Raw genomic sequence first — 54,001 nt, 5'->3', positions numbered from 1 at the left:
ATAATTTGGTGGCTACTACGGGAATCGAACCTGTGACCCCAGCATTATGAGTGCTGTGCTCTAACCAGCTGAGCTAAGTAGCCGTACATTATTGCTTTACAACTTTCTAACTGGCTGGGATACCTGGATTCGAACCAGGGAATGCCGGTATCAAAAACCGGTGCCTTACCGCTTGGCGATATCCCAATGTCCGCATCGTGATAACACGACAGTCAGAACTTCACATCTTACTACAAAAAACTGGCTGGGGTACCTGGATTCGAACCAGGGAATGCCGGTATCAAAAACCGGTGCCTTACCGCTTGGCGATACCCCATCCTTGTTGCAAACCTCTGTCGGAAATGGTGCGGGAGGCGAGACTTGAACTCGCACACCTTGCGGCGCCAGAACCTAAATCTGGTGCGTCTACCAATTTCGCCACTCCCGCGCAAAAAGAAGTGGTGGCTACTACGGGAATCGAACCTGTGACCCCAGCATTATGAGTGCTGTGCTCTAACCAGCTGAGCTAAGTAGCCTTCTTTTTTTTGCGTCACCTTCATCGGCGTTGCGGGGCGCATTATGCGGAGTTGGCCCAAAAGCGTCAACTAGTTTTTTCCCGTTTTTTGCCATAAACGTGTTGTTTGCATGGCTTGTGACCATTATGTCGATAAAATCGACGAATTCTGAGTCTAAACAGCGTTATGGCAAAAAAAAACGGGCCATAAAGGCCCGTAAGTATTTGTGAAACGGTAAGGATTAGTAGGCTGCCTGGTGCACGCCAACCGCACGTCCTGACGGATCGTCCATGGTTTTGAACGCTTCATCCCATTCGATGGCCTTAGCCGACGAGCAGGCAACTGAAGGACCACCCGGAACGCATTCAGCCGCGCTTGGTACCGGGAACAGCTCTTCAAAGATTTCACGGTACAGATACGCCTCTTTAGAGGTTGGCGTGTTGTACGGGAAGCGGAAGTGTGCGGTTTGCAGCTGCTGGTCGCTAATCTGCTCTGCCGCGACTTCTTTCAGGGTATCAATCCAGCTGTAACCAACGCCGTCAGAGAACTGCTCTTTCTGGCGCCATGCTACGCTTGCCGGCAGGTAGGATTCAAAACACTCACGCAGGATGTGTTTTTCCATTTTGCCGTTGCTGCCGCACATTTTGTCTTCCGGGTTGATGCGCATTGCCACATCAAGGAATTTCTTGTCCAGGAACGGTACGCGAGCTTCCACGCCCCAGGCTGACATCGCCTTGTTGGCACGCGCACAGTCAAACATGTGCAGCGCATGCAGTTTACGCACGTTCTCCTCGTGGAACTCCTGTGCGTTTGGTGCCTTATGGAAGTACAGGTAGCCGCCGAAGACTTCGTCCGCACCTTCGCCGGACAGCACCATCTTGATGCCCATCGCTTTGATCTTACGTGACATCAGATACATCGGAGTGGATGCACGAATGGTGGTCACGTCATAGGTTTCAATGTGATAAATCACATCGCGAATCGCATCCAGACCTTCCTGCACAGTGAAGTGAATCTCATGGTGCACGGTACCCAGATGCTCAGCCACGGCTTTTGCGGCTTTGAGATCCGGTGAACCTTCCAAGCCCACAGCGAAGGAGTGCAGCTGTGGCCACCAGGCTTCGCTCTTGTCGTGATCTTCTACGCGCTTGGCAGCAAATTTCTTGGTTACCGCTGAAATGATGGAGGAATCCAGACCGCCGGACAGCAGAACGCCGTAAGGCACATCTGACATCAGGTGGCTTTTTACTGACTCTTCCAGCGCGCCTTTCAGAGCCGCTGCATCGGTGGTGTTGTTAGCCACTGCGGCATAGTCGAACCAGTCACGCTGCCAGTAGCGTTTGATTTCACCGTCGGTGCTGGACATATAGCTGCCCGCCGGGAACTCTTTGATTGTGCGGCAAACCGGCACCAGCGCCTTCATTTCAGAAGCGACGTACAGGTTACCGTGCTCATCGTTGCCCATATACAGCGGAATGATGCCGATATGGTCACGGCCGATCAGCCAGGTTTTCTTCTCTGTGTCATACAGAATAAAGGCGAACATGCCCTGCAGATCGTCGAGGAAGTCGATACCTTTTTCCTGATACAGCGCGAGGATCACTTCGCAGTCGGAATCCGTCTGGAATTCATAGCGGTCGCTCAGTTCAGCGCGCAGTGCCTGATGGTTGTAAATCTCGCCGTTAACCGCCAGAACGTGGGTGTGCGCAGCGTTGTACAGTGGCTGTGCGCCATTGTTCACGTCAACGATCGACAGACGCTCGTGTGCCAGGATGGCATAGTCATCGGCATAAATGCCAGACCAGTCCGGGCCACGGTGGCGCATCAGGCGAGAAAGCTCCAGCGCTTTCTTACGCAGTTCAGTAGGATCGGTTTTCAGATCGAGTACACCAAAAATAGAACACATACACAGCTCCCTAAACGACTTACCTTGCGGTATTGATATTGGTTTGAGGCGAGAGTTGCCGCCTGATGTATAAGAAAATGCGCTAACAGAGCAGACTATGCAAGCAATTTAGCCAATACCTGAAAAATAGCTTGTTGACCTGGCCTTATCCTTGATGATTATTCAATTAATTGGTGTTTTTATTGTTGAATCAGCAAAAGATGGCAAAAAGCGGATGAATTTTGCGCGATATGGAAGTATAAAGCCCGGCGTTAACCGGGCTGGGGATTAAAATATGTCGATATCCGCGACGGAGGGATAAACCCATGTCGGTCGGAAGGGCATGGCGTCAATATCGCTGAGGCTGGAAACGCCGCTAAGCACCAGTATGGTTTCCAGTCCGGCCTGGAATCCGGCCAGAATATCGGTGCGCAGGTTATCGCCAACGATAACCGTTTCCTCTGAATGGGCCTGCATCTTATTCAGTGCGGCACGCATAATCCACGGGCTGGGCTTACCGACGTAGAAAGGCTGCCGGCCGGAGATGCGTTCAATCCCTGCACAGAGCGCGCCGCAGGCAGGGGAGTGCCCGTGACCATGGCTGTCGGGGTTGGTGGCAATAAAGCGCGCACCGTTAGCCACAAAGAAGGCGGCTTTGTGCATCATGTCCCAGTTAAAGGAACGCGTCTCGCCGACGATCACAAAATCCGGGTTGATATCGGTAATCGTAAACCCGGCTTTATACAGCTCATGAATCAGTGCGCCTTCACCGACGACATAGGCTTTTTTCCCTTCCTGGCGCTTAAGAAAATCGGCGGTAGCCATGGCAGAGGTATAAAAGACGCTGTCCGGGAGGTCTATACCCGCGGAGGCAAAGCGGTTGGCCAGATCCATGGCGGTTTGTGACGGGTAGTTGGTCAGTACCACCAGCGGCATATTATTTCCCATGATCCGCTGCAGGAACTCGCGAGCCCCGGGTACGGCAGTATTGTCATGCATTAATACGCCATCAATATCGCAAATTACGTTCTTAATCGTCATGCACTTACTGTCCTTGATTACGCTTCCAGAAGTCGCTGCAGCAGGATGCCGTTAAGCATCGCCCGTTTTGCCAGCGCAAAGGCGCCGATAGCCGAGCGATGATCGATCTCTGAGCGTACTACCGGCAGATTTTTTCGGAACGCTTTTAGCGCCTGGGTATTGATGCAGCTTTCAATCGCGGGTAGCAGGACCTTATCGGCCTCGGTTATTTCACCGGCGATAACAATTTTCTGCGGGTTAAACAGGTTAATCGCAATGGCAATCGCTTTACCCAGATGTCGGCCCACATGTTCGATAACCTCGGCGGCCAGCGCATCGCCGCGATTGGCGGCACTGCAAATATGCTGGATCTGGCAATTATCCAGACTCAGGCTGCTCGGATAGCCCTGCGTCAGCAGATGCCGTACGCGATTTTCAATCGCACTATTAGCGGCAATGGTTTCCAGACAGCCAAAGTTGCCACAGTGGCAGCGCTCTCCCAGCGGATCGACCTGGATATGCCCCAGCTCACCGACATTACCGTTACTACCGAGGAAGATATGCCCGTTGGCGATGATTCCCGCCCCCGTTCCGCGATGAACGCGCACCAGGATGGAGTCTGCGCAGTCGCGCGAGGCACCAAAATAGTGCTCCGCCAGGGCCAGGCTGCGGATGTCATGTCCGACAAAACTGGTGACGTTAAAGCGTTTTTCGAGGTTGGCGACCAGCGGCCAGTGACTGACGCTGATATGCGGCATATAGCGGATCACACCGTTCTTCGGATCGACCAGACCGGGAAGAATAACCGAGATCGCGATGAGTTCGCGCAGCTTGCGCTGATGCTGCTCATGGAAGGCGGCGATGGCATTAAACAGCGCATTTTCCAGCGTTTCCTGGCTGCGCTCTGGCAAAGGGTAGTGCTCTTCCGCCAGCGATTTGCCGCTGAGATCGAACAGGGTCAGCGTGGCATCGTTACGGCCAAGGCGAACGCCAATGGTGTTGAAGCCACGGGTTTCGCTGACAATCGATATTGCCCGGCGGCCGCCGGTTGAAGCCTGCTGCTCAACTTCTTTGATCAGCCCGCGTTCAATGAGCTGCCGGGTGATCTTGGTGACGCTGGCGGGTGCAAGCTGGCTGTGTTCGGCAATCTGAATGCGCGATATCGGCCCTTGCTGATCGATGAGCCGGTATACGGCTGCGCTATTCAGTTGTTTAACAAGATCAACATTTCCAATTTGGGCCTGGCCGCCAGTGGTCATTAAATATCTACTCGCTAAAGACCTCGTTACCATTAACGATGGTCCGGGTGATTTTATAGTCGCGGGTGAATACCGTCAGGTTCGCCACTTTTCCGGCTTCAATTGACCCTAACTGATTATCAACCCCCATTGCACGGGCGGGATAAAGCGTTGCCATACGGAGCGTTTCATCCAGAGCGATACCAACATGTTCGACGCTGTTCTCGACAGCTTCAATCATAGTTAGCGCAGAACCACTCAGCGTGCCGTTCTCATCAACGCACAGCCCGTTACGATAGTATATTGTTTTGCCAGCAAAAATGAACTGGTCAATATTAGCGCCTGCCGGTGCGGTGGCATCGGTAACCAGTACCAGCTTGTCGCCTTTGATGCGTTTTGCATTCCGAATGTTGGCGAAATGAACGTGTAAACCGTCGGCAATCACGCCACACCAGACATCCGGTGAATCAAACAGTGCACCGATCAAACCCGGCTCACGGCCGGTGGTGGTTGGCATTGCGTTGTATAGGTGGGTCGCAAAAGTGACGCCCGCGGAGATGCCGCTGCGCGCTTCGTCATACGTGGCGTGAGAATGCCCGGCGGAAATCACGATTCCGGCCGCGCGCAGCTGGCGGATCACTTCCGTGCCCACTTTTTCAGGGGCGAGGGTGATCTTGGTAATAACGTCGGCATTTTCACACAGGAAGTCGACCAGCGCTTTATACGGTGCACGAATCAGTGCCGGGTTGTGTGTACCTTTCTTCAGCGGGTTGAGCCACGGACCTTCCAGGTGCAGACCCAACGCCTGATTGCTGTTTTGTGCCAGCCAGGCCCGCATCACTTCAACCGCACGCTTCATCAGCTCGTCCGTGCTGGTGATAAGCGTCGGCAGGAAACTGGTGCAGCCTGATTTTTCATTCGCTTTCTGCATAATATTCAGCGTTTCAACGCTGATTGCAGCAGGATCATCATTGAACTGCACGCCGCCACAGCCGTTAAGCTGCAGATCGATAAAGCCAGGGGCAATAATGGCACCGTTGACGTCACGGATTTCAATACCGGCAGGCACATCGCCCTGCGGGCAAACACGGTCGATCAGGCCGTCAGCGATCACCACTGCGTGCCCGTCGAGGACTTCATGGCCGGTATAAATGCGACCCTGTGTTAAAGCGTACATAGTCATTCTCCTGACTTTTAATGCTGGTACGATCCGGCCAGCGTTAACGAAACCGCGTTTGGCCGGATGCGATCGGTGAAGGGGAGGCTTAGCTCCCGGCATCACAGACCGGTGATATTTTCCGCTTCCATTTCGCGGAAGTACTTCACGGTCTTCACTTTCAATTCCATGGTCGCTGGCTCATCGCAGACAACAACGGATTTAGCATGCAGCTGCAGGCAGCTAATGGTCCACATATGATTCACGTTGCCTTCAACGGCCGCTTTCAGGGCATGGGCTTTCAGGTGCCCGGTAACCAGAATCATTACTTCCTCTGCATCAAGCAGCGTACCGACGCCCACGGTTAGCGCGTATTTAGGTACCTGATCCACATCGCCACCGAAGAAACGCGAGTTGGCGATACGGGTATCGTGGGTCAGCGTTTTAATGCGGGTACGTGAAGCCAGAGAGGATGCGGGTTCGTTAAAGGCGATGTGTCCGTCGTTGCCTACGCCACCCATAAACAGATGGATTTTGCCGTAAGCACGAATTTTTTCCTCATACTGACGACATTCTGCGTCAATATCAGGCGCATTACCATTGAGAAGATTAATGTTTTCGCTTTGAATATCAACGTGATCGAAAAAATTACGGTGCATAAAGCTGTGATAGCTTTCAGGGTGCTCTTTTGGCAGACCTACATATTCGTCCATATTGAACGTAACAACATGTTTGAAGCTAACCTGGCCCGCTTTATGCATATCAATAAGGTGTTTATAGGCTTCCAGTGGAGTGCCGCCGGTCGGCAGGCCGAGAACGAAAGGGCGCTCTGCGGTAGGCTTAAAGTTATTAATGCGGTTAACAATGTGGCGTGCTGCCCACTTGCCGACCTGAGGAGATGTTGCCAGTGGAATCAGTCTCATGATGAACCTCGTCAATTGCGCAATATGAAATGGGTCTGAAAACGCTGCTCTGCTAGTTAAGAATTATCGTAACGTGATTACGAACAGATAACAGAGGGATAAGTCCGTTTTGATTTTTCGTATCATAAAATAAGTTTGTTCTGTTGACCAGTGTAATGGTTACAAAAATGCTGTTTTTGGTGATTTTAGTCACATAAGTAGCGATATAATTTGCGAAGCGAATTAATTTTTTTTACACTTGTGGCTGTGGTGTATACTGTCACTCAGACTGCAGAAGACCGTAAAAAAATAAACGATTTCTGGCACCTTAACGGGTTCAAAGGGGGAAAAGGTGAATATTTTAGGATTCTTTCAACGATTGGGGCGTTCGCTACAGCTGCCGATAGCCGTACTACCGGTTGCTGCACTGATGCTGCGCTTTGGTCAGCCTGATTTACTGAATATGCCGTTCATCGCGCAGGGCGGTGGTGCAATCTTCGATAACCTGGCGCTAATCTTCGCCATCGGCGTGGCGTCAACCTGGTCAAAAGATAATGCCGGTGCGGCTGCGCTGGCTGGTGCAGTCGGTTATTTCATCCTGACTAAAGCGATGGTCACCATCAATCCCGCGATCAACATGGGCGTGCTGGCCGGGATCATCACCGGTCTGGTCGCGGGCGCAACCTATAACCGCTGGGCCGACATCAAACTGCCTGACTTCCTCAGTTTCTTTGGCGGCAAGCGCTTTGTGCCAATCGCGACGGGCTTCTTCTGTCTGGTGCTGGCAGCCATTTTTGGCTATGTCTGGCCGCCGGTTCAGAACGCGATTCACGCCGGTGGTGAGTGGATTGTGGCAGAAGGTGCATTCGGGGCAGGCGTGTTCGGCTTCGTTAACCGTCTGCTGATCCCTACCGGTCTGCATCAGGTGCTGAATACCATTGCCTGGTTCCAGATTGGTGAATTCACCAACGCAGCAGGCACCGTCTTCCACGGCGATATCAACCGTTTCTACGCCGGTGATGGCACCGCAGGGATGTTTATGTCGGGCTTCTTCCCGATCATGATGTTCGGTCTGCCGGGCGCCGCGCTGGCGATGTATATGGCCGCACCAAAAGAGCGTCGTCCAATGGTTGGCGGTATGCTGCTGTCCGTTGCGGTAACGGCTTTCCTGACCGGTGTAACCGAGCCGCTTGAATTCCTGTTCATGTTCCTGGCACCAATGCTGTATCTGATCCACGCATTGCTAACCGGCATCAGCCTGTTTGTTGCCACGCTGCTGGGTATTCATGCCGGTTTCTCCTTCTCTGCGGGCGCCATCGACTATGCGTTAATGTACAATCTGCCTGCCGCCAGTAAGAACGTTTGGATGCTGCTGGTGATGGGTGTTGTTGCCTTCGTGATTTACTTTGTGCTGTTCAGTGCCGTCATCCGCCTGATGAACCTGAAAACGCCGGGCCGCGAGGATGCATCTGACCTGGTGGTAGAAGAAGAGGCCAACAGCAATACCGAAGAGGGGATGGAGCAGCTTTCCCGTCAGTATATCGGGGCAGTTGGCGGTTCCGATAACCTCAATGTCATAGATGCCTGTATCACTCGTCTGCGCCTGTCGGTGAAAGATGCCGGACTGGTTAACGATGCGGCCTGTAAGCGCCTGGGCGCATCCGGTATTGTTCGGCTGAACAAACAGACGATTCAGGTGATCGTGGGTGCGAAAGCGGAATCCATCGCTGAAAGCATGAAAAAACTGATTGCTAAAGGACCTGTCGCGGCGGCAGCGGCTACCGCTACGCCAGTCGCTCCTGCAGCACCTGCTGCGCCGCAGGCCGTGCCGAACGCCAGCAAAGGGATTGTTGGTACGCTGGTGGCACCGGTGAGCGGTACCGTTGTGGCGATTGATCAGGTGCCTGATGAAGCCTTTGCCAGTAAAGCGGTAGGTGACGGTCTGGCGATCAAACCCACCAGTAGCACCGTTGTTGCGCCAGCCAGCGGTACGTTGGTGAAAATCTTTAACACCAATCATGCCTTCTGCCTGGAAACGGAGAAAGGGGCGGAAATCGTGGTGCACATGGGGCTGGATACCGTTGCGTTGCAGGGTAAAGGTTTTACCCGACTGGTGGAAGAGGGTGCTCATGTGGTTGCCGGTCAGCCGGTGCTGGAGATGGATCTGGCTTTCCTTGAGGCTAATGCCCGTTCGATGATAAGCCCGGTCGTGGTCAGCAACATCGAGGACTTCTCCGGATTAACGCTGCTGGCAGGCGATACCGTGGTTGCCGGTGAGAGCCGTATCTACGAGATTAATGGCTAAAATACGATACTAGCGTAAGCAGAAAGGGCGGCGAGCAATTCCCGCCCTTTTTTTATTGGATTTCCGTAACAAACGGTTGTCTCAGTCCCCCGCTTTGTGGATCATACTCCGTTATTTCGTAGCGAATTTATTCCAGGCATTAATTGAGGAAATTGAGATGAGTGAGGCTGAAGCCCGCCCAACGAACTTTATTCGTCAGATTATCGACGAAGATCTGGCGTCCGGTAAGCACAAGAGCGTGCATACCCGCTTCCCGCCTGAGCCAAACGGCTACCTGCATATTGGCCACGCTAAGTCGATCTGCCTGAACTTTGGTATCGCGAATGATTACCAGGGTCAGTGCAATCTGCGTTTTGATGATACTAACCCGGTGAAGGAAGATCTGGAGTTCGTTGAGTCAATTAAGCGTGACGTGCAGTGGCTCGGCTTCGAATGGAGCGGCGAGGTGCGTTACTCATCTGACTATTTCGACCAGCTGCACAACTATGCGGTAGAACTGATCGAAAAAGGGCTGGCGTATGTGGATGAACTCTCACCGGAGCAAATCCGTGAATACCGCGGCAGCCTGACCGCGCCGGGCAAAAACAGCCCTTATCGCGATCGCAGCGTAGAAGAGAACCTGGCGCTGTTCGAGAAAATGCGCAGCGGCGGTTTTGAAGAAGGGAAAGCTTGCCTGCGTGCCAAAATCGATATGGCGTCAAACTTTATCGTGATGCGCGATCCGGTGCTGTACCGCATTAAATTCGCGGACCACCATCAGACCGGTTCTAAGTGGTGCATCTATCCGATGTACGACTTTACGCACTGTATTTCTGATGCGCTGGAAGGAATTACCCATTCCCTGTGTACGCTGGAATTCCAGGACAACCGCCGCCTGTATGACTGGGTGCTGGATAACATCACTATCCCGGTTCACCCGCGTCAGTATGAGTTCTCTCGCCTGAATCTTGAATACGCCATTATGTCGAAGCGCAAGCTAAGCCAGCTGGTGAGCGAGAACGTGGTTGAGGGCTGGGACGATCCGCGCATGCTGACCGTTTCCGGTCTGCGCCGTCGTGGTTATAGCGCGGAGTCAATCCGTGAGTTCTGCCGCCGTATCGGTGTGACCAAGCAGGACAACAATGTTGAGATGGCCGCTCTCGAATCCTGTATTCGTGACGATCTCAACGAAAACGCCCCGCGCGCGATGGCGGTGCTGGACCCGGTTAAACTGGTGATTGAAAACCTGCCTGCTCATCATGAAGAGATGATTAGCATGCCGAACCACCCGAACAAGCCGGAAATGGGCACCCGTGAAGTTCCGTTCAGCCGTGAGATCTATATCGATCGCGCCGATTTCCGTGAGGAAGCGAACAAGCAGTATAAGCGTCTGGTGCTGGGTAAAGAAGTTCGCCTGCGTAACGCCTATGTGATTAAAGCCGAGCGCGTGGCGAAGGATGAAGACGGCAATATTACCTGCCTGTTCTGCACCTGCGATGTTGATACCCTGAGCAAAGATCCCGCTGACGGCCGTAAGGTGAAAGGCGTGATCCACTGGGTTTCCGCCGTGCATGCGCTACCGGCAGAGTTCCGTCTGTACGATCGCCTGTTTAGCGTGCCAAACCCGGCGGCAGCGGAAGATTTCCTTGCCAGCATCAACCCGGAATCTCTGGTGATCCGTCACGGTTTCGTCGAGCCGGGTATGCAGAAAGCGGAAGCTTCAGCGGCGTATCAGTTTGAGCGTGAAGGCTATTTCTGTGCCGACAGCGTTTATTCTTCAGCCAATAATCTGGTATTTAACCGTACCGTAGGCCTGCGTGATACCTGGGCTAAAATCGGCGACTAACCGATTCTGTTTTAATAAAAGGGCGATGATTCGCCCTTTTTTTTCGCCTTAACATTACCCTCATTGATTTACATTCATTAAATGTGCTGTCGATCATACTTTGCACTTTTTGCTGTTTTAATCGATTGATAATTCGCGATGCGAAAAATATCCTAATCCAATAATTAGCTGGTTCTGGATTCAGCTGGCTGAGATTTAACTGATAGTAATTTACTGACATAGATGGATTTTTTCTGGGATAAAAGGATTTTTCAATGCAGCGCAAAGCCGTGCTTACTAAAGCACTTAGTACTATTTTAGCTATTATCACTGGTTCAAGTGCCGTTCTGGTCAATATGCCCGCGGTCGCCAGCGGTTTTATTGATGATTCCTCGCTGGCCGGCGGCGTTTATTACTGGCAGCGCCATCGTGAGCGCAAAGATCTGCAGCCGGACAGCGAAAAGTATAAACAGTACACCTCAAATCTTCACCACTCGACAATCAACGTCAACCTCGATTTTTCCTCAGGGTTTGCCGGTGATTGGATCGGCATAGATCTGGCGGCGTTTACCGCAGTAGAGCTGTCTAACAAAGGTCCCGGAGCGCCGAACGAAATCGGCTTCAGCGACGGTGACAGCCGTTGGGATGAACCCTGGAGCGGCGACAGAAACGGCGTAAGTCTCTATAAAGCAGCGTTAAAAATGAAATATAGCGATAGCTGGCTGCGCATGGGATATCTGCAGCCCAGTGGGCAGACGCTGATGTCGCCGCACTGGAGCCTGCTGCCGGGGACTTATCGCGCGGTGGAAGTAGGGACGACAGGGCACTTTACGTCGCTGGGCAATCTGTCCGTTTCTTATATGTGGTCCGATAAATATAAAGCGCCGTGGTATCAGCATATGTATGACTTCCGTAAGGCGGACGGCACAACAAAGCTGGATTACATGCACTCGCTCGGCGCTAAATTCTCTTCGGAAAATAAGTGGCAGTTGGAAGCCGCGTTGGGGCAGGCGGACAGTTACATGGACCAGTTCTTTACTAAGGCCAGCTATGCCGTACCGCTGATGGGCAACGATCTGGAAACCAGCTGGCAGTTTTATGGTGCACACGATCGCGAGCACGGCGGTGCAGCAAACGTTAACGATGTCTATTCCGGTCTTGCCTGGCTGCAGGCGCTCACCGTGGGTTATCGCACCGGTCCGTTTAAATTCCGCCTGGAAGGCACCTGGGTCAAAGCTGACGGTAATCAGGGCTACTTCCTTCAGCGTATGACCCCATCCTATGCCAGTTCGAATGGTCGCCTGGATGTCTGGTGGGATTCGCGTTCTGACTGGAATGCCAACGGTGAAAAAGCCGTGTTCGCCGGCGTGATGGTTGAGCTGGATGGCCTTCACTTGCCTGGGTGGGAAACGGGGACTTCATTTGCCTGGGGATGGGATGCCAAACCCAGCAGCAACCCTGTATTCGACCAAAATCAACGCGTACGCGAATCGGCGTGGAATCTGGATTTACTCTATACGCTTCAGCAGGGTTGGGGCAAAGGGACCCAGTTCAGGTTGCACTACACCCACTACGATAACCACAGCAATATTCCGAGCTACGAAGGGGGCTACGGCAATATGTTTCAGGATGAAAAGGACGTGAAATTTATCGTCACCGCGCCGTTTACTATTTTTTAAGCGGAGCCTGGGTTAATGGAAATCAGAACATCAAAGGGGAACAGGATGAGATTTATTGCAACAACGATCGCGGTAGCAACGCTGGGCCTGGCGGGATGCAGCAACAGCGTCAACGACCAGCAAACCGTCCACCGTATCAGCCAGTTTGGCGTCAGTTATCAGGTAACGCAAAATGATGCTGCGGCACACGGCGTTGACTGTGCCGCACTGGGGGCCGACTGGGCCGCCTGTAACCGTGCCACCATCAAGTTAACCAACCCCGGCCCGGCCCTGAACAGTAAAAACTGGGCTATCTGGATGAGCAACGTCCACCAGACGATCAAAGTAGACAGTGACCAGTTCCGTATTGTGCATATTGTCGGCGATCTTAGTCGCCTGGAACCGACCAGTAACTTCAAAGGATTTGCCGCCGGGGAATCCGTTGAGATACCGATTATCAACGAGTACTGGCAGCTGTTTATTACCGATATCATGCCGCGCTGGTACGTCACTGCCGGTAAGGCGGAACCGGAGATTATGGTCAGTACCAATACGGAGGATCTGACGACGTTTGTTGAGCCGTTTGGCGATAACTGGAAGCGTTTCGCCGGGGATAAAAATGTCCTGATGACGGCCGAAACCCGCTTTGCCAAAAATGCGGATGTGAGTTTGCTGCCTGCTGCGGCGCTACAGGCTGAAATTTTTCCGACCCCGTTGAAAGCAACCCGCTTAAACGGGAATGCCGATCTCAGCCGGGGTGTGTTGCTCAATTTGTCTGGGTTAAACACCGATGAGGCTCGCGCCGCCGAGCAGCGTTTTGCGCTGATGGGCATTGAGGTTAATTCTCGCGGTTATCCCGTTTCTACTCGCATCGATTCGCGTGGATTTAGCGACAGCATGGCGGCATCCGGTGCCTATCGTCTGGAAGTCCTGCCGGGGGGAGCCACCATCGTGGGCTATGACAGTGCGGGCGTTTACTACGGTCTGATGTCTGTACTGTCTCTGGTCCCCGCTTCCGGTCCGCAAAAAATCGCTGCGCTGCGGGTGAAAGATGCGCCGCGCTTTGCGTATCGCGGAATGTTCCTGGACGTTGCGCGTAACTTCCACAGCAAGCAGGTGGTGCTGAGGCTGCTGGATCAAATGGCGGCGATGAAAATGAATAAGTTCCACTTCCACCTGTCCGACGATGAAGGCTGGCGTATTGAAATCCCAGGCCTGCCGGAACTGACGGAAACCGGGGCCAGACGCTGCCACGATCTTACCGAGCAACAGTGTCTGCTGCCGCAATTGGGCTCCGGCCCGTTCAGCGACAACAACGGCAGCGGCTATTTCACCCGCAGCGATTACATTGAAATCCTGAAATATGCCAGGGCGCGGAATATTGAAGTGATCCCCGAAATTGACATGCCAGCTCATGCGCGAGCTGCGGTGATCTCTATGGAAGCCCGCTATCAGAGACTGATGCGCGAAGGCAAGCCGGATGAGGCTGGTGAGTATCGTCTGCGCGATCCCAGCGATACTTCAAATACCACGTCGGTACAGTTTTACGATCGCACCAGCTACCTGAATCCGTGCCTGGATTCATCGCTGCGTTTTGCCGATAAGGTCATCACCGAAATCGATCTGATGCACCAACAGGCTGGCGTGCCGCTGACCACCTGGCATTTTGGTGGAGATGAGGCGAAAAATATCTATCTTGGAGCGGGCTACACCGATATCAGACATCCTGAGGCCGGAAAGGGTATTAAGGATATGAGCCACGAAGACAAGCCATGGGCAAAATCTAAAGTCTGCCAGCGTATTATTAAGGATGGTAAAGTTGAGGATCTGTCACATCTGCCCAGCTATTTTGGCCTGAAGGTCAGCCGGATCGTTGCCGAAAAAGGTATTGGCGACATGCAGGCCTGGCAGGACGGTCTTAAGGATGCTAACGCCGCGAGCGATTTCGCCACTCAGCACGTGCGGGTGAACTTCTGGGATACGCTGTTCTGGGGCGGAGCTTCCAGCGTCAACGACTGGGCCAATAAGGGATATCAGGTGGTAATTTCCAACCCGGACTATGTCTACCTCGACTTCCCTGCAGAGGTTAACCCGCTGGAGCGCGGTTACTACTGGGGCACTCGCTATAACGATGAACGTAAGGTCTTTAGCTTCGCGCCGGATAACCTGCCGCAGAATGCTGAAACCTCGGTTGACCGCGACGGCAATACCTTTGATACCAAATCGGAACAGCCGTGGCCGGGTGCTTACGGTCTGTCGGCGCAGCTGTGGAGCGAAACGGTTCGTACCGACGGTCAGGTTGAATCGATGATTTTTCCAAGGGTGTTGGCGGTAGCCGAACGCAGCTGGCACCGCGCCGCGTGGGAGCAGGATTACCAGCAGGGCAGGGAGTATCAGGGGGGAAAAACGCATCACGTTGACCAGCAGGCTCTGCATCGCGACTGGCAGCGTTTTGCTAACCTGCTGGGGCAGCGCGAACTGTCCAGGCTCGACAAAGCCGGTATTGCCTGGCGCCTGCCACAGCCGGGTGCGGTAATTGTCGATAGCTATCTGCAGGCAAATACCGCGCTACCGGGGGTTTTGGTGGAATATTCCATCGATGAGGGGCGCAGCTGGCAGCGCTACAGCGACAGCCATCGCCCGCTAGTTAACGGGGAAGTCTGGGTGCGCACCAGTAGCACTGACGGCAAGCGCTTCAGCCGTACAGAACACGTTATGCCTCTGTAGGTCTGATCTAACCCGGCGACATCGACAGTTTCTGAGAAAGAAAATCGATAAACAGCCGGGTTTTTCGCTGCATTTCCCCCTGCCCGGAAAATACGGCACTGACCGGTTGATCCGGCAGCTGCCACGCCTTAAACAGATGCTGTAGCCTGCCTGCGGCAATATCTTCGCGTACCAGCCATTCCGGCAGCACCGCGACGCCCATCCCGGCCAGTACCATCTGGCGGACGATTTGCGCGGAGTTGGCGGTATAAGCAGCATCGGACTTCAGCTCGGACAGACAATTATCCGCTCCACGAAACGTCCAGCGGCCGGGATGAGTCAGGTTGCTGTTGTGTATCCAGGGCAGGGCGGAAACCTCCTGCAGATCCTGCGGGTGAAAGCGGTTTACCAGAGCAGGTGAAGCCACCAGTAAAATGGCATAGTCTGCCAGCCTGCGGCTTTTTAGCGATGAGTCGCGCAGTGCACCCAGTCTTATCGCCACATCCAGTTTATTACTGACCAAATCATCCAGTGAGGCACCCACGCTGTAGTTCAGTTTCAGCAACGGGTGGCGCTGGCAAAACTCGCTGACCAGCGGCATCAGGAACTGCTGGCCATACTCCCACGTGGAGGTGATGCGCAGTTCCCCTGAAAGGGAGTGATGCTCTGTGGCGACTCGCGATACCGCACGGTCGATATCAGCGAAAATCAGCTTAAAATCCTGATAAAACTGCTGTCCGTGGCCGGTGAGGGCGAGGCTACGGGTATTGCGTACCAGCAGTGTGACGCCAAGCAACTGTTCCAGGCTTTTGATATGCAGGCTGACCATCGCGCGGCTCAAGCCGAGATTACTGGCGGCTCGGGTAAAGCTGCCGCTGTCGACAATGGCAAAAAAGGTGTGGATCTTATCGAGATGGGCATGCATGGGATTATTCAGTTTAATCAAACAATCATTTAAATTTATGCGCCTTTATTTGTCAGGTCAACCACCGCTATGCTGCGCGTGGAGGTATGACAATGCACTATGGTTATCGGGTTGCAGCGATCTTTCTGCTCGGCTTTTTCATTGATTGTATTAATATTTTTATGTCAGCCATTGCGCTACCGTCGATTGCGGCGCAGATGTCCGTGGCGACGGAATCCATCAGTTGGGTGGCTAATAGTTATATTCTGGGGCTGACGCTGATCGTGCCGTTGAGCGGCTGGCTGGCTTCACGCTTTGGCACCCGGCAGACCATCGTCGCCTCAATGCTGATTTTCAGCATCGCTGCGCTGGGCTGTGCGCAGGCCGACTCTTTTAGCACGCTGGTTGCATGGCGTTTTATCCAGGGCGCGGGTGGAGGGTTGCTGATACCGGTAGGGCAGGCGCTAACCTTTAATTTGTTTCAGGGGCGGCAGCGCGCCGCTATATCGACGTTGATCATGTGCGTAGCGCTGATTGCCCCGGCGCTGTCCCCTCTGCTGGGGGGCATGTTGGTGGATGTGCTTTCCTGGCGCTGGATCTTCTATAGCAATATTCCTTTCAGCCTGCTTGCGGCACTGCTGGCGGCGATATGGATTCGCCCACAGGCAATTGAGCGCACACGTGCAGATATCACCGGAATCATTCTGATCTGCGGCACTTTGGGTACGCTGTTGAGAAGCCTGTCGCTGTTTAGCGAGCAGCACGCTGTACCGCAGGCTGCATTATGGCTGGGCGTTTCTTTACTGCTGGGGTGGGGCTATCTACGGCACTACCGCCGCCAGCCGAAGGCCATTCTCGATCTCAGTCTGCTGCGCAATCCTCAATTGAATCTGTCCATCGCCGTTTACTATGCCGTTCCGGGCGTGTTTACCGGGGTTAACCTGCTTAACATTTTCTACCTGCAGCAGGTTTTGCATTTCAGTGCCGGGCATACCGGTAGCTTTATGCTGCTTTACGGCGTCGGCGCGCTGGCGGCGATGCTGGTGGCCGGGCGGATTTATTATCGCGCAGGCGCACATCGCTTATTCACCTGCGGCATGTTGCTGCATAGCGGCGGCATTGTGCTGCTGTCCTTAGTCAGTGATACAAGTAGCAGTGGGATCCTGTGTGCGGCCTATCTGCTGATGGGGATTGGCGGCGGGATTGCCGCAAACTGCGCGCAGACCACGGCGTTAATTGAACTGAACGAGCAGCAAATGAGTGGGGGAAGTACGCTGTGGAATATTAACCGGCAGCTGACGTTCAGCCTCGGCACCGCGTTGTTTACGCTACTGCTGGCGGTGCTGAGCCGTTATTTTCCTGGTGAACTGGCGTGGCATCTGGCATTTATTATTGCAGCCGTGAGCGGTTTACTGCCGCTGTGGCTAATTTATCAACGACGTTTTCATAAGGAAATCCAATGATCGATCTTACTAACAAGGCATCACAGAGCGTCATTGTTCTGCATCAGCTGATTGAGGCTGTCTTTCACGGCGACGGCAGCAAGACTGCTGAGCTGCTCACGCATTTTGCTGAAGATTTTGTGATGGTCACCCCGACCGGTAAAAGCCTGGCACTGGCAGACGTTGAGGACTTATTCAACCGCTTAACCGGCGCGCGTCAGGGGATGACGATAAGCATTGAGCAGTTCAACGTTATTTCGCAGCGGGGGGATGAGGTGGTCATCCAGTATCACGAACTGCAACAGCAGCAGAATAATCATTCGCATCGTATTTCGCTGGCGGTCATTAACTGCGCAACCCAGCCGCCGAGCTGGCGTTATCTGCAGGAAACCATGGTAGCAAACTGATTATTGTACTAGTTCGCGGGTGCGGCCTGGTGTAGAATATGCGGCGTTAATGCCGTGCATCCAGTGAATAATTCCGGTGATGGCGGTAAGTTTCCGTTTTTTGCTAAGGATTAGTCATGGATTTACCGGTTTCCCCCGCCCGCCTGCCTTCTACACTCTGGGGAACGCTAATTATTAGCGGCACGATTATCGGTGCCGGGATGTTCTCGTTACCGGTGGTGATGTCCGGTGCATGGTTTCTCTGGTCGTCAGCATTACTGATTATCACCTGGTTCTGCATGTTGCTTTCCGGGTTGCTGTTTTTGGAGGCCAGTCTGCATTATCCGGCCGGTTCCAGCTTCGACACGATCACTCGCGATTTGTTGGGACGGGGCTGGAATCTGATTAACGGTCTGTCCGTCGCCTTTGTTCTGGGGATACTGACCTATGCCTATATCTCCGCCAGTGGAGCGATTATCCAGCATACGCTGAGCCAGCTATCATTGCCGGTTTCTGCCCGCAGCGCTGGGTTCGCTTTTACGCTACTGGTAGCGCTGTTTATCTGGCTGGGTACGGCAATGGTCAGTCGTATGACGCTGATTTTTCTCGGCGCGAAAGTGATTACGTTTTTGATTATCTTTGGCGGACTGCTGTGGCATATCGAACCGGTGAAACTGCTGGACAGTCATGGGGAGGAAAGCCACTACCTGCGCTATCTGTGGATGGTGATCCCATTTTGCCTCGCTTCATTTGGCTATCACGGTAATATCGCCGGGCTGGTCAGCTACTATCAAAAGAACGGCAGCCGGGTTTGTCGCTGTCTGGTGTTTGGCACACTGCTGGCACTGGTGATCTACTTTATCTGGATTATTGGCACGATGGGCAATATCCCGCGCCACGAATTCAAAGCGATTGCAGCACAGGGCGGAAATATCGACGTGCTGGTCGCCGCACTGTCGGGTGTGCTGCACAGCCCCTATCTGAATCTGCTGCTGGATATCTTCTCGAACTTTGCCGTCGCCTGTTCATTCCTCGGTGTCAGTCTGGGGTTCTTCGACTATCTTGCCGATCTGTTTAAGTTTGATCGTTCAGCCTTCGGTCGGTTAAAAACGACGGTGGTCACCTTTATTCTTCCGCTGACGGCGGCGATGATCTGGCCAAACGGCTTTCTTGTGGCGATTGGTTATGCCGGGCTGGCGGCTACGCTGTGGGCGGTGATCACTCCGGCAATGCTGGCGAGAAAGGCCCGACAACGTTTCACCAACGCTGCCTGGCAGGTGAGAGGAGGGACGGCACCGATCGTTCTGGTGCTGATCTTCGGCGCGGTGAATGCGCTGGTTTCCATACTTTCGTACTGGAACGTCCTGCCGGTCTATGCCGGATAACGCGCAAAAAAAACCGGTGGGCATAGCCACCGGTTTCATACTGATTTCAGAACGGATTACTCGTCGTGCAGCGTATCGTCTTCGCGGCAGTCGCCCTTAGAGCAATGGCCATAGAGATACAGGCTGTGATTGCTCAGCTTGATTCCGTGGCGAGTCGCGATTTCACGCTGACGTGCTTCGATATACTCGTCGCGGAATTCAATAACTTTACCGCAGTCCAGGCAGATCAGATGATCGTGGTGGTGCTGCTGAGTCAGTTCGAAAACGGATTTACCGCCTTCAAAGTTATGACGGGTAACGATCCCTGCGTCATCAAACTGGTTAAGCACGCGGTAGACCGTGGCTAAACCGATTTCTTCGCCCATATCAATCAGGCGCTTATACAAGTCTTCCGCACTGACGTGATGGCCTTCTGGTTCCTGAAGCACTTCCAGAATTTTCAGTCGTGGAAGCGTGACTTTCAGGCCGGCCTTCTTTAATGCGGTATTGTTGTCAGTCATGCGGATATTGTCCTGTTACTTTGCTAGTCACTTAGTGGCTGAAAAGCCCTGAACATCGGTTGACGCTAGAGTTGGATGCGTCACAGTATAGAACTCATACATCGAAATGAAAACAACAAGGAATGCCTGATACCACTATTGGATGTAAGGATTAATGTCATTACGTCCAGTGAGGCCTGCGTCCAAATCTTACAAAGTTAACATTTCGCTCTATCTCACTCCGCCGCACGGCGATCGCAAAAGATCGTTTAGAGAGGCTGAAGGATGAGAAAGCGGGTAACCGATAGGGTTATTGTACATTTTTACAGGTGGAAGTTACAAATACGTATCTATTACTTCTATAGGAAAAATCACTGGCCTGATGTGAGATGTCTCTCACATCAGGCCGTTTAGCTTAGGCTTCGATGATTTCTTTCAACTGAAGTTCATCAAAAATTTGCTTAACCCACTTATCAACGCGCTCGTTGGTCAGTTCTGGCTGACGATCTTCGTCAATCGCCAGACCCAGGAAGTGGTTGTCATCCGCCAGGCCTTTAGAAGCTTCGAAATTGTAGCCTTCGGTCGGCCACTGGCCCACCAGGATCGCACCGTTTGGTTCAATGATGTCGCGGATAGTGCCCATCGCATCGCAGAAGTATTCTGAGTAGTCTTCCTGATCGCCACAGCCGAACAGGGCTACCAGCTTACCGTTGAAGTCGATCTCTTCCAGCGTAGGGAAAAAGTCATCCCAGTCACACTGGGCTTCACCGTAATACCAGGTGGGAATGCCCAGCAGCAGAATGTCGAAGGCTTCAAGGTCTTCTTTGCTGCTTTTGGCAATATCACGAACTTCTGCAACGTCTTTACCCAGCTGTTTCTGGATCATCTTTGCAATGTTTTCCGTATTGCCTGTATCGCTGCCAAAGAAAATGCCTACGATTGCCATGAGTTTAATAACCTCTTGAATCTTAATGATATGGTGGCTGCCAAAATTTTTGCAGATAGCCGTAATAATAGCAGACCGCCGTCAATGGATAAATGAGTAATCCTGCGGCATTTGTCGCTTTGTGCGTTGATAGCACGCGGTGTATTCAGGACTGAAGGTGTTTTAACTGGTTTAGCAACATCTCTTCAATCAGTTCACTGCGGCTCATATTGCGCGCTTCGGCCAGTTGGTTAAGTGCGTCAACGGCTTCACTGTTCATTTTCAGCTCGACACGCTTAAGCCCGCGAACTTTATCGCGTTTAAGCTGATTACGTTTATTGATGCGCAGCTGCTCATCACGCGTCAGCGGATTAGTTTTCGGTCGTCCCGGGCGACGTTCATCTGCGAACAGATCGATCGTTGTGCGGTCCGTGTTCTCTTTTGCCATAGATTAGTGATACTGAAAGGCTGGATTTCTGATGTGTCAGGCCGTTATCCGCCGTAAAAATCACCAGCGGAAAAATGTCAGCGCGCATCATACCCCAGTGAAAGTGATGACGACAATGTTTTAACAACATAGGGAAATAATTGTTTTTACAGCACAAAAAATCGACGAATTGCGCGTAAAACTGCATCAGGTTTTTCAGCGTGAACCCAGTGACCGGCCCCGGCCACAACATGCGCCCGCGCCTGAGGAAACTGTGCCAGCAGTGCGTCACGATATTCATCGGCCAGGTAGGGTGAACGCTCGCCGCGAATGAACAGCGCAGGATGCGGCCAGGCAGGCACTGGCTGCCAGCCAATAATCTGGTCGTAGCATTGATACAGCACCGGGACATTAAAACGCCATTCACCTTCGTGGAAAGATTTTAACAGAAACTGGATCACACCCTCTTCCGTCAATGTCTGGCGCATGAGCGCTGCGGCCTGACTACGCGAGGTGATACCAGCATGGGTAACTGCCTGGAGCGCGGCGAAGATATCATCATGATGGCGGGTAGGGTAGGCGACCGGTGCCATATCAATCACCACCAGTCCTGCCACGCGGTCCGGTGCCAGTGCGGTTAGCATCATGGCGATTTTGCCGCCCATTGAATGGCCGATAACGCCGAAACGCTCAATGCCCAGCCCGTCTAACGTTTCCAGCACGTCCTGCGCCATCAGCGCGTAGCTCATTTCGTTCGAGCGTGGCGAAAGACCATGATTGCGTACATCAATCTGAATCAGCCGACGGTTCTGCTTGAGGTCACGAGCGAGGATTCCCAGGTTATCAAGACTGCCAAAAAGCCCGTGGATCAATACCAGAGGCAGATCGTTTGTTGCAGATTGTTCAGATTGCAGGCGGACATTCAAATTCATAGCAAAGTTCTTACAGTTGGGACGAAGGCTTAGGGTATCATGGATTTTACATTTTCTGCCGGGGGTAGCACAGGCGCTGCCAACGATCTTTTTACGGCAAATTCTGACTTTTGCTGGCAAAGAGGGCTTAGGCTACACCCGGGCTGGATTTAACTTTATAATCCTGAAGTTAGGATCCGGGTTCCAGAAAGCAGACGATCCTGAAGATCGTATCTGTTTTTGCGCTCGATTCTGATAGAAGCAACAACCGTACTGGATAAAGATGAAAACGATAGAAGTCGACGAAGAGCTATACCGCTATATTGCCAGCCATACTCAGCATATTGGGGAAAGCGCATCGGACATTTTACGCCGTATGCTGAAGTTCACTGCGGGGCAGACCGCGCCTGCGGCACCCGTTGCCCAGGTGGTTAAAGAGCCCGCTGTCGTGAAATCTGAACCTCGCCCGCAGGATCGCGTTCGCGCCGTGCGTGAACTGCTGCTTTCTGACGAATATGCCGAGCAGAAGAAAGTGGTGAACAGGTTTATGCTGATTTTATCGACTTTATACACCCTGGACGCCAAAGCCTTTGGCGATGCCACCGAGTCGCTGCATGGCCGCACGCGGGTCTATTTCGCGGGTAACCAGCAGACGCTGACTCAGAATGGTACGCATACCAAGCCTCAGCATATTCCGGGTACCCCTTACTGGGTAATCACCAACACTAATACCGGCCGCAAGCGCAGCATGGTGGAACATATCATGTTATCGATGCAGTTCCCGGCGGAACTGACCGAGAAAGTTTGCGGTACCCTTTAACCGAAGCGTCAGGGAGAAGCGCCAATGGCCAATCACCCCCGTGCCGGGCAGCCAGCCCGGCAGAGCGATTTAATTAACGTTGCACAGCTAACATCGCAGTACTACGTATTGCAGCCTGAATTGGGTAATGCTGAACATGCAGTAAAATTCGGCACCTCAGGTCATCGCGGTAGCGCGGGTCGTCACAGTTTCAATGAAACGCATATCCTGGCTATTGCTCAGGCTATTGCCGAAGAACGTAAAAAGAACGGCGTGACCGGGCCTTGCTACGTCGGTAAGGACACCCATGCGTTGTCAGAACCGGCGATTATCTCGGTGCTGGAAGTGCTGGCGGCAAACGGTGTGGATGTGATTGTGCAGCAGGATAATGGCTATACGCCGACCCCTGCGATTTCCAACGCCATCCTTGAGCATAATAAAGCTGGCGCGGCACTGGCGGACGGCATTGTGATTACGCCTTCCCACAATCCACCGGAAGATGGCGGCATCAAATATAATCCGCCAAACGGCGGACCGGCGGATACCAACGTCACCAAAGTGGTGGAAGATCGTGCCAATGCCTTAATTAAGGGCGGTCTGAAAGACGTTAAGCGTATTTCTCTGGATCAGGCATGGGCCAGCGGCCATCTGCAGGAGCAGGATCTGATCCAGCCGTACATCGAAGGCCTGGCGCAGATCGTTGATATCCCGGCAATCCAGAAAGCGGGCCTGAAAATTGGCGTCGATCCGTTGGGTGGCTCCGGCATTGCCTACTGGCAGCGGATCGCTGAGTTCTACAAGCTCGATCTGACCATCGTTAACGATGCGGTCGATCAGACTTTCCGCTTTATGCACCTGGATAAAGATGGCGTGATCCGTATGGACTGCTCATCCGAGTGTGCAATGGCGGGCCTGCTGGCGCTGCGCGACAAGTTCGATCTGGCGTTTGCTAACGACCCGGATTATGACCGCCACGGTATTGTCACGCCTGCCGGATTGATGAATCCTAACCACTATCTGGCGGTTGCGGTGAACTATCTGTTCCAGCATCGTCCGCAGTGGGGCAAAGATGTTGCAGTCGGCAAAACGCTGGTGTCCAGTGCAATGATTGACCGTGTGGTTGACGATATCGGCCGTAAGCTGGTGGAAGTGCCGGTGGGCTTTAAGTGGTTCGTTGATGGCCTGTTTGACGGGACCTTCGGATTCGGCGGTGAAGAGAGCGCGGGTGCATCCTTCCTGCGCTTCGACGGCACCCCATGGTCGACCGACAAAGACGGTATCATCATGTGTCTGCTGGCGGCAGAAATCACCGCCGTAACCGGTAAGAATCCGCAGCAGCACTATGATGAACTGGCCGCGCGTTTTGGTGCCCCAAGCTACAACCGTATCCAGGCAGCGGCAACGTCTGCTCAGAAAGCCGCGCTGTCGAAGCTTTCGCCGGAAATGGTGAGTGCAGACACGCTGGCAGGCGATCCGATCACCGATCGTCTGACCGCCGCGCCAGGCAACGGAGCCTCCATTGGTGGCCTGAAAGTGATGACCAAAAACGGCTGGTTTGCCGCGCGTCCTTCAGGTACTGAAGATGCCTACAAAATTTACTGTGAAAGCTTCCTCGGTGCCGAGCATCGCGAGAAGATAGAGAAAGAAGCAGTAGAGATCGTTAGCGCGGTGTTGAAAAACGCCTGAGTCTGACGTTATTTTTGCAGTAAATATGAAAAGGCCATTCACTGAATGGCCTTTTTTATTGCCGTGATTCAGGGAATAAAGCGATAGCCAACGCCGGTTTCCGTCAGCAAATGCTGCGGCTGGGCAGGATCGCGTTCCAGTTTTTGGCGAAGGTGCCCCATATAGATCCGCAGGTAGTGGCTGTGCTCAACCGCATTAGGTCCCCAGACCTGAACCAGCAGCTGGCGCTGGGTCATCACTTTGCCTGGATGATTCAGCAGGCTGACCAGCAGACGAAATTCAATCGGCGTCAAATGCAGATCGCTGCCATCGCGTGTGACTCGCCGGGCAGCAATATCGACGCTGACCTCGCCAAAGGTAATTTGCGCCTTTTCACTGCTGCTGGTGGAACTTGGACGGTGGCGCAGGGCAACACGCACTCTCGCCAGCAGTTCACCCACGCCGAAAGGTTTCGTCAGGAAATCATCCGCACCGGCATCCAGCGCGTTGATTTTGTCCTGTTCGTCACTGCGGGCTGACAGGACAATCACCGGCATACTGCTCCACTGACGTACCTCGCGAATAAACTGAATACCGTCGCCGTCCGGCAATCCGAGATCGAGGATCGCCATCTCAGGCTTGCGTGTAGCGGCCTCAATTAACCCGCGGCTGAGTGTATCGGCATCAACCACGCGAAAGCCTTCGCCTTCAAGTACCACGCGCAGAAAACGGCGGATCTCTTTTTCATCTTCAACGATCAGAATAGTGGTCAAGGTTCCTCCGCACCGGCCGCCAGAGAGCCTTGCCGGAAAACGTCATTATGGCGGGTAATTTAGCAAAAGATGATGCGGCTCGCCCATCGCAGTTTTGCCGGAGGGTAATTGTTAATTAATCGATCTTATTAACGGCTTTTTTAAGCCTTAATTAACCATTCTGTAACAGAATTACAGTCAGAGCAAAAACAGCACAATTTTTCGTCAAAAAAGTGGTCCGATCAGTAGTAAAATTACATTAAAGGCGGTATTATTTTGCTCAGATTACAGACAATCTTTTAGCCGATTTGAGGAGGACGTATGAATCTTTATCACTCTTATTCCACTACGCGGATTTTCATGCGTCGTGCAGCGGTAGTGCTCGCCGGTGTGCTCGCGCTGCCGGTTATGCTTTTCCGCGCCGACCGTGCCCGCTTTTACAGTTATCTGCATCGTGTTTGGGTAAAAACCAGCGATAAGCCCGTCTGGCTGGCCGAAGCTGAATCGGCCTGCTGCGATTTTTATTAAGTATCGCTTTGATGTTACAGCTCTAAAGCTAACCCCAACGATTTCAATGAATTTGTTCTGTTTACTATCCCGCCGGAGTGCGGGATTTTTTTTGCGAAAAATTCAGCGATTAAGGTTTTAAGAGAAAAAATAGCGAAATTGATCTACACTCAAACCTGTACAATAATTATTTGGTTGTATAGATATGAGCAAAAAAATTCCTGTTGGCATCAGTGCCTGCCTGCTGGGTGAGCGGGTGAGATTTGACGGTGGGCATAAGCGTTCTGTTTTCGCTGCAGAAGAGCTGGCCCCTTATCTTCACTATGAACCGATCTGCCCGGAAATGGCGATTGGTTTACCTGCTCCCCGACCCGCACTTCGTTTGACTCAAGTTGAAGGCGGGGATGTAGCCCTTCGCTTCAGTAACGGCAAAGAGTCTGCCGTCAGCGGGAAGAACTCTGCCGTCACAGAAGATATGCAGGCGTTTTCCGCTGAAAAGGTGGCCCAGCTTCACCACCTGTGCGGCTACATTGTTTGTGCCAAATCGCCCAGCTGCGGCATGGAACGCGTCCGTGTCTATCAACCTGACAATAATAATAATCAAAAAGAGGGCGTCGGCATTTTCACCCGCGAGCTGATGGCACAACTGCCGTGGCTGCCGGTGGAAGAAGACGGGCGGCTTCACGACCCTATCCTGCGGGAGAATTTTGTCGCGCGCGTTTACGCGCTGCATGAATTTAACCAGCTGTGGGCAGGTGGCCTGACCCGGGCAAAACTGATGGACTACCACAGCCGATACAAACTGCTGCTGCTGGCCCACTCCCAGCCAAAATACCGGGAAATCGGCCCGTTCGTGGCAAAAATGGATCGCTGGGAATCGCTGGAGGAGTTCGCTTTTGCCTACCGCCAGCTGCTGATGGATTTGATGAAGCTGCCTGCCTCGCGCAGCAACCACACCAATGTACTGATGCATGTTCAGGGCTATTTCCGTCGCGAGCTCAATTCGCCGCAGCGCCAGGAGCTGTCCATGCTGATTGACAGTTACCGCCGTGGCATCCAGCCTTTACTGGCACCGATGACCCTGCTGAAACACTATATGGCGCAGTATCCGCATCCCTGGCTGAGCGCGCAGCGTTACTTCTCTCCTTATCCCGAAGCCCTGCGGCTGCGTTATGGATACTAATTAAATTCAGGGAACATTATGACAACCCACCTTGTCTGGCTGCGTAACGATCTGCGCATCAATGACAATCATGCCCTTTATGCCGCCTGTCGCTCGAACAGCGCAAAAGTCATTGCGCTATTTATCGCCACGCCGAAACAGTGGCACAGCCATGATATGGCGGCGAAGCAGGCGGAGTTTATCTGGCAGAATTTGCAGGACCTGCAGCAATCGCTGGCGCAAAAGGGCATTGAGCTGCACCTCGCTGAATGTGATGATTTCAGCGCTTCCGTAGATGTGCTACTGGACTTTTGCCAGAAGCACCATGTTGACCGGATGTTCTATAACTATCAGTACGAGGTCAATGAGCGCCAGCGTGATGCTGCTGCCGAACGGGTGCTGTTTGATAATGATGTGATGGCGCAGGGTTTTGACGATAGCCTGCTGTTACCTCCCGGCAGCGTACTGACCGGTAATCGTGAGATGTATAAGGTGTTTACACCGTTCAGCAAGGCGTTTGTTAAGCGCCTGCAGGAAGGATTACCTGAATGCTTTTCAGCACCTGCCGCACGAGAAAGCGGGCCGATAAAAGACGTTTCTCCGCTGAAGCCGTTTAACTATCCACGAGAATCCGTCGACAGCTCGCTGTTTCCCGTCGGCGAGAAGGCCGCGATTGCCAGGTTGCGGGAGTTCAGCCAGCAGCCTGTGACACACTACCCCGACCGGCGTGATTTGCCTGCGCTTGACGGCACCAGCCGTCTTTCAGTCTATTTGACCATCGGCGTGCTGTCTCCGCGTCAATGCCTTTATCGACTGCTCAAAGAACATCCGCGCGGACTGGAAGACGGTAAGGTTTTTGTCTGGCTGAATGAGCTTATCTGGCGCGAGTTTTATCGCCATTTGATCGTGGCTTATCCGGCGCTGTGCCGCCATCAGCCTTTTGTTCGCTGGACGCGAAAAGTCGCCTGGCGCGATGAACCCAGGCATCTTGCCGCCTGGCAGGAAGGCAAAACAGGCTATCCGATTGTCGATGCCGCTATGCGCCAGCTAAACAGCCTTGGCTGGATGCACAACCGGCTGCGGATGATTACTGCCAGTTTTCTGGTGAAAGATCTGCTAATCGACTGGCGCGAGGGCGAACGCTACTTTATGTCGCAGCTGATCGATGGTGACCTGGCGGCTAACAACGGCGGCTGGCAGTGGGCCGCGTCTACCGGCACCGATGCCGCACCCTATTTCCGCATTTTTAACCCGACCACACAGGGTGAACGTTTCGATGCGGCAGGTGAGTTTATCCGCCGGTGGCTGCCAGAGCTGCGGCAGGTGCCGGAAAAATATATCCATCAGCCCCACGAGTGGGCAAAGAAAACTAACCAAAAGCTCGATTATCCTGTGCCGATCGTGGAACATAAACAGGCACGCCAGCAAACGCTGGACGCCTTTGAAGCTGCACGAAAACAGATGGATTAATTATGCGCAATAGTGAACTCGAACAGCTGGTTAACCAGTTACTGAATGCCGCCGCCTTCAAAGATTACGGCCCGAACGGGTTGCAGGTTGAAGGCAGAAGCGAAATTAAAAAAATCGTCACCGGCGTCACCGCCTGCCAGGCACTCCTCGACGAAGCCGTGCGGCTGGAAGCCGATGCTGTACTGGTGCATCACGGCTATTTCTGGAAGAACGAACCTTCTGTTATCAAAGGGATGAAGCGCCAGCGCCTGAAAACGCTGCTGGCAAACGACATTAACCTGTTTGGCTGGCATCTGCCGCTGGATGCGCACCCTGAACTGGGCAACAACGCGCTGCTGGCGAAGCTGTTTGGGATTGAAGTTAAAGGTGAAGTGGAAGAACTGCTGTTCTGGGGCGAATTTGCCCAGCCGGTTAGCGGTGAACAGCTGGCGAAGCGTATTGAAGATACGCTGGGGCGCACTCCTCTGCACTGTGGCGACAATGCACCGGCACTGATTAAACGCGTGGCGTGGTGCAGCGGCGGCGGACAGGGCTTTATTGATGCCGCCGCCGCGTTCGGCGTCGATGCGTTTATCAGCGGTGAAGCTTCCGAACAGACCATTCACAGCGCGCGCGAGCAGGGGCTGCATTTTTATGGCGCCGGTCACCACGCCACCGAACGCTGCGGTATACAGGCGCTCGGCGAGTGGCTGGCAGAAAATCACGGGCTGGATGTCACTTTTATCGATATCAATAACCCGGTCTGATCCCAGATAAGCAACCTGCCGGGTGCGATCGTCGAAGCCCGGCGGGTTGACACCGTTACCGCAATCTCGCATAACTATTTTCCTGTCCGTTAATGGCTATCACTTCCGCTCAGGAGGCTTGAGTGCAGCGAGCACGATGTTATTTGTTAGGAGAACGCACGGTGGTGCTGGAACTGGACCCGCCGGTTTCACTCAGCAGCCAGCAGCGAATATGGGGACTGGCTCAGCGCCTTCACGATCGTCCTGAAGTTATCGATGTTGTCCCCGGGATGAATAATATTACCGTCGTGTTAAGCGATCCGCAGCAAACCGCACTGGATGCCATCGAGTGGCTGCAGCAGTGGTGGGAAAATAGCGAGGTTCAGGTACCGGCGTCACGGTTAATCGAGATACCGGTTATCTACGGTGGAGCGGCAGGTCCCGACCTGGATCAGGTTGCACATCACTGCGAAATGAGTGCCTCACAGGTGGTTGAATGCCACAGCGCAGTGGAGTACGTCGTCTACTTCATCGGTTTCCAGCCTGGTTTTCCTTATCTTGGCGGCCTTGACCGTCGTCTGTACACTCCACGGCGTGCCGATCCCCGGCTCACGGTTCCTGCCGGTTCGGTTGGTATCGGCGGGGCACAAACTGGTATTTATCCTCTGGCCACACCCGGTGGCTGGCAACTGATCGGTCAGGCGAAAACGATGCTATTCACCCCTGGACATCAGCCGCCGGTGCTGTTGCGGTCCGGCGATCGGGTGCGCTTTGTGCCACAGAAGGAGGGGATATGCTAAAAATCATTCGCGCCGGGATCAGCACCAGCATCCAGGATGCTGGTCGCACCGGCTGGCGTCAGTACGGCATCAGCCGATGTGGAGCGCTGGATAATCCGGCAATGCAGACCGCAAATATGCTGGTAGGCAACCCGCCGGAGGATGCGGTGCTGGAAATCACTCTTGGGCAGTTTACTGCGGAGTTTGGCCGCGACGGCTGGCTGGCACTGACCGGCGCGGGCTGTAACGCAAAACTGGACGGAAAGACCGTCTGGACCGGCTGGCGAACCGCAGTAAAGAAAGGCCAGCGGCTGACTTTAAGTATGCCGCAGCGTGGTATGCGCAGCTATCTGGCCATCAATGGCGGTTTTGCTGTTGAACCGCAGCTGGGGTCGATGAGCACCGATCTGAAAGCGGGTTTTGGCGGGCTTGATGGGCGCAAGATTCAGGATGGCGATCGGCTTCCTCTGAGGGCCGCGACGTGTGATTTTAGTGAACCCGCAGGCGTACGGCAATTGCTGTGGGGTAACCGGGTACGCGCATTACCAGGGCCGGAGTATCATGAATTCAGTGCCGAGAGCCGTGAGGCCTTCTGGCGCACTGCATGGCGGCTCGATCCGCAAAGTAACCGGATGGGATACCGCCTGCAGGGGCGTAAGCTACAGCGCGATGCCGATCGTGAACTACTTTCCCACGGGCTGGTTCCCGGCGTAGTCCAGGTTCCCGCCGGAGGGCAGCCAATCGTGCTGCTGGCCGACGCACAAACAACCGGTGGCTATCCGCGCATTGCCTGCGTCATTGAAGCGGATCTTTATCATCTGGCGCAGCTGCGGTTGGGAGAGCCGATCCACTTTGTGCACTGTACTCTGGAAGAGGCGCTGCGGGCCAAAAGGGAACAGCAGCGAGTTCTGGATCAGATCGCCTGGGGGTTACGTGCATGAAGATCGATCTGAATGCTGATATCGGTGAAGGATGCTCCGGCGAGCGTGAGCTTCTGACGTTGGTCACCTCGGTGAATATCGCCTGCGGTTTCCACGCAGGCGATGCCTCCACCATGTTGCAGTCGGTACGACAGGCGCTGGAGGCTGGCGTGGCGATTGGCGCACATCCCAGCTTTCCGGATCGGGAAAACTTTGGTCGTACGGCAATGCATCTGCCGCCGGAAGAGATCTATGCGCAGGTGATTTATCAGGTTGGCGCGCTGAAGGCGCTGACTGAAAGCCTCGGCGGCAGGCTGGTTCACGTCAAACCTCACGGTATGTTGTACAACCAGGCGGCGAGAGAAGCACCGCTGGCAGAGGCGATAGCTCAGGCGGTAAAAGCTGTCGATCCGGCACTGGTGCTGGTCGGGTTAGCCGGTAGTGAATCCATTCGTGCTGCGCGGTCGCAGGGGCTGGTAACCTGTGAAGAAGTGTTTGCCGATCGCGGCTATCAGTATGATGGTTCACTGGTGCCGCGAGGCCAGCCGGGCGCATTAATCGAAGAGGCGGAGCTGGCGATTCGCCAGACGTTGGATATGGTACAGCGTGGCGAAGTGCAGAGCGTGACGGGGGAGTGGGTGGCCGTTCGGGCGGAAACAGTCTGCCTGCACGGCGACGGCCCCCACGCGCTTAACTTTGCACAGCGGCTCCGGCAGGCTTTTCGTGCGCATCAAATCGATGTTACCTGCCATGAGATCCGCCATTCTTAGTCAAGATACTCTCTTTTTGTAACGGCGCAGCGTTCCCGGTCATAAAGCCTTACAAGCTGATTATTCCACGGTCGTCGTCAGGAATGTTTCTGTCGCCGGTTTTTTCTTACAGACGCAACGGAGTTTGCATGCCGGAAGGTCCTGAAATTCGCCGGGCGGCGGACCGCCTGGAAGAGGCAATTCAAGGTAAAGTGCTGACCGAGGTTTGGTTCGCCTATCCTGCGCTGCAGGCCCGTCAGCATGAGCTGGTGGGGCAGCGGGTTACGGCAATTGAGACGCGCGGTAAGGCCTTACTGACTCACTTTTCCAACGGGCTGACGCTATACAGCCACAATCAGCTTTACGGTATATGGCGCGTGGTGCCAACCGGCAAAGAGCCTGACAGCAAGCGTGTGCTGCGGGTCAAACTGTCAACGGCGGATAAAACGCTGCTTTTATATAGCGCATCGGATATCGAACTGCTGGATGCCAACGGCGTGGCCGCCCATCCGTTTCTGAACCGAGTCGGGCCGGATGTGCTGGATATGAAATTGACGGTTGAGCAGGTACGCGAGCGTTTGCTGTCGAAGCGCTTTCGCCGTCGTCAGTTCAGCGGGCTGCTGCTCGATCAAAGCTTTCTCGCCGGATTGGGTAACTACCTGCGGGTTGAAATTCTCTGGCAGGCTGAGCTGGCGGCGAGTCATCGGGCCGAGGACCTGAGTGATGCGCAGTGTGATGTACTGGCGGAAGCACTGCTGGCAATACCGCGACTTTCCTACCGAACGCGGGGTGTAGGCGATGAAAACCGCCATCACGGCGCGATTTTCAGCTTTAAGGTATTTCATCGTGCAGGGCAGGCCTGCGAGCGCTGCGGAGAAACCATTGTGAAAACGACGCTATCGTCCCGGCCGTTTTACTGGTGCCCCGGTTGCCAGAAGTAAGAAAAGCCGGGATGCAGATCCCGGCTTTTTACTGGCTCTTTTCTGGCACTGATTGAAAATCAGGCCAGCCTCGCAGTTACTTCTTCAGACTGGAGGTAAAATCGCGTTTGTCGTAGCCGGTGTACAGCTGACGCGGACGGGCAATTTTCACGCCGTCGTCGTGCATTTCTTTCCAGTGTGCAATCCAGCCAACGGTACGCGCCATCGCGAAGATAACGGTAAACATTGAAGATGGAATGCCCATTGCTTTCAGAATGATGCCGGAATAGAAGTCGACGTTTGGATAGAGTTTGCGCTCAATAAAGTACGGATCGTTCAGCGCGATGTGCTCCAGTTCCATGGCGACTTCCAGCAGGTCATCTTTCATACCCAGCTCTTTCAGCACTTCATGGCAGGTTTCACGCATCACGGTGGCACGCGGATCGTAGTTTTTGTACACGCGGTGGCCGAAGCCCATCAGACGGAACGAATCGTTCTTATCTTTGGCGCGGCGCAGGAACTCAGGAATGTGTTCAACGGTGCTGATCTCTTCCAGCATACGCAGGCAGGCTTCGTTCGCGCCGCCGTGAGCCGGTCCCCACAGCGAGGCGATGCCCGCGGCGATACAGGCAAACGGGTTCGCACCGGAAGAACCGGCGGTACGTACGGTAGAGGTGGAGGCGTTTTGCTCGTGATCGGCATGCAGGATCAGAATACGATCCATCGCTCTTTCCAGAACCGGATTCACGACATAATCCTCACACGGTGTGGAGAACATCATGTGCAGGAAGTTACCGGCATAGGAAAGATCGTTGCGCGGATAGGCAAACGGCTGACCGATTGAATATTTGTAACACATTGCCGCCATGGTAGGCATTTTAGACAGCAGGCGGAAAGCGGCGATCTCACGATGGCGTTCAATGTTAACGTCCATGGCATCATGATAGAAAGCAGCCAGCGCGCCGGTTACGCCGCACATAACGGCCATCGGATGCGAGTCGCGACGGAAGCCGCGGAACAGATGATGGATCTGCTCGTGCAGCATGGTGTGACGGGTCACTGTCGTTCTGAATTCGTCAAACTGGGCTTTTGTCGGGGCTTCGCCGTTTAACAGGATGTAGCACACTTCCAGATAGTTGGAATGCAGAGCCAGCTGATCGATGGGGAAACCACGATGCAGCAAAATGCCTTCATCGCCGTCGATGTAGGTAATTTTTGATTCGCAGGACGCGGTAGAGGTAAAGCCTGGATCAAAGGTGAAATACCCTTTAGAACCTAAAGCCCGGACATCAATCTCTTCCTGACCTAATGTGCCTTTTAGCACATTAAGTTCAATAGGAGCTTCGCCTTCGAGGGTTAGCGTCGCTTTTTTATCAGCCATTTATAGTCTCCTTAGCGCCTTATATAGGGATCTTTAACACCGGGAAGTCACGCACTCCCAGCTCATTGCCAGGCGCAGAAGGTAATCATCTCTGTGGCATCTTTAAGGCGTGCAGGGTACAGAGTGACGGGCGCTCGTGGGCTGGGTTAGGCACATTCCTGAGAGTGTAGCATGGTAGTTAAGAGATCCGGTCTAAACATGCTTACGTTATAACCAATACCGTTGCTTTATAAAGAATACGACTCAATGTTACATAACTTGTGCTTAGGGGAAAGTGTATCCCCATAACTTTTGTGCATCATAGAACTTTTATTGCTCAGTTTGTAACAGAGATGTTGAAGTTATGTCAAATCAGATAATTAAATTTGTATCAAATATGAAAACCGTGAATGCGATCACTGTTCTATCGAAATGTCTCCAAAGTGTTTGTAGGGGAATTGTAATGAGAATGTGATCCGCCTATACTGCCGCCAGGTCTCCGGGAATACCCTGTTGTAGGAGCCACCCAGCGTTTCATACGCGTCGTTTTGACACTGGATGTTGTTTTAGGTGCCTGGCGCAATGTTTGACTTGTTAACGCTGTCTGACCCGCCCTCAGGACCGGAGGAAGCAAAATAAGAAAAGCTGTGTGGGCAAAACCGTGAAAAAACAAAGACCTGTCAACTTGGATCTCACTACGATCCGGTTTCCCGTTACTGCAATAGCATCCATTCTCCACCGCGTTTCCGGTGTGATCACCTTCGTGGCGATCGGGATCCTGCTCTGGTTACTGGGTCTGTCACTCTCTTCACCCGAAGGCTTCCAGCAGGCATCCGCCGTGATGGACAGCTTTATCGCTAAATTCATTATGTGGGGCATTCTGACCGCGCTGGCTTATCACATTGCCGGCGGCATTCGCCATTTAATGATGGACTTTGGCTATCTGGGTGAAACGTTAGAAACGGGCAAACTTTCTGCGCAAATTGCGTTCGGTATTACTGTCGTGCTCTCAATCCTGGCTGGAGTCCTTGTATGGTAAGCAATGCTTCTGCACTGGGTCGTAATGGCATCCATGACTGGCTGCTGCTACGTGCCGCCGCCATGGTGATGACCCTCTATGTGATTTATATCCTCGGTTTTCTGGTGATGTCTGGGACCCTGACCTATGACATCTGGCGTGGTTTTTTCGCCTCTTCCTTTACTAAAGTTTTCACCCTTCTGACGCTGTTCTCCATCCTGGTGCACGGCTGGATCGGTATGTGGCAGGTACTGACCGACTACATTAAACCACTGGCGCTGCGCATGATGCTGCAGCTGGTGATTGTGGTTGCGTTGTTGGTATATGCAATTTATGGAACTGTAGTGGTGTGGGGTGCGTAATGAGTTTGCCAGTCAGAGAATTTGATGCCGTAGTTATTGGTGCCGGTGGTGCAGGTATGCGCGCCGCACTGCAGATTTCCCAATCGGGCCAGACCTGTGCCCTGTTGTCGAAAGTTTTCCCAACCCGTTCCCACACCGTGTCTGCTCAGGGCGGTATTACCGTAGCGCTGGGTAACAGCCACGAAGATAACTGGGAATGGCACATGTACGATACCGTCAAGGGTTCCGACTACATCGGAGACCAGGACGCGATTGAATATATGTGCAACGTTGGTCCGGAAGCGATTCTGGAACTGGAGCATATGGGCCTGCCGTTTTCCCGTCTTGATGATGGCCGAATCTACCAGCGTCCGTTCGGCGGCCAGTCGAAGAACTTCGGCGGCGAGCAGGCGGCTCGTACCGCAGCAGCCGCTGACCGTACCGGCCATGCGCTTCTCCATACGCTGTATCAGCAGAACCTGAAAAACCACACCACTATCTTCTCCGAATGGTATGCGCTGGACCTGGTGAAAAACGCCGACGGTGCCATCGTGGGTTGTACCGCACTGAATATTGAAGATGGTGAAGTGGTTTACTTCAAAGCCCGCGCTACCGTGCTGGCAACCGGCGGTGCCGGACGTATCTACCAGTCAACCACCAATGCGCATATCAACACCGGTGACGGCGTGGGTATGGCACTGCGTGCCGGTGTGCCGGTGCAGGATATGGAAATGTGGCAGTTCCACCCGACGGGTATTGCCGGTGCCGGTGTACTGGTAACGGAAGGCTGTCGTGGTGAGGGTGGCTACCTGCTGAACAAGCACGGTGAACGCTTCATGGAACGCTACGCGCCGAATGCGAAAGATCTCGCCGGTCGCGATGTGGTTGCGCGTTCGATCATGATCGAGATTCGTGAAGGCCGCGGTTGCGATGGTCCGTGGGGCCCGCACGCCAAGCTGAAACTCGATCACTTGGGTAAAGATGTTTTAGAAGCACGTCTGCCGGGCATCCTCGAACTGTCCCGTACCTTTGCGCACGTCGATCCGGTGAAAGAGCCGATCCCGGTTATCCCAACCTGCCACTATATGATGGGCGGCATTCCGACCCGCGTAAGCGGCCAGGCGCTGACGGTAAATGAACAGGGTGAAGATGTACTGATCCCTGGCCTGTTTGCCGTGGGCGAAATCGCCTGCGTATCGGTACACGGTGCTAACCGCCTGGGCGGCAACTCGTTGCTCGATCTGGTGGTCTTTGGCCGTGCTGCGGGTGTGCACCTGCAGGAATCTATCGCCGAGCAGGGTGAGCTGCGCGATGCGACAGAAGAAGAGATCGAAGCTTCTCTGGCACGTCTGAACCGCTGGAATAACAACGTTTCGGGTGAAGATCCTGCCGAGCTTCGTAAAGCGCTTCAGTCCTGTATGCAGAATAACTTCTCGGTATTCCGTGAAGGTGATGCGATGGCGAAAGGCCTGGCCGAACTTAAAGTTCTGCGTGAGCGCCTGAAAAATGCCCGTCTTGACGATCGTTCCAGCGACTTCAACACCCAGCGCGTTGAGTGCCTGGAGTTGGATAACCTGATGGAAACGGCTTATGCCACCGCGGTGTCGGCTAACTACCGCACCGAAAGCCGTGGAGCGCACAGCCGCTTCGACTATCCTGAGCGTGATGATGCGAACTGGTTATGTCACAGCCTGTATCTGCCGCAAAGTGAAAGCATGACTCGCCGTGATGTGAACATGCAGCCGAAACTGCGTGCGGCCTTCCCGCCGAAAGCGCGTACTTACTAGTTTGCGGAGAAACACATGAGACTCGAATTTTCCATCTATCGTTACAACCCGGATGTCGATGATGCTCCGCGGATGCAGGATTACACGCTGGAGTCTGAAGAAGGCCGCGACATGATGCTGCTGGACGCGCTGATGCGTCTGAAAGAGAAAGATCCGACGTTAGCCTTCCGCCGCTCGTGCCGTGAAGGGGTATGTGGTTCTGACGGTATCAACATGAACGGCAAAAACGGTCTGGCCTGCATCACACCGGTTTCCGCATTGGGCAACGGCAAGAAGAAAATTGTTATCCGCCCGTTGCCGGGATTACCGGTTATTCGTGATTTGGTGGTAGACATGGGGCAATTCTATGCTCAGTATGAGAAGATTAAGCCTTACCTGTTGAATAATGGGAAAAAACCACCAGCAAGGGAGCATTTACAGCAGCCGGAGCAGCGTGAAAAACTGGATGGCCTGTATGAGTGTATTCTCTGTGCATGCTGTTCCACCTCATGTCCGTCATTCTGGTGGAACCCGGACAAATTTATTGGCCCGGCAGGGTTACTGGCTGCGTACCGTTTCCTGATTGACAGCCGCGATACAGAAACCGATGCGCGTCTGGATAATCTGAGTGATGCTTTCAGTGTATTCCGCTGCCACAGCATCATGAACTGTGTCAGTGTCTGCCCGAAAGGGCTAAACCCGACCAAAGCCATCGGCCATATCAAGTCGATGTTGCTGCAGCGTGGTGCATAATAGTGTTGTTTCCGGGAACCTCTGGTTCCCGGAGTTTTAACAGGACATCTTTGTAAGATGTTTCCAATAGAGTGCAGTTGTTGGAAACGTCTTGCAAAGGTTCCCTTACGGGCCGGTCGCTCGTATCGAAGAACCGTATTTCGGTAAGCCGTTTACGCGGCGCGGGACTTGCAAAGGTTCCATTAAACAACCACGGCGAAAAAAAGCAAAAAATGCTTAAGGGATCACAATGCAGAACAGCGCGATGAAACCCTGGCTGGACTCCTCCTGGCTGGCCGGCGCGAACCAGTCCTACATAGAGCAACTCTATGAGGACTTTTTAACCGATCCTGACTCTGTCGATGATGCATGGAAATCTCTTTTCCAGCAGCTTCCCGGTACTGGGGTTAAACCTGAGCAATTTCATTCCACGACTCGCGAGTACTTCCGTCGTCTGGCGAAAGACGCATCGCGTTATACCACCTCCGTTAGCGATCCTGAAACCAACGCCAAGCAGGTCAAGGTTCTCCAGCTGATTAACACCTTCCGTTTCCGCGGACATCAGCATGCCAACCTCGATCCGTTAGGGCTGTGGAAGCTGGAGACGGTTCCGGATCTTGATCCTGCCTATCATGGATTAAGTGAGGCTGACTTCCAGGAGAGTTTCAACGTCGGTTCATTTGCCATCGGCAAAGACACGATGAAGCTGTCCGACCTGTATGCAGCACTGAAGCAAACCTACTGCGGTTCAATCGGCGCTGAGTACATGCACATCACTAATACCGATGAGAAGCGCTGGATTCAGCAGCGTCTTGAGTCGGTAATGGGGCGCGCTTCGTTCTCTCCAGAAGAGAAGAAAGGCTTCCTCAAGCAGCTGACCGCAGCAGAAGGTCTGGAGCGCTATCTGGGGGCGAAATTCCCGGGTGCTAAACGCTTCTCACTGGAAGGCGGCGATGCACTGGTGCCAATGCTCAATGAGATGATCCGTCATGCCGGTAAGAGCGGCACGCGTGAAGTGGTGCTGGGTATGGCGCACCGCGGACGTCTTAATGTGCTGATCAACGTGCTGGGTAAAAGGCCGCAGGAGCTGTTCGACGAGTTCTCCGGCAAGCATAAAGAACATCTGGGTACCGGCGACGTTAAGTACCATATGGGCTTCTCCTCTGACGTTGAAACAGAGGGTGGCAGCGTGCACCTGGCGCTGGCATTCAACCCATCGCACCTGGAGATCGTTAGCCCGGTGGTTATGGGCTCCGTTCGCGCGCGCCTCGATCGTCTTGATGAGCCGAGCAGCAATAAAGTACTGCCGATTACCATTCATGGCGATGCAGCAGTCACCGGGCAGGGCGTGGTGCAGGAAACCCTGAACATGTCGCAGGCTCGTGGTTATGAAGTGGGCGGTACCGTACGTATCGTGATCAACAACCAGATTGGTTTCACCACCTCAAACCCGAAAGATGCCCGTTCGACTCAGTACTGTACCGATATTGGTAAAATGGTGCTGGCACCGATTTTCCACGTAAACGCGGACGATCCGGAAGCCGTTGCCTTTGTCACTCGTCTGGCGTTGGATTTCCGTAACACCTTCAAACGCGACGTCTTTATCGATCTGGTTTGCTATCGCCGTCATGGCCACAACGAAGCTGATGAGCCAAGTGCGACGCAGCCGGTGATGTACCAGAAAATCAAGAAACACCCTACGCCGCGTAAACTCTATGCTGACAAGCTGGAAGCCGAGAAGGTCGCCAGCCTGGAAGATGCCACGGAAATGGTCAATCTGTACCGTGATGCTCTGGATGCGGGTGAATGCGTGGTGCCTGAGTGGCGTCCGATGAGCCTGCACTCCTTTACCTGGTCTCCTTATCTTAACCACGAGTGGGACGAGAAATATCCGGAAACCACAGATCTGAAGCGCCTGCAGGAACTAGCTAAGCGCATCAGTACAGTGCCGGAAGCGGTTGAAATGCAGTCGCGCGTAGCGAAAATTTATAACGACCGTGCCGAAATGGCGGCGGGTAATAAACTGTTCGACTGGGGCGCAGCTGAAAACCTTGCCTACGCCACGCTGGTTGATGAGGGCATCCCATGCCGTCTGTCCGGTGAGGATATGGGGCGCGGTACCTTCTTCCATCGTCACGCGGTGATCCACAACCAGTCCAACGGTTCTACCTATACTCCACTGCAGCACGTGCACAATGGACAAGGGACCTTCAAAGTCTGGGACTCTGTACTCTCAGAAGAAGCGGTACTGGCCTTTGAATACGGTTACGCTACCGCAGAACCTCGTACTCTGACTATCTGGGAAGCGCAGTTTGGCGACTTCGCCAACGGTGCTCAGGTGGTAATCGATCAGTTCATCAGTTCCGGCGAGCAGAAGTGGGGCCGTATGTGTGGCCTGGTGATGCTGTTGCCGCACGGCTATGAAGGTCAGGGACCGGAGCACTCTTCCGCACGCCTGGAGCGTTATCTCCAGCTTTGCGCCGAGCAGAACATGCAGGTTTGCGTGCCGTCCACACCGGCTCAGGTTTATCACATGCTGCGTCGCCAGGCGCTGCGCGGTATGCGCCGTCCGCTGGTGGTGATGTCACCGAAGTCATTGCTGCGTCATCCGCTGGCGGTATCTTCTCTGGAAGAACTGGCTAACGGCGGTTTCCAGCCTGCTATCGGTGAAATTGATGAGCTTGATCCGCAGGGCGTGAAGCGCGTTGTGCTGTGTTCCGGTAAGGTTTATTACGACCTGCTGGAAAAACGTCGTAAAAACGAGCAAACCAACGTTGCCATCGTTCGTATCGAGCAGCTGTATCCGTTCCCGCATAAAGCGGTACAGGATATCCTGCAGCAGTACGCTCACGTGCATGATTTTGTCTGGTGTCAGGAAGAGCCTCTGAACCAGGGTGCATGGTATTGCAGTCAGCATCATTTCCGCGAAGTCGTGCCGTTTGGGGCTTCATTACGTTATGCCGGTCGTCCCGCATCTGCATCGCCGGCAGTTGGCTATATGTCCGTTCACCAGAAGCAGCAGCAAGACCTGGTTGATGACGCGCTGAACGTTGAATAAATTAAGGAAAAATAATGAGTAGTGTAGAGATTCTTGTTCCCGATCTGCCAGAATCCGTTGCTGATGCGACTGTTGCAACCTGGCATAAAAAACCTGGCGATAGCGTTCAGCGTGATGAAGTGCTGGTCGAGATCGAAACTGACAAAGTGATCCTGGAAGTTCCTGCTTCAGCAGACGGTGTACTGGAAGCGATCGTTGAAGATGAAGGTGCAACCGTAACGTCTCGTCAGGTGCTGGGTCGCCTGAAAGAGGGCAACAGCGCGGGGAAAGAAACGTCAGCGAAAGCCGACAGCAAAGAGTCGACTCCGGCACAGCGTCAGAGCGCTTCTCTGGAAGAAGAGAGCAACGATGCCCTGAGCCCGGCAATTCGTCGCCTGATCGCGGAGCACAACCTTGATGCAGCCGCAATTAAAGGTAGCGGAGTCGGCGGTCGTCTGACGCGTGAAGATGTGGAAAAACACCTGGCTAAGGCACCGGCAGCGAAAGCCGCCGAACCTAAAGCGGCTGAAGCTGCACCGGCCAGTTCGCTGGGCAACCGCAGTGAAAAACGCGTGCCGATGACTCGTCTGCGTAAGCGCGTAGCTGAACGTCTGCTGCAGGCTAAAAACAGCACAGCCATGCTGACCACCTTCAACGAAGTGAACATGCAGCCAATCATGTCACTGCGTAAGCAGTACGGTGAAGCCTTCGAAAAACGTCACGGTGTGCGTCTGGGCTTTATGTCCTTCTACATCAAAGCCGTGGTAGAAGCGCTGAAGCGTTACCCGGAAGTGAACGCCTCAATTGATGGCGAAGACGTGGTGTACCACAACTACTTCGACGTCAGCATTGCAGTCTCCACTCCACGTGGCCTGGTGACTCCGGTGCTGAAAGATGTTGATGCCCTGAGCATGGCGGACATCGAGAAGAAAATTAAAGAGCTTGCTATTAAAGGCCGTGACGGCAAGCTGACCGTAGATGAACTGACTGGCGGTAACTTCACCATTACCAACGGCGGCGTCTTTGGTTCACTGATGTCCACACCGATCATCAACCCACCGCAGAGCGCGATCCTGGGCATGCATGCCATTAAAGATCGTCCTATGGCGGTAAACGGTCAGGTTGTGATTCAGCCAATGATGTATCTGGCACTTTCTTACGATCACCGTCTGATTGATGGCCGCGAATCCGTCGGCTATCTGGTGGCGATTAAAGAGCTGCTGGAAGATCCGGCTCGTCTGCTGCTGGACGTTTAAAACCCCTGGCGTGCGGCCTTGTGCCGCACCCATCCTATGTGTAGCCGTTGCTGACGGCTAAGTCTTTTCAGACCTGAATGGATAGAACATCATGAACTTACACGAATATCAGGCAAAACAGTTGTTTGCACGGTATGGCTTACCGGCACCAACCGGTTATGCCTGCACCACGCCACGTGAAGCAGAAGAAGCCGCCTCTAAAATCGGCGCCGGTCCGTGGGTAGTGAAATGTCAGGTTCATGCCGGTGGCCGCGGTAAAGCGGGCGGTGTGAAAGTGGTTAACAGCAAAGAAGACATTCGTGCTTTTGCTGAAAACTGGCTGGGTAAAAACCTGGTTACTTACCAGACCGATGCTAACGGCCAGCCGGTAAACCAGATTCTGGTTGAAGCGGCAACCGACATCGACCAGGAGCTGTATCTTGGTGCAGTAGTTGACCGTGCAACGCGTCGCGTTGTGTTTATGGCGTCAACCGAAGGCGGCGTGGAAATTGAAAAAGTGGCGGAAGAGACCCCGCACCTGATTCATAAAATGGCGCTGGACCCACTGACTGGCCCGCAGCCTTTCCAGGGCCGCGAGCTGGCCTTTAAACTGGGCCTGACCGGCAAGCAGATTGGTCAGTTCACCAAAATCTTTATGGGTCTGGCAACGCTGTTCCTGGAGCGTGATCTGGCGCTGGTTGAGATCAACCCGCTGGTGATCACCAAGCAGGGCGATCTGGTCTGCCTGGACGGCAAACTGACTGCCGATGGTAACGCGATGTTCCGCCAGCCTGAACTGCGCGAAATGCGCGACCCAAGTCAGGAAGATTCTCGTGAAGCACACGCAGCACAGTGGGAACTGAACTACGTGGCGCTGGAAGGCAACATCGGCTGTATGGTTAACGGCGCAGGTCTGGCGATGGGTACCATGGACATCGTTAAGCTGAGCGGCGGCCAGCCAGCTAACTTCCTGGACGTTGGCGGTGGCGCAACCAAAGAGCGCGTGACTGAAGCGTTTAAAATCATTCTGTCCGATGACGCAGTGAAAGCGGTATTCGTGAACATCTTCGGCGGCATTGTTCGCTGTGACCTGATCGCTGACGGTATCATCGGTGCCGTGGCGGAAGTGGGTGTAAACGTACCGGTTGTTGTGCGTCTGGAAGGTAACAATGCTGAACTGGGTGCCAAAAAACTGGCAGACAGCGGCCTGAATATTATTGCAGCAACCAGCCTGAGTGACGCGGCGCAGCGCGTTGTTGCCGCAGCGGAGGGTAAATAATGTCAATTCTGATCGATAAAAACACCAAAGTGATCTGCCAGGGTTTCACCGGCGGTCAGGGTACCTTCCACTCCGAACAGGCGCTGGCCTATGGTACGCAGCTGGTTGGCGGCGTAACGCCAGGTAAAGGCGGTACTGAGCACCTGGGTCTGCCGGTATTTAACACCGTGCGTGAAGCCGTTGAAGCCACAGGCGCAACCGCATCTGTTATCTATGTTCCGGCTCCGTTCTGTAAGGACGGTATCCTGGAAGCTATCGATGCCGGTATCAAACTGATTATCACCATCACCGAAGGTATTCCGACGCTGGATATGCTGACCGTGAAGGTGAAGCTGGACGAAGCCGGTGTGCGTATGATCGGTCCTAACTGTCCGGGCGTTATCACCCCGGGCGAATGTAAGATCGGCATCATGCCTGGTCACATTCACCAGCCGGGTCGTATCGGTATCGTTTCACGTTCCGGTACACTGACTTATGAAGCCGTTAAGCAAACGACTGATATCGGCTACGGCCAGTCTACCTGCGTCGGTATCGGCGGTGACCCAATTCCTGGCTCTAACTTCATTGATATTCTGAAGCTGTTCCAGGACGATCCGCAGACTGAAGCGATCGTGATGATCGGTGAAATCGGCGGCAGCGCTGAAGAAGAAGCTGCGGCGTTCATCAAAGAACACGTCACCAAACCTGTTGTTGGCTACATTGCTGGTGTTACCGCGCCGAAGGGCAAGCGTATGGGCCACGCCGGTGCGATCATCGCCGGTGGTAAAGGTACTGCTGACGAGAAATTTGCAGCTCTGGAAGCGGCCGGTGTTAAAACCGTGCGTAGCCTGGCTGACATCGGCGATGCGGTTAAAGCCGTTCTGCCACAGAAATAACGTTAAAAAAACTCGACATATTGGCCACCTTCGGGTGGCCTTTTTTTTGATCCTCTGCCAGGCTTTAAGCAGTTCATCAAAAAATGGCTTATTTATTATTTAATATAATATTTCTCGTCATGTCTTAAAGTGCCCATCATATTACCTTAATGTTTAACTGTTACGTAAATATAAGGTACAAATAATTAACAATTATGCCTTTGCTACCATTTGCCAATAGTCTAAATGTTATTTTAGATCAAAAAAACGCGAGTTATTTACCAGGTATTTAACTGGAAGAATTTGTCAATTTTGGTATAAATTGCGCTATATCAAATGGATGTTCTGGCCTGCCATGTGCTGAAATTTGATCTGGATATAAAAAACAATAATGCAGTGATAAACCCCTTTAAATATAAGTCTATTGGGGCGTATTATAGCTGGTGCAAGTCTTACCGAGCTTTTTAACCTGTCTTTAACTTTTAGATCACCCTGGCGGGAGGCGCGCTGTTATGCGTCTGAAACCAATACCAGGAATAATTATGTATTTTCGGGTCAGCGGAATATACCTGAGTAATTTACTCAATTATTTTTTTGCCACGACCCATTAGCGGAGCAAGGAGTCAAAATGTTGGATATTGTCGAACTGTCGCGGTTACAGTTTGCCTTGACTGCCATGTACCACTTCCTGTTTGTACCATTAACGCTGGGTATGGCGTTTCTGCTGGCAATAATGGAAACGGTATATGTGCTTTCAGGTAAGCAAATCTATAAGGATATGACTAAGTTCTGGGGCAAGTTATTTGGGATTAACTTTGCTCTTGGCGTCGCAACAGGACTCACCATGGAGTTCCAGTTCGGTACCAACTGGTCCTATTACTCTCACTACGTAGGCGATATCTTCGGTGCGCCGCTGGCGATCGAAGGCCTGATGGCGTTCTTCCTCGAATCGACCTTTGTCGGCCTGTTCTTCTTCGGTTGGGATCGTCTGGGTAAAGTGCAGCATATGGCTGTGACCTGGCTGGTTGCGCTGGGATCAAACCTTTCTGCGCTGTGGATTCTGGTCGCCAACGGCTGGATGCAGAACCCGATTGCCTCAGAATTTAACTTCGAAACCATGCGTATGGAAATGGTCAGCTTCTCTGAGCTGGTGCTGAACCCGGTCGCTCAGGTTAAATTCGTTCACACCGTTGCTGCGGGTTACACCTGCGGAGCGATGTTTATCCTCGGTATCAGTTCTTACTATCTGCTTCGTGGCCGCGATCTGGCATTTGCTAAACGCTCATTCGCGATTGCTGCCAGCTTCGGTATGGCCGCTATTCTGTCGGTTATCGTACTGGGTGATGAATCCGGTTATGAAATTGGTGACGTACAGAAAACTAAACTGGCGGCGATAGAGGCCGAGTGGGAAACCCAGCCGGCTCCTGCTGCGTTTACCCTGTTCGGTATTCCCGATCAGGATACGCAGGAAAATAAATACGCGGTGCAAATTCCGTGGGCGCTGGGCCTGATTGCTACCCGTTCGGTAGATAAACAGGTAACCGGTCTGAAAGAGCTGCTTGGCCAGCATGAAGTCCGTATCCGTAACGGGATGAAAGCCTATGAACTGCTGCAGGAACTGCGCAGCGGCAACCAGGACCCGGCTGTTCGTACTGCCTTCAATGCGGCGAAACATGACCTCGGATATGGCCTGCTGCTCAAACGCTATACGCCAAACGTCACTGATGCCAGCGAAGCGCAAATCGAGATGGCAACCAAGGATTCAATTCCACGCGTAGCACCGCTCTACTTCTCCTTCCGCATCATGGTTGGCTGTGGCGTGCTGATGCTGTTGATTATCGGTCTGTCGTTCTGGTCAGTAATTCGTAACCGCATTGGTAACTGCAAAACACTGCTCAAGTGTGCTCTGTACGGTATTCCACTGCCGTGGATTGCTATTGAGTCCGGCTGGTTTGTTGCCGAGTACGGTCGTCAGCCTTGGGCAATCGGTGAAGTGCTGCCAACTGCCGTGGCGAACTCCTCACTGACCGCTGGTGACCTGTTGTTCTCAATGGGTCTGATTTGCGGACTGTATACCCTGTTCCTGGTCGCGGAAATGTATCTGATGTTTAAATTCGCCCGCCTTGGACCGAGTAGCCTGAAAACCGGACGCTATCACTATGAGCTGTCCAGTACTCATTCGCAGCCGGCACGCTAAGACAGGAGTTCTCACATGTTTTCTTACGAGATATTGCGTTTTGTATGGTGGGTGCTGATCGGTGTACTGCTGATTGGGTTTGCCGTCACCGAAGGCTTTGACATGGGCGTGGGTATGCTGTCGCGTATTCTGGGTAAAACCGATACCGAGCGCCGCGTGATGATTAACAGTATTGCACCGCACTGGGACGGTAACCAGGTCTGGCTGATTACTGCTGGTGGTGCATTGTTTGCTGCCTGGCCAACGGTCTATGCCGCGGCGTTCTCCGGCTTTTACGTGGCGATGATTCTGGTGCTGGCGTCTTTATTCTTCCGTCCGGTTGGGTTTGATTACCGCTCGAAAATTGAAGACATGCGCTGGCGCGGAATGTGGGACTGGGGCATTTTCATCGGTAGCTTTGTGCCGCCGCTGGTGATCGGTGTGGCGTTTGGTAACCTGCTGCAGGGTGTGCCGTTCCACATTGATAGCGATCTGCGCCTGTTCTACACCGGCAACTTCTTCCAGCTGCTGAATCCGTTTGGCCTGGTGGCAGGTATCGTCAGCCTGACGATGTTCCTGACCCAGGGGGCAACTTATCTGCAAATGCGTACCGTGGGTGAACTGCATCTGCGTTCACGCGTTACCGCGCAGATTTCTGCACTGGTGATGATGGTGTGTTTCCTGCTGGCAGGTGTCTGGGTTGTTTACGGCATTGATGGCTATGTAGTGACTTCCGCTATCGATCATAACGGCGTTTCTAATCCGTTACTGAAAGAAGTAAGCCATGAAGCGGGAGCCTGGATGCGGAACTTCAACAGCGCTCCGATACTGTGGGTAATTCCTGCGCTGGGCGTTGTGCTGCCGCTGCTGACGATTCTCTGCTCTCGTCTGGAGAAAGGGGCCTGGGCATTCGTCTTCTCTTCTCTGACGATGGCCTGCGTTATCCTGACCGCGGGCGTGGCGATGTTCCCATTCATCATGCCTTCAGTAACCGTACCTAACGTCAGCCTGACAATGTGGGATGCAACGTCGACTCTGCTGACGCTGAGAGTAATGACCGTAGTGGCAATTATCTTTGTGCCAATCGTCCTGTCTTACACCATCTGGTGTTACTACAAAATGTTCGGTCGCGTGACCAAAGAGCAGATTGAAAGTAACAGCCATTCTCTCTACTAAGAAGGAGCGACACTATGTGGTATTTTGCCTGGATACTTGGCACGCTGCTGGCCTGTGCTTTCGGTGTGATCACCGCGCTGGCTCTGGAGCAGGCAGAAGCAACAGCGAAAGATAAACATTAATGGGGCAGGGCATCGCTCATCTTTATCGGCTGATGGATAAGGGCCCGCTGCGGGCCCTTTCACTGATAGCCGCACTGCTGCTGGCGGGTTGTATGTTTTGGGACCCGTCACGCTTTGCAGCTAACAGTAGCCAGCTTGCCATCTGGCAGGGGCTGGTGCTGATGTGGGCCGTTTGCAGCGGAGTGATTCACGGCGTAGGCTTTCGTCCGTGCCGCCTGCGCTGGCAGGGATTTTTCTCGCCGCTCCCGGCTCTGGTGGTACTTATCATCGGTCTGGCATTTTTCTTTTTATAAACGCCTCTGGGGTCAGCAGTGGCTGGCCCTTTCACTCTCTTCTTCCTTCTGTTCGATTCAGTGCTAAGAAATCTTTTTTTAGCTGCATTTCTGTCAGTCTTTGTCTGATAAATGTGCTGAAATCAGCTAAGTTGTTACCGGCTGATAATTATTTTCGTTCCCCTCTGGCAACCCATTCCAAAGGCGTAATCTCTTGCGTATAGTAGCAACGTTTTCATGTACCAACGTTTAAGCATTACCGGGATGTAGAGTGAGTACAACGCTGTTTCAATGGCCGGTTCGCGTCTATTACGAAGACACCGATGCCGGTGGTGTGGTTTACCACGCCAGCTATGTCGCTTTTTATGAACGAGCACGGACTGAGATGCTGCGTCAGCGTCATTTCAATCAGCAGGCGCTTCTGGAACAACAGGTCGCTTTTGTCGTGCGTCGTATCACGGTCGATTACCTTGCAGCTGCCCGCCTCGACGATATGCTCGACGTGCAGAGCGAGGTCATTGCCATGAGCAGAACGACCATGACATTTGCCCAGCGTATCCTTAATGCAGATGGCCGTGTGCTCAATGAAGCAGAAGTCCTTATCGCCTGCATCAACCCACATCTAATGAAGCCGATAGCGCTTCCCAAGTCTATTGTCGCGGAGTTCAAGCAGTGACTGACATGAACATTCTTGATTTGTTCCTGAAGGCGAGCCTTCTGGTCAAACTTATCATGTTGATTTTGATCGGGTTTTCAATCGCTTCCTGGGCGGTCATTATTCAGCGCACCCGTATCCTTAATGCTGCTGCACGCGATGCGGACGCCTTCGAAGACAAGTTCTGGTCGGGTATCGAACTGTCTCGTCTTTATCAGGAAAGCCAGGCGCGTCGCGATGAACTTGGCGGTTCTGAACAAATCTTCTACGCGGGCTTTAAGGAGTTTGCACGTCTTCATCGTGCGAACAACCATGCCCCCGAAGCGGTGGTGGAAGGGGCGACGCGCGCCATGCGCATTTCCATGAACCGCGAGCTGGAAGCGTTGGAAAACCACATTCCATTCCTCGGTACAGTGGGCTCCATCAGTCCTTACATCGGCCTGTTTGGTACGGTGTGGGGGATTATGCATGCCTTTATCGCGCTGGGCGCGGTGAAACAGGCCACCCTGCAAATGGTTGCTCCGGGTATTGCTGAAGCACTGATTGCCACTGCGATCGGTCTGTTCGCGGCGATTCCGGCCGTTATGGCCTATAACCGCCTGAACCAGCGTGTGAACAAGCTGGAACAGAACTACGACAACTTTATGGAAGAGTTTACGGCTATCCTGCATCGTCAGGCTTTCTCCAGCGACGCAAGCAAGTAAGTCGGAGGTTTTATGGCCAGAACGCGTGGTCGCGGTCGTCGCGATCTGAAGTCCGAAATCAATATTGTTCCATTGCTGGACGTGCTGCTGGTGCTGTTGCTGATTTTCATGGCAACGGCACCGATTATCACCCAGAGTGTGGAAGTGGATCTGCCGGACGCAACCGATTCAAAAACAGTCTCCAGTGACGATAATCCGCCAGTGATTGTCGAAGTTGCGGGCGTCGGACAGTACAGCCTGGTGGTCGATCACGACCGGATGGAGCAGCTGCCGCCGGAACAGGTGATTGCCGAAGCGCGAAGCCGCATTACGGCGAATCCGAAGACCGTGTTCCTGATTGGCGGTGCTAAAGAAGTGCCTTACGACGAAATCATCAAGGCGCTGAACTTGCTGCATCAGGCAGGCGTTAAGTCCGTCGGACTGATGACGCAGCCGATTTAATTCATCCGAACCGTTTTTGGGAACCGAGAGTGTCGAAGGCAACCGAGCAAGACGATAAGTTAAAACGAGCCATAACCATTTCCGTGGTGCTGCATATCATTTTGATTGCGGCGCTGGTATGGAGCTCGTTTGACGAAAATATCGACGCCAGCGGCGGCGGTGGCGGTAGCGATATTGACGCGGTGATGGTCGATCCTGGTGCTGTCGTTGAACAGTACAATCGCCAACAAAATCAGCAGAGCGACAGCAAGCGCGCCGAGCAGCAGCGTCAGAAGCAGGCAAAACAGCAGGCGGAAGAGCTGCAGCAGAAGCAGGCCGCTGAGCAACAGCGGCTGAAGCAGCTGGAAAAAGAGCGTCTGCAGGCGCAGGAAGAAGCAAAACAGCAGGCGGCGGAACAGGCAGCCGAGCAGAAACAGGCGGAAGCCGCAGCCAAACAGGCGCAGCAGGAACAGAAACAGGCCGAGGCGGCTGCAGCAAAAGCCAAGGCTGAAGCGAAAGCCGAAGCGGACGCACAGGCTAAGGCGAAAGCGGATGCCCAGGCGAAAGCCAAGGCCGATGCCCAGGCGCAGGCTAAAGCAGAGGCCGATGCTCAGGCGAAAGCCGCAGCGGATGCCAAGAAAAAAGCCGAAGAAGAGGTCAAAAAGGCTGCTGCTGACGCGAAGAAAAAAGCGGAAGAGCAGGCTAAGCAGGCCGCTGCTGAAGCGGCTAAAGTGAAAGCAGCCGCGGATGCGAAAGCTGCAGCAGCGGAAGCCAAGGCGCAGGCTGCTGCCGAGGCGAAAGCGCAGGCCGCAGCAGATGCGAAAGAAAAAGCCGCAGCGGAAGCTAAAGAGAAAGCCGCCGCTGAAGCGAAGGCAAAAGCCGATGCGGCCGCGAAAGCCAAAGCTGACGCCGCGGCAAAAGCGAAAGCCGATGCCGCAGCCAAGAAGAAAGCGGCAGCCGAGGCAGCGAAAGATGCCGGTGACGTAGGCGACCTGCTGGGGGATCTCTCCTCCGGTAAGAATGCGCCGAAATCAGGTAAGGCAGCTGGCGGCGGCGGTGCTGCAGGGCAGGGTACGCAGAAGAAATCCGGTGCCTCCGGCGCGGCGATAGACAGCTATCTGGGCCAGGTTAAAGCCGCGATTCAGAGCAAGTTTTATGATGCAGATACTTTCGCAGGTAAAACCTGTGATGTGCGGATAAAGCTGGGATCTGATGGATTCATGATTTCCGCGAAGAATGCGGGAGGCGATCCTGCCCTTTGCCAGGCTGCGGTGAATGCGGCTAATACGGCTAAAATTCCGAAACCACCGAGCCCGGAAGTGTGGCAGGCGGTAAAAGAAGCTACGCTGGAATTTAAACCGTAAGAATGCGGTAACCAGCGGCATGTTGAACTATGTTAAGCATGCCGTACTCTTAGGTTTGTTGATACAAGGCTAATTTATCGTGGGCGTCATGTCCGGATAAGGGAGAAACAATGAAGCAGGCATTTCGTGTAGCGCTGAGTTTTTTACTGCTGTTTGTCGCCGTGGCGCATGCAGAAGTACGCATTGAAATTACTCAGGGTGTGAACACCGCGCGCCCTATCGGCGTGGTTCCGTTTAAGTGGGATGGCCCTGGCGCTGCCCCGGAAGATATTGGTGGCATCGTTGCTGCCGACCTGCGTAACAGCGGCAAATTTAACCCGCTGGATCGTTCACGTCTGCCACAGCAGCCAACCTCTGCCGCTGAAGTGCAGCCTGCTGCATGGACCGCGCTGGGTATTGATGCCGTGGTGGTTGGTCAGGTGCAGCCTGGTGCCGACGGTAGCTATCTGGTTTCCTACCAGCTGGTCGATACCTCCGGCAACCCGGGTGCGGTACTGGCGCAAAACCAGTTCAAAGTCACCAAACAGTGGCTGCGCTATGCGGCGCACACCGCCAGTGATGAAAGCTTTGAGAAGCTGACCGGCATTAAAGGTGCGTTCCGTACGCGTATCGCTTACGTGGTAACCACCAACGGCGGCCAGTTCCCGTATGAGCTGCGCGTTTCCGACTATGATGGCTACAATCAGTTTGTGGTTCACCGTTCACCTCAGCCGCTGATGTCCCCGGCCTGGTCTCCGGACGGCAGCAAACTGGCCTATGTGACCTTTGAGAGCGGTAAATCAGCGCTGGTGATCCAGACGCTGGCCAACGGTGCTATCCGTCAGGTTGCTTCGTTCCCACGTCACAACGGCGCACCGGCATTCTCACCGGACGGCAGCAAGCTGGCTTTCGCTCTTTCTAAAACCGGCAGTTTGAACCTGTACGTGATGGATATTGGCTCCGGCCAGATCCGCCAGGTGACCGACGGTCGCTATAACAGCACCGAACCAACCTGGTTCCCGGACAGCCAGAGCCTGGCCTATACTTCTGACCAGGCCGGACGCCCGCAAATTTATAAAGTCAGTGCAAGCGGTGGTACACCGCAGCGTATTACCTGGGAAGGTTCACAGAACCAGGATGCGGACGTGAGCGCTGATGGCAAATCAATGGTGATGATCAGCACCAACGGCGGCGCTCAACACGTCGCCCGACAAGATCTGGTAACGGGAGCCGTTCAACAATTAACGGACACGTTCCTGGATGAGACGCCAAGTCTCGCACCTAACGGCACAATGGTAATCTACAGCTCAACTCAGGGTATGGGTTCCGTATTGCAGTTGGTTTCGACGGATGGGCGTTTCAAAGCGCGTCTTCCGGCAACTGATGGACAGGTCAAGTTTCCTGCCTGGTCGCCGTATCTGTAATGCATATAAATATGTATGACAAACAATAATTAGGAATCAAAAATGCAACTGAACAAAGTGCTGAAAGGCTTAATGCTGGCACTGCCAGTAATCGCGGTAGCGGCTTGTAGCTCTCACAAGAACAACAACAACGACCAGACCAATGCAGGCCTGGACGGTTCTAACAGCGGCTACAACAACGGCGGCAACATGTCTTCTGACGAGCAGGCGCGTCTGCAGATGCAGCAGCTGCAGCAGAACAACATCGTTTACTTCGGTCTGGACAAATATGACATCCAGTCTGAATTCGCTCAGATGCTGGATGCGCACGCTAACTTCCTGCGTAGCAACCCGTCTTACAAAGTGACTGTTGAAGGTCACGCGGATGAGCGCGGTACTCCTGAGTACAACATCGCACTGGGCGAGCGTCGTGCTAACGCAGTTAAGATGTACCTGCAGGGTAAAGGCGTTTCTGCTGACCAGATCTCTATCGTTTCTTACGGTAAAGAGAAGCCAGCTGTACTGGGTCACGACGAAGCAGCCTATGCTAAAAACCGTCGTGCCGTACTGGTTTACTAAGAGACTGACATGATTAGTAGCTTCAGAACTCAACTATTGAGTCTGTCGTTACTGATTGGCATAGCGGCCCCCTGGGCCGCTATTGCCCAGGCAACAATCAGTAGCGTTGGCTCAGGCTCGGTCGAAGACCGCGTCACCACACTTGAGCGTATTTCTAATGCTCAGGCACAACTCCTCCAGCAGCTTCAGCAGCAGCTTTCCGACACGCAAAACGATATCGATTCTTTGCGCGGTCAGATCCAGGAAAACAGCTATCAGCTGAACCAGGTTGTTGAGCGACAGAAAAGTATCCTTCAGCAGATCGACACTCTGAGCAGCGGCGGTGCCGGTGCGCAGGCCAGCGGTGCGGGAGATGCAGCCGCCGGAGCGGCGGCTGCAACTGGCAGTGCGGCAGGCGATGCAACGGCGGCGGCCCCAACGGCCGCGCCGACGCAAAGCGGCGATGCGAATACCGACTACAACGCGGCGGTGGCGCTGGTACTGGAAAAAAAACAGTACGATCAGGCTATCGCAGCGTTTCAGGCCTTTGTGAAAAAGTATCCGGATTCAACCTATCAGCCTAATGCCAACTACTGGCTTGGGCAGTTGAATTACAACAAGGGCAAAAAAGACGATGCGGCCTACTATTTCGCCACCGTTGTCAAAAATTACCCTAAATCGCCAAAAAGCGCCGACGCGTTGTTTAAGGTTGGAGTGATCATGCAGGAGAAGGGCGATAAGGCAAAAGCCAAAGCCGTTTACCAGCAGGTTATAAAACTTTATCCAAACAGCGAAGCAGCAAAACAGGCGCAAAAGCGTTCCGCAGCTCTTTAACTGGCGCGATTTGACCAGAATACGCCTGAATTCTGGTCTTAACGCGTGAAAGCTAAGCAGTTGAACGTAATGTGTTGAAATAGTGGTTGCGCTGGAAATTCAAATCAGTAATATATGCCGCCGTTGCCGGGGGATATGTAAATAGCATCCAGCAGCACAAAAGTGGGTCGTTAGCTCAGTTGGTAGAGCAGTTGACTTTTAATCAATTGGTCGCAGGTTCGAATCCTGCACGACCCACCAT

Annotated in this window: 48 protein-coding genes and 6 tRNA genes; 37 read left to right on the top strand and 17 right to left on the bottom strand. The window is 53.5% G+C overall.

What is annotated here, in order from left to right:
- Positions 1 to 6: 6 nt before the first annotated feature.
- The 10 genes from OMR58_RS20000 to nagB all read right to left on the bottom strand — a co-directional run bounded on the left by OMR58_RS20000 (position 7) and on the right by nagB (position 6,716).
- Positions 7 to 83 (bottom strand) — tRNA-Met (locus OMR58_RS20000).
- 28 nt (positions 84 to 111) lie between these two features.
- Positions 112 to 186 (bottom strand) — tRNA-Gln (locus OMR58_RS19995).
- A gap of 55 nt (positions 187 to 241) precedes the next feature.
- A tRNA-Gln gene (locus OMR58_RS19990) sits at positions 242 to 316 on the bottom strand.
- 26 nt (positions 317 to 342) lie between these two features.
- Positions 343 to 427 (bottom strand) — tRNA-Leu (locus tag OMR58_RS19985).
- A gap of 11 nt (positions 428 to 438) precedes the next feature.
- Positions 439 to 515 (bottom strand) — tRNA-Met (locus OMR58_RS19980).
- Positions 516 to 735: 220 nt separating this feature from the next.
- A complete protein-coding gene (gene asnB / locus OMR58_RS19975; RefSeq protein ID WP_105591051.1) occupies positions 736 to 2,400 on the bottom strand; it encodes an asparagine synthase B in 1,665 nt (554 codons plus the stop codon).
- A 267-nt stretch (positions 2,401 to 2,667) separates the two neighbouring features.
- Positions 2,668 to 3,420, bottom strand: coding sequence for an HAD-IIA family hydrolase (locus OMR58_RS19970; RefSeq protein WP_105591052.1), 753 nt, complete (start codon positions 3,418 to 3,420; stop codon positions 2,668 to 2,670).
- A gap of 17 nt (positions 3,421 to 3,437) precedes the next feature.
- On the bottom strand, positions 3,438 to 4,658 hold the full coding sequence (gene nagC / locus OMR58_RS19965; RefSeq protein WP_105591053.1) for a DNA-binding transcriptional regulator NagC: 1,221 nt from the start codon (positions 4,656 to 4,658) through the stop codon (positions 3,438 to 3,440).
- A gap of 7 nt (positions 4,659 to 4,665) precedes the next feature.
- The gene (gene nagA / locus OMR58_RS19960) at positions 4,666 to 5,814 is read right to left on the bottom strand and encodes an N-acetylglucosamine-6-phosphate deacetylase (RefSeq protein ID WP_264546759.1); all 1,149 of its coding nucleotides are present in this window, start codon (positions 5,812 to 5,814) and stop codon (positions 4,666 to 4,668) included.
- A gap of 101 nt (positions 5,815 to 5,915) precedes the next feature.
- A complete protein-coding gene (gene nagB, locus OMR58_RS19955; protein WP_105591055.1) occupies positions 5,916 to 6,716 on the bottom strand; it encodes a glucosamine-6-phosphate deaminase in 801 nt (266 codons plus the stop codon).
- Positions 6,717 to 7,047: 331 nt separating this feature from the next.
- Between nagB and nagE the strand changes: the two genes are divergently transcribed.
- The 4 genes from nagE to OMR58_RS19935 all read left to right on the top strand — a co-directional run bounded on the left by nagE (position 7,048) and on the right by OMR58_RS19935 (position 15,189).
- Positions 7,048 to 9,000 (top strand): PTS N-acetyl glucosamine transporter subunit IIABC, encoded by a 1,953-nt coding sequence (gene nagE / locus OMR58_RS19950; protein ID WP_264546758.1) that lies wholly within the window; start codon positions 7,048 to 7,050, stop codon positions 8,998 to 9,000.
- A gap of 157 nt (positions 9,001 to 9,157) precedes the next feature.
- Positions 9,158 to 10,825 carry a glutamine--tRNA ligase gene (gene glnS / locus OMR58_RS19945; protein ID WP_105591057.1) on the top strand — a complete coding sequence of 556 codons (1,668 nt, stop codon included), beginning with the start codon at positions 9,158 to 9,160 and terminating at the stop codon, positions 10,823 to 10,825.
- A gap of 254 nt (positions 10,826 to 11,079) precedes the next feature.
- Positions 11,080 to 12,483, top strand: a complete 1,404-nt coding sequence (gene chiP / locus OMR58_RS19940) for a chitoporin ChiP (RefSeq protein WP_264546757.1) — start codon at positions 11,080 to 11,082, stop codon at positions 12,481 to 12,483.
- 45 nt (positions 12,484 to 12,528) lie between these two features.
- Positions 12,529 to 15,189, top strand: coding sequence for a beta-N-acetylhexosaminidase (locus OMR58_RS19935; protein WP_264546756.1), 2,661 nt, complete (start codon positions 12,529 to 12,531; stop codon positions 15,187 to 15,189).
- Positions 15,190 to 15,196: 7 nt separating this feature from the next.
- On the opposite strand, the gene OMR58_RS19930 is transcribed toward OMR58_RS19935, so the two are convergent.
- Entirely contained in the window at positions 15,197 to 16,093 is an 897-nt protein-coding gene (locus tag OMR58_RS19930; RefSeq protein ID WP_264546755.1) for a LysR family transcriptional regulator, read from the bottom strand.
- 92 nt (positions 16,094 to 16,185) lie between these two features.
- Between OMR58_RS19930 and OMR58_RS19925 the strand changes: the two genes are divergently transcribed.
- The 3 genes from OMR58_RS19925 (at position 16,186) to mtr (ending at position 19,285) form a co-directional block, all read left to right on the top strand.
- Positions 16,186 to 17,535 carry an MFS transporter gene (locus OMR58_RS19925; RefSeq protein ID WP_264546754.1) on the top strand — a complete coding sequence of 450 codons (1,350 nt, stop codon included), beginning with the start codon at positions 16,186 to 16,188 and terminating at the stop codon, positions 17,533 to 17,535.
- Entirely contained in the window at positions 17,532 to 17,921 is a 390-nt protein-coding gene (locus OMR58_RS19920) for a hypothetical protein (protein WP_264546753.1), read from the top strand. Before OMR58_RS19925 ends, OMR58_RS19920 begins: the two co-directional genes overlap by 4 nt.
- Before the next feature lie 116 nt (positions 17,922 to 18,037).
- Positions 18,038 to 19,285, top strand: a complete 1,248-nt coding sequence (gene mtr / locus OMR58_RS19915) for a tryptophan permease (protein WP_264546752.1) — start codon at positions 18,038 to 18,040, stop codon at positions 19,283 to 19,285.
- 56 nt (positions 19,286 to 19,341) lie between these two features.
- Here mtr and fur read toward each other — a convergent pair whose 3' ends face one another.
- From fur to ybfF, 4 genes are all read right to left on the bottom strand, one after another.
- Positions 19,342 to 19,785, bottom strand: coding sequence for a ferric iron uptake transcriptional regulator (gene fur / locus OMR58_RS19910; RefSeq protein ID WP_105591064.1), 444 nt, complete (start codon positions 19,783 to 19,785; stop codon positions 19,342 to 19,344).
- Positions 19,786 to 20,179: 394 nt separating this feature from the next.
- Positions 20,180 to 20,710, bottom strand: coding sequence for a flavodoxin FldA (gene fldA / locus OMR58_RS19905; RefSeq protein WP_123336569.1), 531 nt, complete (start codon positions 20,708 to 20,710; stop codon positions 20,180 to 20,182).
- Positions 20,711 to 20,855: 145 nt separating this feature from the next.
- Positions 20,856 to 21,137, bottom strand: coding sequence for a LexA regulated protein (gene ybfE, locus OMR58_RS19900; RefSeq protein WP_105591066.1), 282 nt, complete (start codon positions 21,135 to 21,137; stop codon positions 20,856 to 20,858).
- Positions 21,138 to 21,283: 146 nt separating this feature from the next.
- A complete protein-coding gene (ybfF, locus tag OMR58_RS19895) occupies positions 21,284 to 22,048 on the bottom strand; it encodes an esterase (protein WP_264546751.1) in 765 nt (254 codons plus the stop codon).
- A gap of 262 nt (positions 22,049 to 22,310) precedes the next feature.
- On the opposite strand from ybfF, the gene seqA reads away from it, so the two are divergent.
- Together seqA and pgm are read left to right on the top strand one after the other, a co-directional pair.
- Positions 22,311 to 22,847 (top strand): replication initiation negative regulator SeqA, encoded by a 537-nt coding sequence (gene seqA, locus OMR58_RS19890; protein WP_105591068.1) that lies wholly within the window; start codon positions 22,311 to 22,313, stop codon positions 22,845 to 22,847.
- A 24-nt stretch (positions 22,848 to 22,871) separates the two neighbouring features.
- Positions 22,872 to 24,512: a phosphoglucomutase (alpha-D-glucose-1,6-bisphosphate-dependent) gene (pgm, locus tag OMR58_RS19885; RefSeq protein WP_264546750.1), complete on the top strand. Its 1,641-nt coding sequence runs from the start codon at positions 22,872 to 22,874 to the stop codon at positions 24,510 to 24,512.
- A gap of 68 nt (positions 24,513 to 24,580) precedes the next feature.
- Here the strand turns inward: pgm and kdpE are convergent, their stop codons facing one another.
- The gene (kdpE, locus tag OMR58_RS19880; RefSeq protein ID WP_264546749.1) at positions 24,581 to 25,264 is read right to left on the bottom strand and encodes a two-component system response regulator KdpE; all 684 of its coding nucleotides are present in this window, start codon (positions 25,262 to 25,264) and stop codon (positions 24,581 to 24,583) included.
- A gap of 300 nt (positions 25,265 to 25,564) precedes the next feature.
- On the opposite strand from kdpE, the gene OMR58_RS19875 reads away from it, so the two are divergent.
- The 8 genes from OMR58_RS19875 (at position 25,565) to nei (ending at position 32,496) form a co-directional block, all read left to right on the top strand.
- Positions 25,565 to 25,771, top strand: coding sequence for a YbfA family protein (locus OMR58_RS19875; protein WP_200559825.1), 207 nt, complete (start codon positions 25,565 to 25,567; stop codon positions 25,769 to 25,771).
- Positions 25,772 to 25,955: 184 nt separating this feature from the next.
- Positions 25,956 to 26,933 carry a DUF523 and DUF1722 domain-containing protein gene (locus tag OMR58_RS19870; protein ID WP_200559824.1) on the top strand — a complete coding sequence of 326 codons (978 nt, stop codon included), beginning with the start codon at positions 25,956 to 25,958 and terminating at the stop codon, positions 26,931 to 26,933.
- Positions 26,934 to 26,951: 18 nt separating this feature from the next.
- Positions 26,952 to 28,382 carry a deoxyribodipyrimidine photo-lyase gene (phrB, locus tag OMR58_RS19865; protein WP_200559823.1) on the top strand — a complete coding sequence of 477 codons (1,431 nt, stop codon included), beginning with the start codon at positions 26,952 to 26,954 and terminating at the stop codon, positions 28,380 to 28,382.
- 2 nt (positions 28,383 to 28,384) lie between these two features.
- Positions 28,385 to 29,128 (top strand): type 2 GTP cyclohydrolase I, encoded by a 744-nt coding sequence (locus tag OMR58_RS19860; protein WP_105591074.1) that lies wholly within the window; start codon positions 28,385 to 28,387, stop codon positions 29,126 to 29,128.
- A 122-nt stretch (positions 29,129 to 29,250) separates the two neighbouring features.
- Complete coding sequence (gene pxpB / locus OMR58_RS19855) at positions 29,251 to 29,907, top strand: 5-oxoprolinase subunit PxpB (protein ID WP_200559822.1); 657 nt, start codon at positions 29,251 to 29,253, stop codon at positions 29,905 to 29,907.
- Positions 29,901 to 30,827: a 5-oxoprolinase subunit PxpC gene (gene pxpC, locus OMR58_RS19850; RefSeq protein ID WP_200559821.1), complete on the top strand. Its 927-nt coding sequence runs from the start codon at positions 29,901 to 29,903 to the stop codon at positions 30,825 to 30,827. Before pxpB ends, pxpC begins: the two co-directional genes overlap by 7 nt.
- Entirely contained in the window at positions 30,824 to 31,576 is a 753-nt protein-coding gene (pxpA, locus tag OMR58_RS19845) for a 5-oxoprolinase subunit PxpA (protein ID WP_105591077.1), read from the top strand. The genes pxpC and pxpA overlap by 4 nt, the downstream gene beginning before the upstream one ends.
- A gap of 128 nt (positions 31,577 to 31,704) precedes the next feature.
- Complete coding sequence (gene nei, locus OMR58_RS19840) at positions 31,705 to 32,496, top strand: endonuclease VIII (RefSeq protein WP_264546748.1); 792 nt, start codon at positions 31,705 to 31,707, stop codon at positions 32,494 to 32,496.
- A 76-nt stretch (positions 32,497 to 32,572) separates the two neighbouring features.
- On the opposite strand, the gene OMR58_RS19835 is transcribed toward nei, so the two are convergent.
- Entirely contained in the window at positions 32,573 to 33,856 is a 1,284-nt protein-coding gene (locus OMR58_RS19835; protein WP_205065349.1) for a citrate synthase, read from the bottom strand.
- Between the two features lie 628 nt (positions 33,857 to 34,484).
- Between OMR58_RS19835 and sdhC the strand changes: the two genes are divergently transcribed.
- The 20 genes from sdhC (at position 34,485) to OMR58_RS19735 (ending at position 54,000) form a co-directional block, all read left to right on the top strand.
- Positions 34,485 to 34,874 (top strand): succinate dehydrogenase cytochrome b556 subunit, encoded by a 390-nt coding sequence (gene sdhC / locus OMR58_RS19830; RefSeq protein ID WP_105591080.1) that lies wholly within the window; start codon positions 34,485 to 34,487, stop codon positions 34,872 to 34,874.
- Positions 34,868 to 35,215, top strand: a complete 348-nt coding sequence (gene sdhD, locus OMR58_RS19825) for a succinate dehydrogenase membrane anchor subunit (protein ID WP_105591081.1) — start codon at positions 34,868 to 34,870, stop codon at positions 35,213 to 35,215. The genes sdhC and sdhD overlap by 7 nt, the downstream gene beginning before the upstream one ends.
- Entirely contained in the window at positions 35,215 to 36,981 is a 1,767-nt protein-coding gene (sdhA, locus tag OMR58_RS19820) for a succinate dehydrogenase flavoprotein subunit (RefSeq protein ID WP_264546747.1), read from the top strand. The genes sdhD and sdhA overlap by 1 nt, the downstream gene beginning before the upstream one ends.
- 15 nt (positions 36,982 to 36,996) lie before the next feature.
- Complete coding sequence (locus OMR58_RS19815) at positions 36,997 to 37,713, top strand: succinate dehydrogenase iron-sulfur subunit (RefSeq protein WP_105591083.1); 717 nt, start codon at positions 36,997 to 36,999, stop codon at positions 37,711 to 37,713.
- A gap of 229 nt (positions 37,714 to 37,942) precedes the next feature.
- The gene (gene sucA, locus OMR58_RS19810) at positions 37,943 to 40,750 is read left to right on the top strand and encodes a 2-oxoglutarate dehydrogenase E1 component (protein ID WP_200559818.1); all 2,808 of its coding nucleotides are present in this window, start codon (positions 37,943 to 37,945) and stop codon (positions 40,748 to 40,750) included.
- A gap of 14 nt (positions 40,751 to 40,764) precedes the next feature.
- Entirely contained in the window at positions 40,765 to 41,985 is a 1,221-nt protein-coding gene (odhB, locus tag OMR58_RS19805) for a 2-oxoglutarate dehydrogenase complex dihydrolipoyllysine-residue succinyltransferase (protein WP_105591085.1), read from the top strand.
- A 91-nt stretch (positions 41,986 to 42,076) separates the two neighbouring features.
- Complete coding sequence (gene sucC, locus OMR58_RS19800) at positions 42,077 to 43,243, top strand: ADP-forming succinate--CoA ligase subunit beta (RefSeq protein WP_105591086.1); 1,167 nt, start codon at positions 42,077 to 42,079, stop codon at positions 43,241 to 43,243.
- On the top strand, positions 43,243 to 44,118 hold the full coding sequence (gene sucD / locus OMR58_RS19795; protein ID WP_105591087.1) for a succinate--CoA ligase subunit alpha: 876 nt from the start codon (positions 43,243 to 43,245) through the stop codon (positions 44,116 to 44,118). Before sucC ends, sucD begins: the two co-directional genes overlap by 1 nt.
- Positions 44,119 to 44,725: 607 nt before the next feature.
- Positions 44,726 to 46,294, top strand: coding sequence for a cytochrome ubiquinol oxidase subunit I (gene cydA, locus OMR58_RS19790; protein ID WP_105591088.1), 1,569 nt, complete (start codon positions 44,726 to 44,728; stop codon positions 46,292 to 46,294).
- A gap of 15 nt (positions 46,295 to 46,309) precedes the next feature.
- A complete protein-coding gene (gene cydB, locus OMR58_RS19785; protein ID WP_105591089.1) occupies positions 46,310 to 47,449 on the top strand; it encodes a cytochrome d ubiquinol oxidase subunit II in 1,140 nt (379 codons plus the stop codon).
- A 14-nt stretch (positions 47,450 to 47,463) separates the two neighbouring features.
- On the top strand, positions 47,464 to 47,571 hold the full coding sequence (cydX, locus tag OMR58_RS19780) for a cytochrome bd-I oxidase subunit CydX (protein WP_105591090.1): 108 nt from the start codon (positions 47,464 to 47,466) through the stop codon (positions 47,569 to 47,571).
- The gene (gene ybgE, locus OMR58_RS19775) at positions 47,571 to 47,864 is read left to right on the top strand and encodes a cyd operon protein YbgE (RefSeq protein ID WP_264546746.1); all 294 of its coding nucleotides are present in this window, start codon (positions 47,571 to 47,573) and stop codon (positions 47,862 to 47,864) included. Before cydX ends, ybgE begins: the two co-directional genes overlap by 1 nt.
- Before the next feature lie 250 nt (positions 47,865 to 48,114).
- Positions 48,115 to 48,519: a tol-pal system-associated acyl-CoA thioesterase gene (ybgC, locus tag OMR58_RS19770; RefSeq protein ID WP_105591092.1), complete on the top strand. Its 405-nt coding sequence runs from the start codon at positions 48,115 to 48,117 to the stop codon at positions 48,517 to 48,519.
- Positions 48,520 to 48,524: 5 nt separating this feature from the next.
- A complete protein-coding gene (gene tolQ, locus OMR58_RS19765; RefSeq protein ID WP_172606538.1) occupies positions 48,525 to 49,202 on the top strand; it encodes a Tol-Pal system protein TolQ in 678 nt (225 codons plus the stop codon).
- Between the two features lie 12 nt (positions 49,203 to 49,214).
- Positions 49,215 to 49,643: a colicin uptake protein TolR gene (gene tolR, locus OMR58_RS19760; RefSeq protein ID WP_105591094.1), complete on the top strand. Its 429-nt coding sequence runs from the start codon at positions 49,215 to 49,217 to the stop codon at positions 49,641 to 49,643.
- A gap of 29 nt (positions 49,644 to 49,672) precedes the next feature.
- Positions 49,673 to 50,986, top strand: coding sequence for a cell envelope integrity protein TolA (gene tolA / locus OMR58_RS19755; RefSeq protein ID WP_264546745.1), 1,314 nt, complete (start codon positions 49,673 to 49,675; stop codon positions 50,984 to 50,986).
- Between the two features lie 110 nt (positions 50,987 to 51,096).
- Positions 51,097 to 52,389: a Tol-Pal system beta propeller repeat protein TolB gene (gene tolB / locus OMR58_RS19750; RefSeq protein ID WP_105591096.1), complete on the top strand. Its 1,293-nt coding sequence runs from the start codon at positions 51,097 to 51,099 to the stop codon at positions 52,387 to 52,389.
- Positions 52,390 to 52,431: 42 nt separating this feature from the next.
- The gene (pal, locus tag OMR58_RS19745; protein WP_105591097.1) at positions 52,432 to 52,947 is read left to right on the top strand and encodes a peptidoglycan-associated lipoprotein Pal; all 516 of its coding nucleotides are present in this window, start codon (positions 52,432 to 52,434) and stop codon (positions 52,945 to 52,947) included.
- Between the two features lie 9 nt (positions 52,948 to 52,956).
- Positions 52,957 to 53,760, top strand: coding sequence for a cell division protein CpoB (cpoB, locus tag OMR58_RS19740; protein ID WP_264546744.1), 804 nt, complete (start codon positions 52,957 to 52,959; stop codon positions 53,758 to 53,760).
- A 164-nt stretch (positions 53,761 to 53,924) separates the two neighbouring features.
- Positions 53,925 to 54,000, top strand: a tRNA-Lys gene (locus OMR58_RS19735).
- Position 54,001 lies beyond the last annotated feature (1 nt).

Source organism: Erwinia sp. INIA01 (genome assembly GCF_025947915.1).
Taxonomy (GTDB): domain Bacteria; phylum Pseudomonadota; class Gammaproteobacteria; order Enterobacterales; family Enterobacteriaceae; genus Erwinia; species Erwinia coffeiphila.
This window is presented reverse-complemented; position numbering and strand designations above follow the sequence as displayed.

Excerpts from the sequence above, each read along its gene's own strand:
- pxpC (WP_200559821.1), top strand. The coding sequence starts at position 29,901 with ATGCTAAAAATCATTCGCGCCGGGATCAGCACCAGCATCCAGGATGCT.
- ybfE (WP_105591066.1), bottom strand. The coding sequence starts at position 21,137 with ATGGCAAAAGAGAACACGGACCGCACAACGATCGATCTGTTCGCAGAT.
- OMR58_RS19875 (WP_200559825.1), top strand. The coding sequence starts at position 25,565 with ATGAATCTTTATCACTCTTATTCCACTACGCGGATTTTCATGCGTCGT.
- OMR58_RS19870 (WP_200559824.1), top strand. The coding sequence starts at position 25,956 with ATGAGCAAAAAAATTCCTGTTGGCATCAGTGCCTGCCTGCTGGGTGAG.
- ybfF (WP_264546751.1), bottom strand. The coding sequence starts at position 22,048 with ATGAATTTGAATGTCCGCCTGCAATCTGAACAATCTGCAACAAACGAT.
- nagC (WP_105591053.1), bottom strand. The coding sequence starts at position 4,658 with ATGACCACTGGCGGCCAGGCCCAAATTGGAAATGTTGATCTTGTTAAA.
- cydB (WP_105591089.1), top strand. The coding sequence starts at position 46,310 with ATGTTTTCTTACGAGATATTGCGTTTTGTATGGTGGGTGCTGATCGGT.
- tolB (WP_105591096.1), top strand. The coding sequence starts at position 51,097 with ATGAAGCAGGCATTTCGTGTAGCGCTGAGTTTTTTACTGCTGTTTGTC.
- sucC (WP_105591086.1), top strand. The coding sequence starts at position 42,077 with ATGAACTTACACGAATATCAGGCAAAACAGTTGTTTGCACGGTATGGC.
- nagB (WP_105591055.1), bottom strand. The coding sequence starts at position 6,716 with ATGAGACTGATTCCACTGGCAACATCTCCTCAGGTCGGCAAGTGGGCA.
- OMR58_RS19835 (WP_205065349.1), bottom strand. The coding sequence starts at position 33,856 with ATGGCTGATAAAAAAGCGACGCTAACCCTCGAAGGCGAAGCTCCTATT.
- pgm (WP_264546750.1), top strand. The coding sequence starts at position 22,872 with ATGGCCAATCACCCCCGTGCCGGGCAGCCAGCCCGGCAGAGCGATTTA.
- seqA (WP_105591068.1), top strand. The coding sequence starts at position 22,311 with ATGAAAACGATAGAAGTCGACGAAGAGCTATACCGCTATATTGCCAGC.
- pal (WP_105591097.1), top strand. The coding sequence starts at position 52,432 with ATGCAACTGAACAAAGTGCTGAAAGGCTTAATGCTGGCACTGCCAGTA.
- OMR58_RS19930 (WP_264546755.1), bottom strand. The coding sequence starts at position 16,093 with ATGCATGCCCATCTCGATAAGATCCACACCTTTTTTGCCATTGTCGAC.
- asnB (WP_105591051.1), bottom strand. The coding sequence starts at position 2,400 with ATGTGTTCTATTTTTGGTGTACTCGATCTGAAAACCGATCCTACTGAA.
- sdhD (WP_105591081.1), top strand. The coding sequence starts at position 34,868 with ATGGTAAGCAATGCTTCTGCACTGGGTCGTAATGGCATCCATGACTGG.
- fldA (WP_123336569.1), bottom strand. The coding sequence starts at position 20,710 with ATGGCAATCGTAGGCATTTTCTTTGGCAGCGATACAGGCAATACGGAA.
- pxpA (WP_105591077.1), top strand. The coding sequence starts at position 30,824 with ATGAAGATCGATCTGAATGCTGATATCGGTGAAGGATGCTCCGGCGAG.
- cydA (WP_105591088.1), top strand. The coding sequence starts at position 44,726 with ATGTTGGATATTGTCGAACTGTCGCGGTTACAGTTTGCCTTGACTGCC.
- mtr (WP_264546752.1), top strand. The coding sequence starts at position 18,038 with ATGGATTTACCGGTTTCCCCCGCCCGCCTGCCTTCTACACTCTGGGGA.
- tolQ (WP_172606538.1), top strand. The coding sequence starts at position 48,525 with ATGAACATTCTTGATTTGTTCCTGAAGGCGAGCCTTCTGGTCAAACTT.
- OMR58_RS19925 (WP_264546754.1), top strand. The coding sequence starts at position 16,186 with ATGCACTATGGTTATCGGGTTGCAGCGATCTTTCTGCTCGGCTTTTTC.
- chiP (WP_264546757.1), top strand. The coding sequence starts at position 11,080 with ATGCAGCGCAAAGCCGTGCTTACTAAAGCACTTAGTACTATTTTAGCT.
- tolR (WP_105591094.1), top strand. The coding sequence starts at position 49,215 with ATGGCCAGAACGCGTGGTCGCGGTCGTCGCGATCTGAAGTCCGAAATC.
- sucA (WP_200559818.1), top strand. The coding sequence starts at position 37,943 with ATGCAGAACAGCGCGATGAAACCCTGGCTGGACTCCTCCTGGCTGGCC.
- odhB (WP_105591085.1), top strand. The coding sequence starts at position 40,765 with ATGAGTAGTGTAGAGATTCTTGTTCCCGATCTGCCAGAATCCGTTGCT.
- cydX (WP_105591090.1), top strand. The coding sequence starts at position 47,464 with ATGTGGTATTTTGCCTGGATACTTGGCACGCTGCTGGCCTGTGCTTTC.
- OMR58_RS19970 (WP_105591052.1), bottom strand. The coding sequence starts at position 3,420 with ATGACGATTAAGAACGTAATTTGCGATATTGATGGCGTATTAATGCAT.
- OMR58_RS19935 (WP_264546756.1), top strand. The coding sequence starts at position 12,529 with ATGAGATTTATTGCAACAACGATCGCGGTAGCAACGCTGGGCCTGGCG.
- OMR58_RS19860 (WP_105591074.1), top strand. The coding sequence starts at position 28,385 with ATGCGCAATAGTGAACTCGAACAGCTGGTTAACCAGTTACTGAATGCC.
- OMR58_RS19920 (WP_264546753.1), top strand. The coding sequence starts at position 17,532 with ATGATCGATCTTACTAACAAGGCATCACAGAGCGTCATTGTTCTGCAT.
- sdhA (WP_264546747.1), top strand. The coding sequence starts at position 35,215 with ATGAGTTTGCCAGTCAGAGAATTTGATGCCGTAGTTATTGGTGCCGGT.
- fur (WP_105591064.1), bottom strand. The coding sequence starts at position 19,785 with ATGACTGACAACAATACCGCATTAAAGAAGGCCGGCCTGAAAGTCACG.
- nagA (WP_264546759.1), bottom strand. The coding sequence starts at position 5,814 with ATGTACGCTTTAACACAGGGTCGCATTTATACCGGCCATGAAGTCCTC.
- ybgE (WP_264546746.1), top strand. The coding sequence starts at position 47,571 with ATGGGGCAGGGCATCGCTCATCTTTATCGGCTGATGGATAAGGGCCCG.
- glnS (WP_105591057.1), top strand. The coding sequence starts at position 9,158 with ATGAGTGAGGCTGAAGCCCGCCCAACGAACTTTATTCGTCAGATTATC.
- nei (WP_264546748.1), top strand. The coding sequence starts at position 31,705 with ATGCCGGAAGGTCCTGAAATTCGCCGGGCGGCGGACCGCCTGGAAGAG.
- cpoB (WP_264546744.1), top strand. The coding sequence starts at position 52,957 with ATGATTAGTAGCTTCAGAACTCAACTATTGAGTCTGTCGTTACTGATT.
- phrB (WP_200559823.1), top strand. The coding sequence starts at position 26,952 with ATGACAACCCACCTTGTCTGGCTGCGTAACGATCTGCGCATCAATGAC.
- OMR58_RS19815 (WP_105591083.1), top strand. The coding sequence starts at position 36,997 with ATGAGACTCGAATTTTCCATCTATCGTTACAACCCGGATGTCGATGAT.
- sucD (WP_105591087.1), top strand. The coding sequence starts at position 43,243 with ATGTCAATTCTGATCGATAAAAACACCAAAGTGATCTGCCAGGGTTTC.